The organism is Massilia niabensis (assembly GCF_042655085.1).
In the GTDB taxonomy this organism is placed as follows: domain Bacteria; phylum Pseudomonadota; class Gammaproteobacteria; order Burkholderiales; family Burkholderiaceae_D; genus Telluria; species Telluria niabensis.
In genome coordinates, this window is the sequence record NZ_JBHSMU010000009.1 from 55,816 (window position 1) to 113,486 (window position 57,671).

Sequence of the window (57,671 nt, forward strand, 5' to 3'; positions counted from 1 at the left end):
GCGTGCGCAAGCACCAGAAGATCGAGCACGAGCGCTGGCTCTACTGGTGCGACCGGCTCGGCCTGATGGTGTGGGAAGAAATGCCGAACGCGCGCTCGTGGTCCGAGGAATCGGAAGAGCGCCTCGAAATCGAATGGCTGCGCGCCGTCATGCGCGACGCCAACCACCCGGCTATCGTGGCCTGGGTGCCGGTGGTGGAAAGCTTCGGTTTTCCCGAACTCATCCGCCACCCGCACCAGCACGATTTCCTGGAACGGATGGTGTCGCGCACGCGCCTGGTCGACTCGACCCGCCCCGTCATCGACAACGACGGCTGGCAGCATACCGACGTGACCGACGTCTGCACAATCCACGATTATTCGCATCCGGTCGAAGCGCTGCTCGAACGCTATGCCAGCACGCGGCTGAACGGCCTGCCGCCGGAGACCGGCTGGCACAAGGGCAAGGCGCTGTTCCTGCCCGGCGCCCAGTACCGCGGCCAGCCGATCGTGTTTTCCGAAGTCGGCGGCTACCTGCTGGCGCCGGAGCGGCCCGAGCGGCGGCGCGACCGCCTCTACGACCACTACGGCAACGTGCGCAACGAGGACGAGCTGGCACAGCGCTACCGCACGCTGATGGAGGGCCTCGGTTCGCTGCCCTTCCTCGCCGGGCTGTGCTACACCCAGCTGACCGACGTCGAGCACGAGCAGAACGGCCTCATGACGATCGACCGGGTGCCGCGCCTGCCGCCCGAACAGCTCGCGGCCTTGCATCGAACGCTCTGGCCCGACCTCTAGGCGCAAAGGAAAAAACACCCGTCCCGCTTCTCAAAAGATTGCAGATCGTCCAGAATAGGCTGCACATCAAGAATGGAGCTTATGGACAAGATCTCGTCGCTGGTCGGCCGGTACTCGTTTCGCGCCCGGGTGTTTTTCAATGGCGTCTTTTGCGATGCCAATGCGTTTGCCGAGGAGAGCTCGGCGGGCCAGCTGCACCTGGTGCGCAGCGGGCCCGTGATCTTCCGCCGGGAGGGCGCGCCGCCCTTGCGGGTGGAGGTGCCGGCGATGGTGTTCTATCCGCGCGGCAGCGCCCACGCGCTGGAAATTCCCGAGGGCGCCAGCGCCAAGCTGCTGTGCGCCCACATCTGTTTCGAAGACGGCGGCGCCAATCCGCTGGCGCGCGCGCTGCCGGAATGCCTGTACCTGCCCTTCTCGAACGTGCGCGCGCTCGAACACACCCTGGAACTGCTGTTTGCCGAAGCCTCGTGCGCCAACCAGGGGCGCGAGGTGATCCTCGACCGCCTGTGCGACGTGCTGATGATCCAGGTGCTGCGCCACGAATTCGAGCACGGCACGCTGTCGGTCGGATTGCTGGCCGGGCTGGCGGACCGCCAGCTGGCGCCCGCGCTGGGCGCGATCCACGAACGCCCGGACGAACCCTGGCAGCTGGAAACCCTGGCGCGCGAGGCCTGCATGTCGCGCGCCCGCTTTACCGAGCATTTCAGGAATGTGGTGGGGATGCCGCCGGGGGAGTACCTGACGCGCTGGCGCATCGGCCTGGCGCAGGACCTGCTGCGCAAGGGCATGCCGGTGAAGGTGGTCAGCGCCCAGGCCGGCTATACGAGCGCGCCCGCATTCACGCGGGCGTTTACCGGGCTGGTGGGAGTGTCGCCACGACAGTGGTTAAAAGACGTAGTGCCGGCCACCTGGGCCGGCACTACTTGATTTGGCCGGTACGAGCTGCCGGCCCAACTTCAATACTAAAGGGCTTATTTCAGCAGGCGGGTACGGGCAGCAACCAGGGCGATGACCAGCGACAGGCCGCCGACGTAGCCGATGGCCATCTGCATGCCGACGTGGTGGGCGATGGCGCCGATCACCGGCGGGCCCATCAGGGTGCCGCTGTAGGCCATGCTGGCCACGCCGGCCAGTGCCACCGGGCCCTGGGCGCCGGCCGCGCTGAACACGAAGGGGAACAGCAGCGACAGGCCGAGGCCGGCGACCGCGAAGCCGCCCAGTGCAAAATACGCGTTCGGCGACAGGACGGCAAAGAACAGGCCTGCGGCAGAGAGCATGGCGCCGCTGGTGACCAGGCGCTGGGCGCCGAAGCGGACCTTCAGCTTGTCGCCGACCAGGCGCGAGATCAGCATCATCGCCGAGAAGCAGGTCAGGCCCAGCGGCGCGACGCCAGCGGTCACGTCGAAATGCTCCTTGAGGAACACGCCGCTCCAGTCGGCGATGCTGCCTTCCGACATCGAACCCAGGAAGCCCAGCAGGCCCAGCAGTGCTACCGGACCGCGCGGCAGCGCGAATTTCTTCTTTTCGACCTGCTCCACGCTGTCGTTCGCGTCGAGCATCTGGCAGGCGCCCCACAGGACTACGGCCAGGGGACCGGCGAGCATGATGAAGTGGGTGGCTGGCGCGATCTTCAGGCTGGCCATCAGGCTGCCCAGGGTGGCGCCGACCAGGCCGCCGCCGCAGGCCAGGCCATGCAGCATCGACATTTCCGACTTGCCGGTTTGCTTTTCGCGCTTGGCCGCGGCCGAATTCATCGCGACATCGTAAACGCTGGCGGTGATGCCAAGCATCAGCACGGCCATCATCAGGCGCGACACGGTGGGCGCCATGCCGATCGACACCAGCACGGCCAGCAGGGCCAGGCCGGACATCAGCAGCGACTTGCGCGCGCCGAACTTACCCATCAGGAAAGACGAAATCGGGAACGACAGCAGGGCGCCGACGCCGCCGCACAGCAGCACCATCGACAGGGCCGAGTGCGACACATGCACGCGCTCGGCAAGGGCGGGAATGCGACCGGCCCACGAACCCATGACCAGGCCAAACAGGGCAAACAGGATCGGCAGTGCGTAATCCTGGACTTGAACGAGAACCGAGCGACGCGACGAAGAGATCGGGGCGGGGACAGCGGTAACAGAAGTGTGCATTTTTCCTAAATCGATGAAATGAGCCTGGTGCGTCAGGGTTTTCCGGAGCGTTCGCGCTCTCGGATGTCTCCAGTCGGTAGAGTTCTGTCGCTCTACCGTTCGTAACTGACTGCTAACAGGGGTATAAAAAACAAACGCCAACCTACGAAACAGTTGGCGTCAGGAAGCTGATGGGCGGCAATTTTACGCATCCGAATCGGGGTATTCCAATTTCCATGCGGAAAAAATTTACGCGCGTTGCGTGAGGATCACAGTCGAAAAATCAAGTAATTAACAGGGCTGCATGAGCTGTTGGTTCTATTGCACGCAATCACTTAATTTCCACTTAAGAAGGACCAACACCCCCGTTACGGAATGTAAAAAGCCTTGAGAAAACACTCAGCAGGCGAGCATTCCGGACGAGGGCTAAGCGGTGTCCTGATGCTCCGGTTGCGCCACCTCACCACCGACGAGTCCGGCTCGCGGTAGCGTTAAAGCTTCCAACAGGAAACTTTTGAGGAGAATGCGATGTCCCGTGCTTATTGGTCTCGTCATTGGCCATTTCTCGCCGCGGGCCTGCTGGCCGGCGCCGTCCAGGCAGCGCCCTACCCGAACGTGTACGGCGCCCCGCCGGAAGTCCTGCGCAGTACCGACTGGTACCGCCAATGCCTGCGCGTGGCGGGACACAAGCTGCCGCGCGAGCACCAGCCGGCGGCCCGCCCCGGCAAAAGCGAGCCTTGCGATGCCGGCGCCCTGTATTACGATGCCCTGAATGCGCCGGAGGCCGGCAAGGCCGACTGGGAAAAGGTGCGCGCCTGCGCGGTGCGCACGGAGGCCCATGGCGTGTTGATGATGCTGTACGCGAATGGCGCCGGCATGACGCCGAACTTCGATTTGGCCCTGAAGTACGCCTGCAGTATCCAGAGCCCGGTGAACGAAATGAAGGCGCGGGTCCAGCACGTGAGGCGGCGCGCCAGCGGCGGCGACCGCGCCGCGCTCGACGTCTGCGACGACGTCGCCAGTGCCGACATGCGCGGCCAGTGCGCGGCCGTGCGCGAGCGCCAGCGCGACAAGTCGCGCGCAGCCCAGCTTGCAACCGTCGCGCGCGGCTGGAGCGAGAAAGAACAGCTGGGACTGGACATGGCGATGAAGGCCGCCCAGTATTTCGCCCAGCACCGCGTCGATTACGAAACCGACGCCGGCAGCGGCGCCACCCGTTCGCTGCAGCTCGATACCCAGGCACAGGAACTCGACACCTTCAGCGCCGACGTCCTCGATGCCGAAGGGGGCAAGGCGCCACGCTTCTCGGAAGGCGAGTTCGCCGCCCTCGAGGAAAAGATGAACGAGACCTACCGCCGCTTCATGCTGACCCGCCCCGCCAGCGTCAGTTACCTCGGCACGATCCGCAAGACCGGCGTCGAGAAGACCCAGCGCGCCTGGCTGGCCTACCGCGATGCGATGGAACTGTTCGGCTCGATCCGCCACCCGCAAGTGCCGGGTTCCGGCTGGCGCGCGCTGCTGACGGCGCGCCGGATCAAGCAGCTGACCGAGCTGGATAACGCGGCGGCCGGCCGTTGAATTGACCAGCAGTCGTAGGGTGGACGACTATACCCGGCAGCGGGCGCGACACGCGGCAGATGCGCCGTCCACGCGTTCAGCAATCCGACGATCATTCGCGACCGGTCACCCGGCAGTTGAACGCGTGGACGGCACCCATGCCGCGTGAGCGCCGGCCGCCCCGTATAGCCGTCCACACTACGTGTATCGCGATCACACACCTGTCCGACAAAAGCACCTGCGCTTCCATGCCGTCAAGCCGGACCATAGTTGTCACGTTTGCCAGCACGCTTCGGCGCCACGGGGTAGGATATGCCTTCCGCATATCAAGGACAGAACCCATGAGCGCCAACTTGTTCGACATTCCGCTGCGCCGCCTGGAGGGCCAGGAAACCACGCTCGGCGACTACCGCGGCAAAGTCATGCTGATCGTCAACGTCGCCTCGCAATGCGGCCTCACGCCGCAATATGCCGGCCTCGAAAAACTGTTCGAGAAATATGAAGAGCGCGGCCTGACGGTGCTGGGCTTTCCCTGCAACGACTTCGGCGCCCAGGAACCGGGCGACGAGGCCGAGATCGCGGACTTTTGCCAGCGCAACTACGGCGTGCACTTTCCCATGTTCCAGAAGCTCGAGGTCAACCGCGAAGCGCGCCACCCGCTGTATCGCGAGCTCGTCGCCGCCCAGCCCCAGGCGCGCCAGGCGGAAGGCAGCACCTTCGCCGAGAAGCTGGCCCAGCATGGCCTGAGCCCGAAGAACCCGTCGGACGTGATGTGGAATTTCGAGAAATTCCTGGTCGGGCGCGACGGTGCGGTCATCTCCCGTTTCGCTCCCGACGTCAAGCCGGACGATCCGGCGCTGGTGGCGGCAATCGAGGCGGCACTGGGCTGAACCCGTCCCTCCAGCCCACCGGCCGGCTCGGCTAATGCGTGCCGTTGGCGGCGCAAACCCGGTAAATTAGCGCTGGTTCGAGTCTGTCCGGAGGCGCAGTGAACCAACGCACGAATGCGGTAGTGCCACAACATCTTGCCGGTGCGCCGCCGCATGCACATCTGCCGGCGCATCTGCCGGCACCTTGTCCCTGGTCACGCCGATGCTGACCCTGCTCGTCCTGCTCCCCTTCATCGGCGCGCTCATCGCCGCCTGCCTGCCGAACAGCAGCCGGGACCGGCCGGCGGCGGTCGCCGGCGCCGTCACGCTGGCGGCGCTGGTGCTTGCCATCCATGCCTTCGGCAGGGTCGGCGAAGGCGAGGTCCTGTACCAGCGCTACGAATGGCTGCCCGGGTTCGGGCTCGATCTCGTGCTGCGCATGGATGGCCTGGCCTGGGTGTTTACCGTGATGGTGCTCGGCATCGGCTTGCTGGTGCTGCTGTATGCGCGCTACTACATGTCGCGGCGCGACCCGGTGCCGCGCTTTTTTTCCTACATGCTCGCCTTCATGGGCTCGATGCTCGGCGTGGTCCTGTCCGGCAACCTGATCCAGCTGGTCGTGTTCTGGGAACTCACCAGCGTCACGTCCTTCCTCCTGATCGGTTACTGGCAACACCGCAACGACGCCCGGCGCGGCGCGCGCATGGCCTTTACGGTCACCACCATCGGCGGACTGTGCCTGCTGGCAGGGGTCCTGATCCTCGGCCACATCGTCGGCAGCTACGACCTCGACGCCGTGCTCGCCGCTGGCGACCAGGTGCGAGCCCACGACTGGTACCGGTCGGTGCTGGTGTTGGTGGCGCTCGGCGCGCTGAGCAAGAGCGCCCAATTTCCCTTTCACTTCTGGCTGCCGCACGCGATGGCCGCGCCAACCCCGGTATCGGCCTACCTGCACTCGGCGACCATGGTCAAGGCCGGGGTGTTCCTGCTGATCCGCCTCTGGCCCACGCTCTCCGGCACCCCGGAATGGACCTGGATCCTCGGCGCCGCGGGCGTATGTACCCTCCTGATCGGTTCCTTCTTCGCGATCTTCCAGAACGACATGAAGGGGCTGCTGGCTTATTCCACCATCAGCCACCTGGGCCTGATCGTCGTCCTGCTCTCCATCGGATCGCCGCTGTCGGTGGTGGCGGCGATCTTCCACACGATGAACCACGCGGTGTTCAAGGCCTCGCTGTTCATGGCGGTCGGCATCATCGACCACGAGACCGGCACCCGCGACATGCTCGAGCTGCGCGGGCTGGGGCGCGCCATGCCCTACACCGCGGCGCTCGCCATCGTCGCCAGCGCGGCCATGGCCGGCGTGCCGCTGCTCAACGGCTTCCTCTCGAAGGAAATGTTTTTTAGCGAAACGATGCAGGTCGGCGGCACCGAGAACTGGTGGATGTCGTACGCGGCCGTGGCCATGGGCGTGTTCAGCGTCGCCTACTCGCTGCGCTTCATCAGCGTGTTTTTCGGCCCGCTGGCGAAAAACCTGCCACAGGACCCGCACGAGCCGCCGCGCTGGATGCGTTTCCCGGTTGAATGCCTGGTGGTGCTGTGCATCGTGGTGGGCATCATGCCCGAGCGCGCGGTCGGAACGGTGCTGGCCGTGGCGGCGCAGTCGGTGCTGGGCGCTCCCTTGCCCGAATACAGCCTGGCGATCTGGCACGGGTTCAACTTGCCGCTCATGATGAGCGCGGCGGCGCTGGCCGGCGGTGTGCTGTTCTACGTCGTACTGCGACGCTACGCAGGCCTGGCCGAGCGCGACGAAGTACCGGTCCTGTACCGGCTGAATGGCGCCCAGGCCTACGAGAGCACCCTGCTGGCGCTGTCGCAGGCGGCGGCCTGGCTGCTGCACTGGACCGGCACCCGGCGCCTGCAGCTGCAGTTGCTGGTGCTGATGGTCGCGATGGTAGCCGTGCCGCTGCTGGTGGTGCGGCCCCTGCCCGTGCTGCCGGCGCTGCGCCTGTCCGCGCTCGACCCGCTGTTCGCCCTGCTGTGGGTGATCGGCGCCGCCTGCGCGGTGGGCGCGGCCTGGCAGGCGAAATACCACCGCCTGGTCGCCCTGATCCTGGTCGGCGGCACCGGCGTCGTCACCAGCCTGACCTTCCTGTGGATGTCGGCGCCGGACCTGGCGCTCACCCAGTTGATGGTCGAGACCGTGACCACGGTGCTGATCCTGCTCGGCCTGCGCTGGCTGCCGCCGCGCCTGGCGCCAGCTGGCCTGGCGGCGCACATCCCTCCCAGCACCTGGCTGCGCCGCGCGCGCGACGGCGCCGTCGCGCTGGCAGGCGGCCTCGGGCTGGCCGCCGCCACCTACGCCCTGCTCTCGAGCAAGCCGCCGCCCACCATCAGCGACTTCTACCTCGAACGTGCCCTGACCGAGGGCGGCGGCGCCAACGTCGTCAATGTGTTGCTGGTGGACTTCCGCGGCTTCGACACACTGGCCGAAATTACCGTGCTCTCGATCGTCGCGCTGACCGTCTACGCGCTGCTGCGGCGTTTCCGGCCGGCGCCCGAGAGCGTCGCCATTCCCGTACAGCAGGCCAGCGACGTCGACCCGGCCGCGACCGAGTCGCCGGCGCAGCAGGCCGGCAGCGGTTACCTCATGGTCCCGGCCATCTACCTGCGCTTCCTGCTGCCCTTCATGGGCATCATCGCGGTCTACTTCTTCATGCGCGGCCATAATCTGCCGGGAGGGGGTTTTGTTGCCGGGCTGATCTTTGCCACCGCGCTCATCGTGCAGTACATGGTCGCCGGCACCGATTGGGTCGAATCGAAGCTGCGCCTGCGCCCCCACCGCTGGATCGGCTGGGGCCTGGCCACCGCCTGCGGTACCGGCCTGGGCGCCTGGCTGTTCGGCTATCCCTTCCTCACCAGCCACACCGCGCACCTGAACCTGCCGCTGCTGGGCGAGATTCACATCCCGAGCGCCTTCGTATTCGACCTCGGCGTGTTCCTGGTCGTGGTCGGCACGACCATGCTGATCCTTGTCGCCCTGGCGCACCAGTCGCTGCGCAGCCACCGTGCCGCGCCCGGGGCCACCCGCAGCACCATTCCCCCGGCCAAGGAGATTGCATGATGGAAGCCGCGTAATGGAAGCCGTTCTTTCGCTCGCCATCGGCATCGTGTTCGGCGCCGGCATCTGGCTGCTGCTGCGTCCGCGCAGCTTCCAGGTGCTCGCCGGCCTGATGCTGATGTCGTATGCAGTCAACCTGTTCATTTTCGTCATGGGTCGTGTCTGGCTCGACCGGCCGCCGTTCACTCCGGCCGGCACCGTGCCCGACCCGTCGGTACTGGCCGATCCGCTGCCGCAGGCGCTGGTGCTCACCGCCATCGTGATCGGCTTCGCCACCACGGCGCTGTACCTGGTGGTGATGATCGGCGCGCGTGGCATCACCGGCACCGACCACGTCGACGGCGAGGAACCGGAAACATGACGCCACACCACCTTATCATCCTGCCGGTCCTGCTGCCGCTGCTGTGCGGCGCCGCGCTGGTGCCGCTGACCCAGGCCCGGCACCGGTTCAAGTTTGCACTGAGCTACGCCTCGGTACTGGGCCAACTGATCACTGCCTGCCTGCTGATGGCGCAGGCCGACAACGGCGCCTGGCCGGGCGACATTGGCGTGTATCTCGCGGCCAACTGGGCGGCGCCCTTCGGCATTGCGCTCGTGGCCGACCGGCTGTCCGCACTCATGCTGCTGCTGACCGCCGTGCTGGCGCTGGCAGCCCTGCACTATGCAATGCAGCGCTGGAGCCGGATCGGCGTGCATTTCCACCCGCTGTTCCAGTTCCTGCTGATGGGCATCAACGGTGCCTTCCTCACGCACGACCTGTTCAACCTGTTCGTCTTCTTCGAGGTGATGCTGGCAGCCTCGTATGGCCTGGTGCTGCACGGCTACAACGCCGAGCGCCTGCGCGCGAGCATGCAATATATTGCGGTCAACCTGGTGGCCGCCCTGATGTTCCTGCTCGGCACCGCCCTGATCTATGCGACCACCGGCACCCTCAACCTGGCCGACGTGGCGCTGCGCATCAGCACCATGGCGCCAGGCGAGATCGGGTTGCTGAAGACCGGCGTCGCGGTGCTGGCGCTGGCCTTCCTGACCAAAGCCGCCATGTGGCCGCTCGGCTTCTGGCTGCCGACCACCTATGCCGCCGCTTCTCCGCCGGTGGCGGCGATGCTGGTGCTGATGACCAAGGTCGGCGCCTACGTCATCCTGCGCCTGTGGCTGCTGCTGTTCGGAGACGAAGAGGGCGCCGCCGCCGGGTTCGGCTACGACGCCCTAGTGTGGGGCGGCATGGCCACCATCGTATTCGGCGCCGCCGGGATGCTCTCGACCGACAGCGCCGGGCGCATGGCGGGCTACAGCGCGATCGTCTCCTCCGGCACTCTGCTGGCAGTGATCGGCTACGGCCAGCCGTCGCTGGTGACGGCCGGCCTGTACTACCTGATCGGCTCGACACTGGCGGTGGCCGCCTTCCTGCTGCTGATCGAACTGATCGACCGCATCCGCACCCCGGGCGCGGCGATCCTGGCGCTGACGATGGAAGCCTGGGCCGTCGAAGACACCCCGGACGAACCGCGCGGCAAGGGCGTGCCGGCGGCGATGGCCTTCCTCTCGCTCGCCTTTGCCGCCTGCGCCCTGATGATCGCCGGGCTGCCGCCGCTGTCGGGTTTCGTCGCCAAATTCGGCATGTTTCATGCGCTCCTGAATCCGGAAGCCGGCAGCGGCGCCATTGGCCCGACCGGCTGGACGCTGATGGCGCTGATCATCGTTGCCGGCCTGGTCGCCCTGATTTCGATGCTGCGCTATGGCGTGCGCACCTTCTGGGCCGCGGAAATGGTAACGCCGCCGAAGCTGCAGCTGTCGGAAGTGGCGCCGGTCAGCGTATTGCTGCTGCTGTCGGTGGCGATGACGGTGCAGGCGCGCCCGCTGTTCGACTATCTCGGCCGCGCCAGCGCCGACCTGCACGACCCGGGCAAGTATGCACGCCGGGTGCTGGGCGAACCGGCCCTGCCCGGCCCCACCAGCCGGCCGGAGGCGCCATGAAGGGCCTCATCAGGCGCTGGCTGCCGCATCTGGTCGTCTCGACGGTGCTGTGCGCGCTGTGGCTGCTGCTGAACCAGGCCTTCGACGCCGCCAGCATCCTGCTCGGCGCCGTGCTCGGCATTGCCGTACCGCTGCTGGTGGAACGCCTGCAGCCGCTCGGCTATCCGCGCATGCGCGCACCTCTTACCCTGCTGCGCCTGCTGCGCATGGCGACGGTCGAGATTGCGCGCTCCTGCTTCAACGTCAGCCGCATCATCCTGTTCTCGGATCACAGGACGGTCAATTCCCAGTTCATCCGCGTGCCCCTGTCGATCCGCGATCCCTACGGCCTGGCCATGCTGTCCTGCCTGCTCAACATGACGCCGGGCACGGTCTGGGTCGAAATCCTGCCGGAACGCTACGAGCTGTCGCTGCACGTGTTCGACCTGCACGACGAAGGATGGTGGATCAACACCATCAAAATGCGCTATGAACAGCCCCTGATCGACATCTTTGAAACACATCCTTGAAACGGAGAGCGCCTGTGGCGACCTTGCTTGAACTATCCATCGCCTATGCACTCGTGTGCGTGCTGGTGGCGATGATGCTGTGCGCGTTGCGCCTGTTGATCGGCCCGTCCGCGCACGACCGCGTGCTCGCGCTCGACACCTTGTGGATTGCCGGCATGCTGCTGGCGCTGGTGCTGGGCATCCGCTTTGGCACGCAAGTGTATTTCGAAGTGGCGGTGCTGATTGCGCTGATCGGCTTCGTCTCGACGGTCGCACTGGCGAAATTCCTGATGCGCGGGGAGATCATCGAATGAGCGGCATTCCCGATTTGCCGGCCTGGGCCGCGCTGCCCGTCTCGCTGCTGCTGATCCTGGGCGCGACCATCGCCCTGATCGGCGCGCTCGGCCTCTTGCGCCTGCCCACGTTCTACAAGCGCATCCACGGCCCGGCGATCACCATCACCTTCGGCGCCGGCTGCATCCTGCTTGCCTCGATGCTGTATTTCACGGCAACGCAGGCGCGCCTGGTGATCCATGAAGTGATCATTGCCGTTTTCCTGCTGATGACGGCGCCCGTGGTGTCGATGCTGATCATGCGCGCGGCAGTGTATCGCGACCTGCGCGCGCGGAAGCACAAGGCCGGCGCCACCGCGGGTGGCGTCTACACGATCGTGGAGGAAGAGACGGCAGGCAGCACGCCGCCGGGCAAGCGCTAGCGGGATTTTTCCGAGGCCGGCGAGGTCTCAACGATACCCAAACAGAGGAGAACGATCATGGCCTATGTCGATGGTTTCGTTATTCCGGTCCCCACGGCCAAGCTGGACGCCTACTGGGACATGTCCAACAAATGTGCAGACATCTGGCGCGAGCTCGGTGCGCTGGAGTATCGCGAATGCATCGGCGACGACGTCAAACCCGGCAAGCTGACCTCGTTTCCGCAGAGCGTCAACCTCGAAGAGGGCGAAGTCGTCGTGTTTGCCTGGATCGTCTACGAATCGCGCGCCAAACGCGACGAGGTCAACGACAAGGTCATGCACGACCCGCGCATGGCCGAATTCATGAAACCGGAAAACATGCCCTTCGACGGCAAGCGCATGATCTGGGGCGGGTTCGAGATGGTGGTCGACAAATAGGACCAGCGCGGCCCGCAGGGCAACGGCGCGTCAGCCCTTGCCCGCGGTTGCGCGTGGCGCCAGCGCGTTGGCCAGCGCTTCCCGTCCAGTCTGCCGGTATAAATCGGCCAGCTGCTTTCGCGTCGCGTGGACATATGGATGACTCGGCAGCAGCACCCGCTCCCTGATCGACAGCGCGCGCACCAAGTGCGGCTCGGCGTTCGCCGCCTGGCCCTGGGCGAGGTACATGGCGCCGAGCGCGTGCAGCGTGGCGGCAATCTCCGAATGTTCCGGGCCAAGCGTGCGTTCACGCACGGCCAGCGCACGCTCGAGGTAATCTTTGGCCTGGCTGAACTTGCCCTGATGCGCATACACGCTACCGAGCGCATGGTGGGCATAGGCCAGCTCCGGATGATCGCGTCCCAGCAGCTTTTCCCCCATGGCGAGCGCCCGGGTACACATCGTTTCGGCCTGCGCATAGCGTCCCATTGCGTCGTACAGGCCGCCGAGGTTGTTGAGCGAGGCAGCAATGCTGTAATGTTCCGGGCCATATGCCACTGACTTGATCGCCAGGGCGCGCTCGAAGGCTTTTTCCGCTTCCTCATACCGGCCGAGACTCTGGTACAGCGACCCCAGGTTGTTCAGCGTCGAGGAAACTCCCTTTCCCTGTGCTCCCTCCAGCTTCTCCCTGATGGCAAGCGCACGCTTGTTCAGCAGCTCGGCCTGGGTAAAATCTCCCCGCGCCCAGTGGATGAGAGCGAGATTGCCCAGGATTGAGGCCAGTTTCGTGTCGTCGCCGCCGGCGCCTGCCTTGTGCGCCGCCAACAGCCGCTGCAATACGGCCTCTGCCTTCCCGAATTCTTCGGTCACGTTATACAGGGCGGACATCTTGTCGAGTACCTCGAGTACGGCTGGACTGTCGCGCCCATACAGTTGCTCGCGCATCCCGAGCGTACGCAGGTACAAGGCTTCGGCCTGCGCAAGCTCCCCCAGGTTGTGGTGGTTGAGTGCAAATGCCCGCAACGCGCGCTGCAGCCGCTCCGGATCCTTGTCGGGCATGCCCTCGATGAGCGTCACCAGGCGCTTCAGGTACGGATGGGCGGCGCTGAACTTCATCTGTTGGGAAAGCGCCGCGGCCAGCTGCGGCAGCAGTTCCAGCAGCGCTTTGCCGTCTTCCGGCGCCCGCTCGGCAATCGCCAGGCCGCGCCGGGCCATGCTTTCCGTCTGCACCGGCTTGCCGAGTTCGTTGTAGAGGATCGCCAACCGATAAAAAATGTCGGACGTGCCGGGTTCCCCGGCCTTCGCCTTGGCCTCGGCCTCGTCCAGCCAGGCCTGGGCCCGGTGCTCGCCAGCCGGTCCGCCCAGTTTGTCGAGATACAGCCGGGCCAGGCGCACCTGGGCTTCGTCCTGGCCGCCGGCCAGCGCCTTTTCATACAAGTCGATTGCGGCGGCCTCGTCCTTCGGAATGCCGTTGCCCGTCTCGTGGACACGTCCGAGCTGGAACTGCGCGAACGAATTGCCATGGAGTGCAGCTTTTCGAAGAAGATTGATGCCTTTTTTCTTGTCCTGCGCCACACCTTCGCCTTGCATATACAGCCAGCCGAGATCCGCTTGCGCAGTGGGATCGCCCTGGTCGACCGCTTTCCGGTACCAACGCACGGCTTCCGCCAGGTCCTTGTCAACGCCGTTGCCGTCCTCGTAGGCCGTGCCCAGGTCGCGCTGCGCGCGCGCATACCCCTGCTGGGCTGCTTTCCGAAACCAGCCGAATGCTTGGACGGGGTCCTGCGCAACACCGGTACCGTTGCGGTACATCAGGCCAAGGTTGTGCTGCGCAATCGCATTGCCCTGCTCGGCAGACTTGAGGTACCAGCGCATTGCCTCGCCAACGCTGCGCGGTACGCCCTCACCCTGCTCGTATGCATAACCCAGGTCGAGCTGGGCACCAGCGTGCCCGCGTTCGGCAATGACGCGGAACAGTTCAGCAGCACGGAAATGGTCCTGCCGCACACCATCACCTTCTCTGTACGCAATTGCTTGCGCATACAGGCGCTGCGTTTCCTGCCGGGACAGGTCAGCAATGACCTGCAGCGGCGAGACGCGCGGCGTCGGGACAGTCGCTGTGGCCCAGCCGGCACACAGGAGGAAGGGGACGACGCGGGCGGCAGTTCTGAGACGCATGGATATCGTTCAGTCAAGAAAGCTCAAAGTGTGCCATTCCATTTTGAAACAAACAACATGTATAACGCGTCTAACCCGGCAAGCTGACCGCGTTTACGCAGGGCCTAGCGATAGCGGTTGGCCGCCACGACATAGCGGGGCGTGCCCCCCACGGACACCCAGGCCTGCCAAACGGCGGTCAGGTTGCCGGTGGCATCGATCACGCTGATCACGTCGTTGGCGAACACGTTTTCGGCGCCCTCCAGCTTGCCGATGGCGGCCGGCGCGCCCCATTGCGCCTCGGTGGCGCCGAACCGGATGGCCATCGGCTGCCCCTCGTCGGGATACAGCAACATGAGGTTGCCGGCGATGTCGGCGCTCAGGGCATAGCTGACACTGCCCGGCGGCGCCCTGCCGATCCGTGCGGCTGGCGCCCACATAGACGTCTGGCGGCTTGATCGCGCGCTATAAATACCCCTGGACTGGGTCCAGACGACCGTCGCGATGCCGGCAGCATCCGCCACCACGCTGGGGCTGGCGGCGCCAAGCGCGTCGATGTCGGCGCTGACGCGGACGGCCTCGCTCCACTTGCCGGCGACCGTGTCGAAGCGCGCGGCCGCAATGTAGGGAACGTCCATGATCATGCCGCCGTGGATCCAGGCCAGCGTCGCGCCGCCCAGGGTGTCGGCGGCCAGCGCGAACGGGCGGTGGGTCACGTTGTCGTCAAGCTTGACGGGGGCGCTCCACGTACCGGTCTGGACGTTGAAACGCGCCACCTTCATGCCGGGATCGACACTGCCGCGATCGGCCCAGGCGAGCGTGCTGTTGCCGGCTGCGTCGACCACCAGCTGCAGGTTCATCATGGCGCTCGCTTCGCCTGGCTTGGTGATTTCCTGGGGCGCACTCCAGGTGGCGGACGCCGGATCGAAGCGGGTGCCGAACAGGCTGCGGGTGGCCGATTCCACCACCACGGTGAGGCGGCCCATGCCGTCGACCGCGAACACCCGTGCCCCTGCGGCCGTTCCCGCCGGCGCGCCGGCGAACGGCGTGAGGCGTTCCCACACGGCCGTTTCAGGCATGAAACGCGCCATCTTCCGGGTCAACGTCCCGCTCCTGTAGGTGGACCACACGAGATAGGTGTGCACGTTGGCGTCCGAGTACATTTGCATGCCGCCGACGTCGCTGAACACGTCCTCGGCGGTATCGAAAACCACCGGGGCGCTCCAGGCGCCGGTCTGGGCATTCATCCGGCTGACGAAACCGGTGGCGAGACCGTTGACCTGGTGGCGCCAGGCGGCGGTCACATTGCCCGCCCTGTCGATCGCCACCGCCGGCGCGTTGCCCCCAGTGAAATACGGCATCGTTGCCACCTGGCTGACCGCGCCCCAGGTTTGCTGCGCGGTGGTGAACGAGCGGGTGGTCGGCGCGTTCAACAGGCGGCCGTCCTTGTCGCGGATGCTGGAGGCGAAACTCATCGTGAACCTGGTTCCGCCGGGAAGCGCGGGAAGGGCGGGCGCCAGGCTGACCTCGCTACCGGCGGTCCACGCCATACCCGGCAAGGCGTTGCCTAGCGGACCCAAAAGCTGGGCACTGGACGCAGTCACCGTGGCGGGATCGAGGGCCGTGTTGAAGGTGGCGGCAACCTTGCCGCTGCGCGACACGGCGGTCTCCCCGTCCGCCGGCTGGGTGGACACGACGGCGAATGCCGCGGGCGGCGGTGGCGGTGGCGTCGGGGCGACCGGCGGCGGAGGAGGAAGGGGCGCGACCGGGGGCGGCACGGGCGCTCCACCTCCCCCACCGCCCCCGCAGCCTGACAACAGGGCAATGGCGAATGACAAGGCAGTAGCGCACGTACGTCGGCTCATCTCGGATGTTCCTACAGGAAATTTAGAGCGCCTAATATACGTGTTTTTTGGCCATCAAATATCGCGCTTTGTAACAAGCTACCTCGCATGGCAAAGCCGGGGCGGAGAAGCATGCACGCATCCGGGCGGCAAAGAAAAACGCCTTGCAAGGCAGACTTGCAAGGCGTTGCTGTCGATTCCGGTTCCGTTGCTTAGAACGGGATATCGTCATCCATATCCGAGAAGTTCGGCGCCGGGCGCTGTGGCTGCGGACGGGCTGCCGGGGCCGGTGGTGCCTGGCGCGGGGCCGGGCGCTGTTGCTGCTGCTGTGGCTCGTAGCCGCCGCCGTCATCCATGCCGCCGCTGTCGCCGCCCATGCCCGAACGGCCGCCCAGCATCTGCATGTTCTCGGCGATGATGTCGGTTGCGTAGCGCTCGATGCCGTCCTTATCCGTGTACTTGCGGGTCTGCAGGCGGCCTTCGACGTAGACCGACGAACCCTTCTTCAGGTACTGGCCGACGATCTCGGCGAGGCGGCCGAAGAACGAAATGCGGTGCCATTCGGTCAGCTCTTTCTGTTCGCCCGTGTTCTTGTCCTTCGACTTGAACGAGGTGGCGACCGCGATGTTCGCGATGGCGTCGCCGCTCGGCATGTAGCGGATTTCCGGATCGCGGCCGAGGTTGCCGACGATGATGACCTTGTTGACTGATGCCATGGTGTGACTCCTTCAGGTGGTGTGAGCCCTGGCTCTGCACGTGACTAAGCGCCAGGGAACTGTGGTGATTCAGCACGCTATTATGAGGCTGAGCGGCGCGCGAGAAAAGCACTTTTGAGGGGACAAAAAAGCACGTTTTCGCTGCCATAAATGTGGCACTTCCCGGAAATTCCAGCCAGCTACGCCCCCGGCCCATCATTTCTCAAATTTATTTGCAGGTCCTGAACAGTTTGTCATTGAACGGCGCCCGATGCAGCCCACATAGGTGGGAACGCTGCATTTTCGGGGCATGACAGGCTGGCATCGCTGGTACAGAAACCACTGGACAAATGTACAGCCGAAACAAAAACGCGCTAAACTAGCAGATTCCCCCTGTTTTTCTTGCTCACCGCGACAGTATCGTGCGCGGATCCGCACAAACTTATTGAAAGCCTGCCAACCTTAATGGAAGAAATTCGAATTCGTGGTGCCCGCACGCACAACCTCAAGAACATCAATCTTGACCTGCCGCGCAACAAGCTGATCGTCATCACCGGCCTGTCGGGCTCCGGCAAGTCCTCGCTCGCCTTCGACACCCTGTATGCCGAAGGCCAGCGCCGTTACGTCGAATCGCTGTCGGCCTACGCGCGCCAGTTCCTGCAGCTGATGGAAAAGCCGGACGTCGACCTGATCGAAGGTCTGTCGCCGGCCATTTCCATCGAGCAGAAAGCGACCTCGCACAATCCGCGCTCGACGGTGGGCACCGTCACCGAAATCCACGATTACCTGCGCCTGCTGTACGCACGCGTGGGTACGCCGTATTGCCCGCAGCACCCGCACGAGCCCCTGGCTGCGCAAACTGTCTCGCAGATGGTCGATGCCGTGCTGGCCATGCCGGAAGGCACGAAACTGATGATCCTGGCGCCGGTCGTCGCCGGCCGCAAAGGGGAACATTCCGACCTGTTCGCGGCAATGCAGGCGCAGGGCTTTGTCCGTTTCCGCGTCCAGAGCGGCGTCGCCCCGGCCCGGATCGTCGAGATCGACGACCTGCCGAAACTGAAAAAGACGGAAAAGCACTCGATCGACGTGGTGATCGACCGCATCAAGGTCAATCCCGAGATCAAGCAGCGCGTGGCCGAGAGCTTCGAGACGGCATTGCGCCTGGCCGATGGCCGCGCCGTCGCCTTCGAGATGGACACCGAGCAGGCGACCGTGTTCTCCAACAAGTTCGCGTGCAACGTCTGCGGCTATTCGCTACAGGAACTCGAGCCGCGCCTGTTCTCGTTCAATAACCCGATGGGCGCCTGCTCGGAGTGCGACGGCCTCGGCCACATCGAGTTCTTCGACCCGAAGCGCATCGTCGCCTTCCCGAACCTGTCGCTGGCCTCGGGCGCGGTAAAGGGCTGGGACCGCCGCAATCAGTTTTACTTCACGATGCTGACGAACCTGGCGGCCCATTACGAATTCGACCTCGACAAGCCTTTCGAGCAATTGCCGAAAGACGCGCAGGACGCCGTCCTGTTCGGTTCCGGCAAGTCGTCGATCCCGTTCACCTATGTGAACGAGCGCGGCCGCACGGTGATTCGCGAGCACACCTTCGAGGGCGTGGTGAACAACCTGCAGCGCCGTTACCGCGAATCGGATTCGATGGCGGTGAAGGAAGAACTCGCAAAATTCATCAACGAAAAGAAATGCCCGTCCTGCGACGGCGCGCGCTTGCGCACCGAAGCGCGTTTCGTGAAGATTGGCCAGGGAGCGCAGCAGCGCGCCATTTATGAGGTGTCCGATAAACCCCTGCGCGACACGCTGGAATTCTTCGAGACCCTGGTCCTGACCGGCGCCAAGAAGGACATCGCCGAGCGCGTGATCAAGGAAATCATCGCGCGCCTGAAATTCCTGAACAACGTCGGCCTCGATTACCTGTCGCTCGACCGCAGCGCCGACACCCTGTCTGGCGGCGAAGCCCAGCGCATCCGCCTGGCCTCGCAAATTGGTTCCGGCCTGACCGGCGTGATGTACGTGCTCGACGAGCCGTCGATCGGCCTGCACCAGCGCGACAACGACCGCCTGATCGGCACCCTGAAGCACCTGCGCGACATCGGCAACAGCGTGCTGGTGGTCGAGCACGACGAAGACGCGATCCGCACCGCCGACTACATCGTCGACATGGGTCCGGGCGCCGGCGTGCACGGCGGCCAGATCATCGCCGAAGGCACGCTCGAGCAGATCATGGCGAACGAGCACTCGATCACCGCGCAGTACCTGGATGGCCGCCGCAAGATCGTGGTGCCGAAGAAACGCACGCCGGCCAACCCGGAGCGCCAGCTGCTGATCACGAATGCCACCGGCAACAATTTAAAAGGCGAGACCCTGAAGCTGCCGGTGGGGCTGATGACGTGCATCACGGGCGTCTCGGGTTCCGGCAAGTCGACGCTGATCAACGACACGCTGTATCCGGCGCTGTCGCGCCACCTGTACGGCTCGCAGACGGAACCGGCGCCGCACGACGCGATCTACGGCCTGGAACACTTCGACAAGGTCATTTCCGTCGACCAGGCGCCGATCGGCCGCACCCCGCGCTCGAACCCGGCGACTTACACCGGCCTGTTCACGCCGATCCGCGACCTGTTCTCGACCGTGCCGACCGCCAAGGAACGCGGCTATTCGGCCGGCCGCTTCTCGTTCAACGTCAAGGGCGGCCGCTGCGAAGCCTGCCAGGGCGACGGCGTGATCAAGGTCGAAATGCACTTCCTGCCGGACGTGTACGTGCCCTGCGATGTCTGCCACGGCAAGCGTTATAACCGCGAAACGCTGGAAGTGCACTACAAGGGCAAGAGCATCACCGAAGTGCTGGAGATGACGGTGGAAGACGCGCACGAGTTCTTCAAGCCGGTGCCGGTGATTGCGCGCAAACTGCAGACCTTGCTGGATGTCGGCCTCGGCTACATCAAGCTGGGCCAGAGCGCCACCACCCTGTCTGGCGGCGAGGCGCAGCGCGTGAAATTGTCGCTGGAACTGTCCAAGCGCGACACGGGGCGTACCTTGTACATCCTGGACGAGCCGACCACCGGCCTGCACTTCGCCGACATCGACTTGCTGCTGAAAGTCATCCACCGCCTGCGCGACCAGGGCAACACGCTGGCGATCATTGAGCACAACCTCGATGTGATCAAGACGGCGGACTGGATCGTCGACCTGGGTCCTGAAGGCGGCGCCGGCGGCGGCAGGATCGTCGCGACCGGCACGCCGGAAGAAGTGGCGCAGAACCCGGAGAGCGTGACGGGCAAGTACCTGGGACCGCTGCTGGTGCAGTAAGCCGGCTTCAACGTAAAAAAAGCAGAGCCGAGGCTCTGCTTTTTTTGTTCCGGGGTGACGCAGGCCGCAATGCTTAACGGCTACGCTCCGTCTCCGCATCCTTCCGTCTATCCCCGCTGCCCGAGGTCGTGCCGCGCGTGCCGCTGCTGCCCATGCTTGATGCCCCCTTGCCGGACGAGGCATCGGCCAGGGCCTGGCGCAAGCTGGCTGCCTGGGGATTGCTGATTTTTCCCGACAGGACATCGCGTGCGGCGACCTGGCGTCCGTAATAGGCCGAGGTTTCGTCTTCGTCGTAATCGACGTCGGCCACGCTCAGGGCCGCACCGCCGAACAGGCCCTCGGTGTCGGCCCAGGCGGTGATATTGCCCCAGCCGGCGGCGCCCGCCCCTTTCTTCGACCAGTCCACCAGCGTCAGGCCGGCGTCGGCGTTCAGGGAAAACTTGTTGTTTTGCGCGAAGCTGTTGAGCGCTTTCTGATCGTTGAGCACGAAGGCAATGGCCCCGGCTTCGGCGCCGACCTGCGGCCCGATGCTGACGCCGCCATAATTGTAGAAAGTCGGATGGCTCCAGGTATCGCCCTGGCGTACCAACAGCACGCCGGCGCCGCCGCGGGCGCCGATGCCGAGCGCGGCATTGCCGTAATCGGGCACCACGAACACGCCTTTCGAGCGCTGCAGCAAGGCGCGCATCTCGGGCGTCGCCTGCATCTGTTGCACGACCTGGACTGCCTTGTTGACGTGCGTGACCGCGTCTTTCATCTCTTCCTGATTGCGCGCGGTACCGGGTGTAGCGGCCTGTTTCGCCGAGCCGACCTGGGCCAGGGCCGCGCCGGCCGTTCCTGCCAACAGCGCGGCAAACGAAGTCGCAACGAGTTGTTTCATGGTCGCATTCATGACGCGTTCCTCCATCGAGTAATGGGCAAGGAAAAGCCTAATCCACGGGCCGACAGGGGGGCGCCAGTTTGACAGCGGGCAGCAGTGGCATGGTACATTCGTTCCACTCCATCGGGGAGCAGCCCAGCATGACCGACCTTGCGCTTGCCATCGTCCACCACCTGCTCGTCTTCGGCCTCGCCGCCGTACTGGCCGCCGAACTTGCGCTGATGCGTCCGGCCGCCATCTCGCCGCAGACGGTGCGCCTGCTCGGGCGTTTCGATGCCGCCTACGGCCTGCTGGCGCTGGCCATCCTGGCCGCCGGTTTCATCCGCGTCTGGTACGGCGCCAAGGGAGCGGATTTTTACCTGGCCAACCATGCGTTCTGGGCCAAGATCATCGCCTTCGGCATCGTCGGCCTGCTATCGATCGAGCCGACCCGGCGCATCGCCGCCTGGCAAAAAGGCACCAAGGCCGATGCCGCCTTCGTGCCGCCGCTGGCCGAAATCGGCAGGCTGCGCCGCCTGTTGCTGATCGAGATCCACGTCTTCGCGCTGATCCCGATCTTTGCGGCGGCCATGGCCCGCGGTGTCGGCCATACGGCGGGCTGAACGGTCAAATTGACGCCATGGGGAGGCGTGCTAAGCCGCCTGGCTCGCCTGCGACGTCTCCATCGCTGCCCGCATGAACGCGCGCATCGGCGCATCCACCCAGCCGGTGGCGGTCAGCGCCGGCTCGTTCTCGAGCGCCTGGCGAATCTTCAGTTGGGTCGCCGGGTTGTCGCCGGCATACGAGCGGAACAGGTCGAACCAGTGGCGCGCCAGCGCCTGCACTTCCGGCGAACCGGGTGCCTTCCCTTCGTCCATTGCGGTTCGCACCTGCGCGACCAGCGCGGGCCATTCGGCGCTGCGCTTGCCGATGTTCGCCCGCAGGAACGCATACTCGTCGTCATCGAGGTAGGCGCGGTAGATGGCGCACCGTGCCTCGTACGCGGCGGCGATCACGAAACCCATCATCGCGGGCGTGATGCCAGTCTCGTCCTGCACGGACGGCTCGCGTTCGTGCATCGCGTTCAACTTGTTGAACAGGACCGGATTGCCGGCGGTGTCGCGCACGACTTTCGTCATCCACTGCGTCGCCAGGGCCTGTGCGCGCTCGTCGAGCGGGCTGACGCCGGACGCCATCAGCGCGTCCACTTGCGCCACGAGACTCTTCCACTCCTGCGATCGTGCTGCGGAATCGGTGTACAGCGGTAATTGCTTCAGTTCGTCTTGCGTAAAATATTTGTCGTACATGCTCATGTGCTCCAGGGTAGTCAGCCAGTCGGCCAGATCCGGCTCCTGCCCTCCGGCCAGCTGCCCGTGCAGCCGGGACAGCCGGCCACGCAGGACGCTCGCCTGTTCGATCTGCTGGTTCAGCATTTCGATTTGCCGCGCAACAACCGCGGCGAGGGGAAGGTCGGGTCTGGTGAGATAGGCCCCGATGTCGGCCAGCGACAACCCGAAACGGCGCAGGGCGAGGATGCGGTGCAGCCTGGCGATGTCTGTCTGGTTGTAGAGCCGGTAGCCGGCATCGGAGCGCGCCGAAGGAGAAAGCAGCTCGAGCGCATCGTAGTGGTGCAGCGTGCGTACGGTGAGGCCGGTACGTTTCGCCAGTTCGCCAATTTTCAGCAGCATCGGACTTCCTTTTTTCTTCAACGTGATCACAGCCTGAAGGCTGACCTTGCGTGAGGGTCAAGCACATTTTTGCTGTTCAATCTTACAGCGGACCGGCCCACCCTACGAAAACCCCATCCAAAGAAAAAGGGCAAAGCCACACGGCTTCGCCCTTTTCATGGCACGGCGCCATCAAGCGCCGGCCCCTCCTCAGAAACGGATTAACCCAGCTGCTGCTCGAGCTTCTGCTTGGTCGCCACCAGCTCTTGCGGCAGGTGATAGGACAGCTTCTCGAACAGCTCGGTGTGCAGCTTGAGCTCTTCAACCCAGGCGTCCTTGTCGATCGAGGTGATCTGCTTGAATTGCTCTTCGGTGAAGTCGATGCCTTCCCAGTTCAGGTCGCTGTAGTTCGGCGAGGTGCCGAACAGGTGCTGGGTGCCGCCCTCGGCCTGGCCCTGCGAACGGTCCAGGATCCACTTCAGCACGCGCATGTTGTCGCCATAGCCCGGCCACACAAAGTTGCCGGACTCGTCCGTACGGAACCAGTTGACGCAGAAGATCTTTGGCAGCGCGGCCGGATTCTGCGCTTCGACTTTCTTGCCAAGATCCAGCCAGTGCTGGAAGTAGTCGCTCATGTTGTAGCCGATGAACGGCAGCATCGCGAACGGGTCGCGGCGCACGACGCCCATCTGGCCGGCGGCGGCGGCGGTCGTTTCCGAACCCATCGTCGCGGCCATGTACACGCCTTGCGTCCAGTCGGCCGCTTCGGTAACCAGCGGCACGGTGGTCGAGCGGCGGCCGCCGAAGATGAAGGCCGAGATCGGCACGCCGGCCGGGTCGTCCCAGGCCGGGTCGATCACCGGGTTCTGGGTGGCGGCGACGGTGAAGCGCGCGTTCGGGTGGGCGGCCTTGGTGCCCGAGGCCGGGGTCCAGTCTTTACCTTGCCAGTCGATCAGGTGTGCGGGCGCTTCTTTCGTCATGCCTTCCCACCAGACGTCGCCGTCGTCGGTCAGCGCGACGTTGGTGAAGATGACGTTTTCGCGCAGCGAGGACATGCAGTTCGAATTGGTCTTGTCGTTCGTGCCCGGGGCCACGCCGAAGTAGCCCGCTTCCGGGTTGATCGCGACCAGGCGGCCATCGGCGCCCGGCTTGATCCAGGCGATATCGTCGCCGATGGTAGTGACTTTCCAGCCGTTGAACGAGCCTGGCGGGATCAGCATGGCGAAGTTGGTCTTGCCGCAGGCCGACGGGAAGGCTGCCGCGACGTATTGCTTTTTGCCTTCAGGCGATTCGACGCCGAGGATCAGCATGTGTTCGGCCAGCCAGCCGGTGCCGCCCTGTTGCGCTTCCTGGTAGCCCATGTTCGAGGCGATGCGCAGTGCGAAGCATTTTTTACCCAGCAGTGCGTTGCCGCCGTAGCCCGAGCCAAAGGACCAGATTTCGCGGGTTTCCGGGTAGTGGACGATGTATTTGGTGTTGTTGCACGGCCAGGCGACATCCTTCTGTCCGTTGGTCAGCGGCATACCGACGCTGTGCACGCACGGCACGTACTCGCCGTCGGCGCCCAGCACGTCATAGACGGCCTTGCCCATGCGCGTCATGATGCGCATGTTGACGGCAACATACGGCGAATCGGACAGCTCGACGCCGATGTGGGCGATCGGCGAACCCAGCGGGCCCATCGAGAACGGCACCACGTACATCGTGCGGCCGGCCATGCAGCCGTCGAACAAGCCATTGAGCGTCGTACGCATCTCGGCCGGGTCCGTCCAGTTATTCGTCGGGCCGGCCTGCTCCTTCGTGGCCGAGCAAATATACGTACGGTCTTCGACACGGGCCACGTCCGACGGGTCGGACTGGGCCAGGTAGGAATTCGGGCGCTTTTCAGGGTTGAGGCGCTTCATCGTGCCCGCCTCGACCATCAGTGCGCACAGGCGGTCGTACTCTTCTTCCGAGCCGTCGCACCAGTAGATGGCGTCGGGCTTCGTCAGGGCGGCGATGTCCGCGACCCAATTGATGAGCTTCTGGTGCTTGATGTAAGCGGGAACGTTCAGTGCGGCGACGCCGCCCATCACGGGCTGATTCATGGTACCTCCAATGCCAATTAAGAATTCTGTCTTGTCCCGGCACGGCAGGATCGTCGCGGCTCCAGGCTGCATGGGGAGCGGCGTTACGGCGGTCGTGTCGACGGCCTCGCTGGCGAGGCGCCATGGAACGAAATGTAACGGGTCTGATATACACTTTGATGGTGTCAAACCCTTAATATTCGGGCGATTGTACACCTGCCAAACTCCGATACAAGCGCTTCAGGTCTAAAAATGTAGGAAATATAGTTGACTTTTGTAGTGGGCTACTCCGATCCTTGGGAAACCCGTTATTCTTTTACGTGCTCATCAATAACTTCGCTCAACTTCGATGAAAATAGCCATTCTCGACGATTACCAGAACGCCATACCGGCCCTCGACTGTTACAAAATATTGGACGGTCACGAGGTCAAAGTGTTCAACAATTTCGCGCGTGGACTTGGCCAGCTGGCAATCCGGCTGGCGCCCTACGATGCCCTGGTCCTGATCCGCGAGCGGACCAGCTTGCCGGCGGCCCTTTTAACGAAGCTGCCCAACCTGAAGCTGATCTCGCAGACCGGCAAGGTGAGCGGGCACATCGACGTGGCGGCGGCCACGGCGCGCGGCATCGCGATTGCCGAAGGAACGGGTTCGCCCGTGGCGCCCGCCGAGCTGGCCTGGGCGCTGATCATGGCGGCCAGCCGCAAGATCGTGCCCTATGCGAACAACCTGAAGGAGGGAGTGTGGCAGATGGCCTCGACCAACCCCCAGCTCAACGGCCTGGGGCGGTCCCTGCACGGGCGCACGCTGGCGCTCTGGAGTTACGGGAAAATCGGCAGGATCGTGGCCGGGTATGGCAAGGCCTTCGGGATGCGGGTGCTGGTCTGGGGCAGCGACGCCACGCGCCAAGCGGCCGTGGCCGACGGGTTCGAGGCGGCGCCGTCGCGCGAAGCGTTCTTTGCCGAAGCCGACGTGCTGAGCCTGCACCTGCGCCTGGCCGACGCCACGCGCGGCATCGTCACCGCTGAGGACCTGGCGCGCATGAAACCGGATGCCTTGTTTGTGAACACCAGCCGCGCGGAACTGGTGGCAGCCGGGGCACTGGAGGCGGCGCTGCGCGCCGGGCGGCCGGGGGCGGCGGCGCTGGACGTGTTCATGGACGAGCCGTTGCCGGCGGATGCGCCGCTGCTGCGCATCCCGACGGTGCTGGCAACCCCGCACCTGGGGTATGTCGAGCAGGACAGCTACGAGATGTATTTCCGGGCGGCGTTCGAGAACGTGGCGAATTTCGCGGCGGGGACGCCGACGAATATTCTCAATCCTGAAGCGTTAGGGACGTAGGGGACGGGTCTCCCGTCCACGCGTTCAACGCACATTCGATCGGCCCGGTCATATGTCGCGACCTCTCGTACGATGGTTGAACGCGTGGACGGCGGAGCCGTCCACCCTACGGTATAGGGTTTTGCAGGCCGAAGCACGAATCAACGCAACTCCGGCTCACCCGTCAGATTGATCCTCCGCGCCGGCATCACGTGCGACCGCGTCCACAATCCCGCCCAGCCCGGCGGCCAGCCGATCGCCGGCCCGGCATACGCGGGCAAGCCGGCGCGCACAGGGACCACGGGCACCGGTGGCGCCTCGATCAGTCCGCCGCCGGCAGGCCGCTCGGTATTCAGGCTGTACATGTAGCCCGGCAGCAGGGCATCACAGACGTCGGCGAACCAGATGGTGTGGTCTTCGTCGCGGCCGAGCGCCTGGGCCAGCCCTTGCGGATCGAACTTCGCCAGTGCGTGGATCAGCTCTTCGGTGGTGGCGCCGGGCAAGTCACCCCAGCCCATCACCGGATTGTTGTTGTACTCGGCGCCCGAACCGTACCAGCCCTCGCGCCACGAACGCTGCATCCAGTTGCGCTGCCCGGTGAACAGGTGCCAGCGCCAGTGCAGCCCGGACGGCTTCGGCCACGAATACAGATACAGCTTCTGGTAGCCCGCCTTGTGCAGCTCGCGCACCGCGGCCATCAGGCGCGCGTGCGGCATGCGGTCCGGCGGGGCGCGCCGAAAAAGGATCGGTTCGCCATCGGCGTGCTGGACTTCGTCGGTCGAGAGGTTGAGGTCGAGCGTGCGCGCTTCGTTGCCGAAGCGGGCGGAGATCCAGCCGGTCAGCAGGTTGACGTGGGTGATCACGCCATACCCGCGATGACGGTGGAAAATAACGGTTCCTGGAGCTACGGCTTTCATGGGAATTCGATGGGGCAATGCCCTGAGAAAAGATCAGTCTACTCATCCGATCCGGATGATTCTAGCGCAGTCACATATGGATACACTACCGAATGCGGCTATCATTACCCACCTTTTTTTAACTGCGTGTATAAACCGACATGACTCTGCGACTCATCGCCACCGGCGGCACCTTCGACAAACACTATAACGAGCTGACAGGCGTGCTTGGCTTTGCCGAAAGCCATTTGCCGGCAGTGATTGGCCGCGCCCGCATGACCATTCCGGTCGAGCTTCAGCTGCTGCCCCTGCTCGACTCGCTCGACATGCAGGACGCCGACCGCCAGCGCATACTGGAAGCCTGCCAGGCGGCGACCGAGACCGCGATCGTCATCGTCCACGGCACCGACACCATGCCCGACACCGCCGCCGTCCTCGGCGCGGCCGCGCTCGGCAAAACGATCGTGCTCACCGGCGCCATGATCCCCTACGAGATCGCCAATTCGGACGCCCTCTTCAACCTCGGCTTTGCCTGCGGCGTGGCGCAGACCCTCCCCCCCGGCGTGTACGTGGGCATGAATGGTCAGGTCTTTGCGTGGGACAACGTGACGAAGAACCGCGCCGCCGGCGTGTTCCAACCGCTGTAAAAGGCGCTGTGAGCAAATAAGCTCAAAAGAATCAAATAAAAATTCCACAGGGCAGCAGAGCGCTGCCCTGGCGCTAAACTTTCTATACTTTTCTCTCCCGTGAACAGAGAGGAGAGTCCCCCATGTCCGACCGTCCCATCCTGACTACACGCCAGGGCCATCCTGTGCGCGACAACCAGTCGCTGCGTTCCGTCGGCGAGCGTGGTCCGGCCACGCTGGAAAACTACCAGTTCATCGAAAAGATCACCCATTTCGACCGCGAGCGCATTCCCGAGCGCGTCGTCCACGCACGCGGCACCGGCGCCCACGGCTATTTCGAAGCCTACGGCAAGATCGGCGACGAACCAGCATCCAAATACACGCGCGCAAAAGTACTCACCGAAGTGGGGGTGCAAACACCCACCTTCGTGCGTTTTTCGACCGTCATCGGCGGCAAGGAGTCGCCGGAAACGGCGCGCGACCCGCGCGGCTTTGCCGTCAAGCTGAAAACCGTCGAGGGCAACTGGGACCTGGTCGGCAACAACCTGAAAGTGTTTTTCATTCGGGACGCCATTAAATTCCCGGACATGATCCATGCCTTCAAACCCGACCCGGTGACGAACCAGCAGGAGCCGTGGCGTTTCTACGATTTCGTCGCGAATTCCCCGGAAGCGCTGCACATGGTGACCTGGGTGAAGAGCCCATGGGGCATCCCGGCCAACTACCGCGAGATGGAAGGCTCGGGCGTCAACACCTACAAGCTCATCAATGACGAAGGCGTGGCCCACCTGGTGCGCTTCCACTGGCAGCCGCGCCAGGGCGTGCGCAACCTCACCGCCGCGCAGGCCGCTGAAATCCAGGCGCACGATACCAGCCACGCCACGCGCGACCTGTACCAGGCGATCGAACGGGGCGACTATCCGGAGTGGGAATTTTGCATCCAGATCATGGCCGACGGCGAACATCCCGAGCTCGACTTCGACCCGCTGGACGACACCAAGCGCTGGCCGGAAGACCAGTTCCCGCTGCTGCCGGCGGGGCGCATGGTATTGGATAAAAACCCGGACAACGTGTTCGCGGAAACCGAGCAGTCGGCCTTCGGTACCGGCGTGCTGGTCGACGGCATCGATTTTTCTGACGACAAGATGCTGCAGGGCCGCACGCTGTCCTACTCCGACACCCAGCGCTATCGCGTCGGGCCGAACTACCTGCAGTTGCCGATCAATGCGCCGCAGGAAAAGGCACGCCCGCGCACCAACCAGCGCGACGGCCAGATGACTTATTACGTGGACGACAGCGGCGAGAACAAGCACATCAACTACGAGCCGAGCCTGATGGGGGGCACGCAGGAAGCACCGCAACCCCGGCGCGACTACCACCAGCATGTGGAAGGCCACCTTGGCCGATACCAGACGACCAACACGCGCAGCGACTACAAGCAGGCAGGCGACCGCTACCGCACCTTCGAGGATTGGGAGCGCGACGAGCTGGTCAACAACGTCGGCGGCGATTTGAAGGGATGCCCGGAACCGATCCAGTTGCGCATGGTATGGCACCTGTGGCATTGCGACGAGGACTACGGCCGCCGCGTGGCCGAGATTGCCGGCATCGACCTCGAGCGTGCAAAGGCCTTGCCGCCGATGCAGGGCAAGCCGGCGCCGCACCAGAACCGCCAGGGCGCGACGTATACGGATGGGAAGAGCGAGGAGCCGGCAACCAGCGATGAGGTGGCGGGGGCGAAGTGACGTAGAAACGAAAACGGGTCCCGTTTGGGACCCGTTTCGTGTGAGCGTGAAGGCTTGTTACGCCTTCGCTTCCCCACCCAGCGAATCCACCACGTCGGCCAGCATCTTCGACAGCTCGCCCGTCATCAACATCATGTCGTTATCAAAACGCTCGTCGTCGCTGTTGGTAACGGCGCCGCCTTCGTTGATGACGTCCAGCGGCTTGACGCCCTTGATCGCCAGCGATTCGGTCAGCACAAAACTCACGCGGCTGTTCCAGGTCATGGCCAGGCGCGTGCACTGCTTGCCGGCGGCGATATGGCGGCGGATATCTTCCGGGTCGAGCGAATGCTTCACGTAACGCACGGCGGCGCGGCTTTCGCCGGTGGCGCGCAGTTCGGTGTCCTGGTCGATCGTGAAGTTGTACGGCGCCTCATCCGATTCCAGCCAGCCGGTCATCACGGCCACCGGGGAGCGCTGCACGCGCAGCGATTCGAGCGGCATGCGGTCGACGGCTTTGAGCAGCAGTTTCACCACGTCATCGGCCTTGGCCGGGCTGGCGGCATCGACCACCAGCCAGCCGTTGACCGGGTCGATCCAGGTCCAGGTGTTGCTGCGGATCGTGAATGCGCGCGGCAGCAGTTCGTCGGCCACGCGCTCCTTCAGTTCTTTCATCGCCTTTTTGCCTGGCGGGAAGCCCTGCTGCTCTTCCATCTCGGCAGCACGCGCCTTGGCTACCTGGGTGATCACCGAGCCCGGCAGCAGCTTCTTTTCCGTGCCCAGCATGAGCAGCATCTGCTTGTTCACGACGTGGACCAGGCCGCCATTCGGACGCGGCGTATCCCAGCCCTGGCGCAGCAGTTCGTTGCTGTTGGCCGGCGTGAAGGCCAGGGGCGCGAGCGCCTCTTCCATCTGTTCAGGGGTAAAGGCCCATGGCGCGGGCAGGCGGTAAATCTGAAGATTCTTGAACCACATAGTTGCTTTCTGTTGTCTCAGTATTTCAGGGGAACGACATTCTACACGCTGATGTCGCAGTATTTTCGCGTGGCAACGGACAACAATTTAATGTGTTGTCCGTTCGTCAAACAGGCTGAGCTGCTCGACATGTTCGGTGTCGCCCAGGCGCACCCCGACGCCAAGCAGGCGTACCGGGCGGCTGGCGCGTTGCCAGCCGGTTTCCATCAGCCGGGCAAAGGTCGGCAGGTGTGGCGAAAAGCCCACGCACTCGACCGTGGTCTGCTGGAAGTCGGAAAACTTGATCTTCACGAACAGCTTGTTGATGAATTTTTCGGCAGCGTTGCGCTTGATGCGCCCGAGCAGGTGTTCATATAAGTCGGGCAGCAGCGCCAGGCAGGCGGCCAGGTCCGGCACGTCCGGGGTATAGGTTTCCTCGGTGCTGATCGACTTGCGCTCGCGTTCGGGACTGACCTCACGGTTGTCGATGCCCCGGCACAAGTCGTGCAGGCGCGCACCAAAACTGCCGAAGTGGTGCTGCAGCTCCTGCATCGTCCAGCCGCGCAGGTCGAGGCAGGTCTGGGCGCCCAGCTTGTTCAGCTTGGCCGCCGTGACCTTGCCGACGCCGTGCAGTTTTTTCACCGGCAGCGCCGACACGAAGGCGTCGACTTCTTCCGGCCGCACGAGAAACAGCCCGTCGGGCTTGTTCCAGTCGCTGGCGATTTTAGCGACGAACTTGTTCGGCGCCACGCCGGCCGAAGCCGTGATGCCGACGGTCTCGAAGATGCGGCGCCGGATTTCCTGGGCGATCAGGGTCGCGCTGCCCTTGCAGTGCGGCGAATTCGACACGTCGAGGTAGGCTTCGTCCAGCGACAGCGGCTCGACCAGGTCCGTGTAGTCGCTGTAGATCTCCATGATCTGGCGCGAGGCGATCCGGTATTTTTCCATCGCTGGCGGGATCACCAGCAGCCCCGGGCACAGCTTCATGGCCTGGGCGGTGGCCATCGCCGAGTGGATGCCGAAGACCCGCGCCTCGTAATTGCAGGTGGCCACCACGCCGCGCTGGTCGGGGCGGCCGCCGACCGCGAGCGGACGCCCGCGCAGGGACGGATCGTCGCGCATCTCGACCGACGCATAGAAGCAGTCGCAATCGCAATGGATGATTTTACGTGCGGGGACGTTCACTCGGGCGGCGGCCGGGGCCGACTACTGTAATTCCGTACAGTATCTCGTCAATTGAAGTTTGGTGCAAGGGTTCGGCCTCGACAAAAAAAGACGCGCGGCAAGCCGCGCGTCCGTTTTACTTCACTGCCGCAGCAGCAATTACCAGCTCAGTTTCAGGCTGTACTTGCCGCTGGTGGCACCCGTGCCGCCGCTGTAGTAGCGCACGCGCACGTAGCGGGCCGAAGTAGCGGTGGTCGTGTTCGACACCGAAGCGGTGTCGGTCGCGCCGGCGCCGTTCTGGCTGGTGGCCAACTGCGTGCCTGCACTGTTGTAGATGTACAGGTCGTAGTCGTTGGTGGTCGAACCCTGGGTCAGCGTCGCAGTCAGGGTTTTGCCGGCCGGCAGCTGGACCACGAAGTAGTCGGTGTCGGTGGTGGTGCCGAGGTTGCCGTTGACGACCGTACCGGTGGTGCTGACGGCGTTCGCGGTCGAGATCGTGTTGTTCGACTCGACCTCGTTGGCGGTCGGCGCGGTCGGCGTGCTCGTGGTCGCGGAGGCCGCGGCAGCCGTCGCGTCGACGATACCGGTACCGCAGCTCGTGCAGGTGCCCGGGAACGGACGTGCCGTGCTCTTGAGCTTCGATTCGATCTCGTCCGGTGTCAGCGCCGCGTTACGGGCCAGCATCAGGGCAGCGACGCCGGCAACGTGCGGGGTCGCCATCGAGGTGCCCTGGTAACCGGCGTAGTTGTCCGCGGCCGGCGTGCTGGTGCCGGCGTTGAGCGTCGAGATGATGTAGCCGTTGGCGTCGCCGCCAGGTGCGGCGACGTCGACCACGGTGCCGTAGTTCGAGTACGGAGCGCGGGCGCCGTTGCGGTTGGTCGCCGCCACGGTCACGACGCCGGCGCAGTTGGCCGGGTTCGAGTTGCTGGCGTTCATGTTCTCGTTACCCGCTGCGACGATGACGACGGTGCCGCGCGAACGGGCGCTGTTGATCGCGTTCTGGGTGGTGGTGCCGCAGGCCCCGCCGCCGCCGAGCGACATGTTGATTACTTGCGCACGGGCTGCGATGTTCGGCACGCCGGTGACCGCGCCACCCGAGGACCAGATGATCGAGTCGGCGATGTCGGAGGTGTAGCCGCCGCACTTGCCGAGCACGCGCACCGGCACGATCTTGGCGCCGTAGGCAACGCCGGCCACGCCGGTGCCGTTGTTGGTCGCGGCGGCAATGGTGCCGGCCACGTGGGTGCCGTGCCAGCTCGAGCCCGATGCCGGCTCGCCGGCGGCGCACTCGCCCGCGGCGGTCCAGTCGCCCGGGTCGGAGGCATCGCTGTCGCGCCCGCCCCCGTCATTGGCGATGGTGGTGTCCGAGATGAAGTCGTAGCCGGCCAGGATCTGGCCGGAAAGGTCGGCGTGCGGACGGATACCGGTATCGATGACGGCAACGCGCACGCCCGTGCCGGTCGTCGTGTCCCAGGCTGCCGGCAGGCGCAGGCCGCCGGTCGCTTCGAAGTAGTGCCACTGCTGCGTGTACATCGGATCGGTCGGGGTGGCCATCTTGCGCAGGATGCGGTCAGGCTCGGCATATTCGACGGAAGCGTCGCGTGCCATCAGTTCCTTCGCCAGCGCTTCGGCTTCCTTGACGGATACCTTGCGGCTGATCTTCAACACGTGCGCGCCGGTGGCGGTCGTGCGCAGCGCCTTGAGCGTCATGCCGAATTCCTGGCCGGCGCGGTCGGCGACCGACTGGCGCGCGGCGGTCATGGCTGGCGTGCCCTGGCCCTTGAAGACGGCCGAGCCCGAATCCTTGTACTTCACGATCAGGCGGTCGGTGCTGAGGATGTATTGCGAGGTGCCCGCTGCCTGGACTTCGGGAGCGATGCCGGCGGCCTGTGCGAAACCCAGGGTGCCGGTGGCAATGGAGACTGCGACTGCGACTTTCAACAAACTCGGGTGAATCGAATCCATCGACTTCATGTTATGCCCTTCGTTGTGTAGTTTTCCGTCAAGGCGGTATGCCTTGTTTTATGGTCACCGGTTTTTTGATCCAGTGTGCCCTCGACAGGCGGCTCAGAAAATGTACTGCGGAAAAAAAATGCACGCTGGGAATTTCTAATCGAGTGAGGCAATTTAGCAACGTTTTATACGGCCGAATTAACAAAAACATCGTTTGTTTGAAAACTATGTATTGACGCCAAATATCCTGCGGCTGCCTTTCATTATCATCGTCACAACAATGCTTACTTTGTGTATAAGGCAGGACATTGCGACGCCGTGCAGGCGTAAAAAAGGCCGCTTCAATGCGCGGCCTAAGGATTGCTTAAGTTTGGTCAGCATCCGTCATCAGGAAGTCATTTCAGAATTGTATGCGGTGCCGACGCAGCCTGTTGTTGAGACCGGTCAAGCGTTTGATGTACGTCAATGGGTCGCGGGCCAGCGCTCTCAACCTGTTTCGCATATTTTTTCGGAAAAACCCTTGCACATTCGCGGAGCCATACGCTATGATTCGGGCCTCTTCAGACGCACTGACAAGCGTCGGATGAAACTGAATACAGTGAGCGGGGCGCTTAGCTCAGTTGGTAGAGCGGATCCCTTACAAGGATTAGGTCGGGAGTTCGAGCCTCTCAGCGCCCACCAGATTCAGTTTTATCGAAGAACCGATCAGTAAAAACGGAGCGGTAGTTCAGTTGGTTAGAATACCGGCCTGTCACGCCGGGGGTCGCGGGTTCGAGCCCCGTCCGCTCCGCCAGCATCAAAGAAAAAGGGTCCGATTCGTCGGGCCCTTTTTCTTTTCTCAATTCAAGTTCCTTCCGCTAGCTCCGCCCCCTCGCTACTGCACAGACGTGTGCCGGAGCACCCTATCCGGAAATCGCGTAAGCTCGCAGGCCGCTCATCCATCTTGTTTGCCACCTGGCCTTTTCGCAGGCGCAACCTGAAAAACGTGTCCCATGCAGCAAAACCGCACTCCCCCTCCTGTCATCGACACCAACGCCCTCGGCCTGCAACTCTTCGAGAGCAGCCCCGACTGCGTAAAATTGCTCAGCAATGAGGGCGCCGTCCTGGCAATGAACAGGAACGGCATGTGCGCCATGGAGATCGACGACTTCAGGCCCTTTTCCGGCGCCGTGTGGCGCTCGTTCTGGCCGCAGGAAAGCCAGGCCGGGATCGACGCGGCGGTCGCGCTCGCGCAGGCGGGCGGCACCGGGCAGGTAAAAGCCTTCTGCCCGACCGCCAAGGGTTCGCCGCGCTGGTGGGAAGTCGTGGTCACCGCGGTGCATGGCGACGACGGCGAGGTCCACAACCTGCTGGCCGTCTCGCGCGACGTGACGGTGGCGCACGAGGCCGAGATGCAGCGCGAACGCCTGCTCAAGGAGCTGCAGGTCGCCAACGCGCGCATGGCCGACATCTTCCGCCAAGCGCCCGCCTTCATGTGCGTGCTCGATGGGCCGGATCATGTCTTCGAGCTGATCAACGAGCGTTACCTGCAACTGGTCGGTAACCGCGACCTGGTCGGCCAGGCCGTGCGCGATGCGCTGCCGGAAGTCGAGGGCCAGGGTTTCATCGAGCTGCTCGACGAGGTCTACCGGACCGGCGAGCCGTTCACCGGCACCGACATGCCCATCATGCTGCAGCGCCATCCCGGTGCGCCGCTGGAAGAACGCTTCATCGAGCTGGTGTTCACCGCCCTGCGCGATGCGGACGGCACGATTACCGGCCTGCTCGTCCATGGCGTCGACCAGACCGACCGCAAGCGGGCCGAGCTCAAGCTCTTCGAGAGCCGGGAACGCTTTGCCAAGATCGTCGGCCAGGCCGCCACCGGCGTAGTCGAGATGGATCCGCAGGGCCGCATCACCCTCGTCAACCAGAAGTATTGCGACATGCTCGGCTACACCGAAGCCGAGCTGACCGGCAAGACCGTGGCCGAGGTGACCGCCTCCGAAGAGCTGGCGGCGAGCGTCGACGCGGTGGCTGGCCTGATCCGGGGCGGGCCGGGCTTCGTCATCGACAAGCATTACCGCCACAAGGACGGGCGCTCGATCCCGGCCACGTCCAGCGTCAACGCCCTGCGCGGCCCCGCCGGCGAGTACCAGGGCCTGGTGGCGATCGTGCTCGACACCTCGGAAAGCCGGCAGGCCGCCGAAAAGCTGCGCACCAGCGAGGAACGCTACCGCACCCTGTTCGAGTCGATGGACCAGGGCTTCGCCATCCTCGAAATGATCTTCGACGACGACAACCGGGCGCTCGACTACCGCTTCCTCGAAATGAACGCCATGTTCGAGCGCCACACGGGCCTGGTGGACGCGAACGGCAAGACGGCGCGCGAAGTGGCCCCAACCCTGGACCGCTTCTGGTTTGACACCTATGGCCAGGTGGCCCTGAGCGGCAAAGCGGTGCGCTTCGAGAGCGAAGCCGCGGCAATCGGGCGCTGGTTCGACGTCTACGCCACGCCCATCGGGGAGCCCGGCAGCCACAAGGTGGCGCTGCTGTTCACCGATATCACGGGACGCAGGCGCTCAGAGGAGCAGCTGCGCCGGCTGGCGGCGGACCTGTCGGAGGCGGACCGCCGCAAGACCGAGTTCCTGGCCACGCTGGCGCACGAACTGCGCAACCCACTGGCGCCGATCCGCAGCGGGCTCGGCGTGATGCGCCTGACCGGCCACAACGCGGCCACCGTGTCGCGGGTCCGGGAAATGATGGAGCGCCAGGTCGGCCATATGGTGCGCCTGATCGACGATCTGCTCGACATTGCCCGCATCAGCGGCGGCAAGCTCGAACTCAAGCGCGAACGGGCCGACCTCAAGGCGCTGCTCGCTAGCGCGGTGGAAACCAGCCTGCCGCTGGTCGAAGCCGGCCAGCACCGCCTGGAGATCGATGTGCCGGACAGCCCCTTGATGGTCGACGCCGACGTCACCCGTATCGCCCAGGTCGTGGCCAACCTGCTGAACAATGCAGCCAAGTACACCCCAAGCGGCGGCCGGATCGCCCTGGCGCTGCGCCAGGACGGCGCCAGCGCCGTCATCACGGTGTCGGACACCGGGGTCGGCATCCCGGCGGACTCCCTGACCAGCATTTTCGATATGTTCAAGCAGGTCGAGCGCCATATGGAACGGGCGCAGGGTGGCCTCGGTATCGGGCTGTCGCTGGTGCGCCGCCTGGTCGAAATGCACGGCGGCGCGGTCACGGCGGCGAGTGCCGGCGCGGGCCGCGGCAGCACCTTCGAGGTCAGGCTGCCGCTGGCCAGCAGGGAGCTGGAGGGCCCTGGGGCCGGCAAGCCGGATGGCGGCGCGGTGCCGGCCCAGCCAGGGGGCGTGCGCGTGCTGGTGGTGGACGACAACGTGGACGCGGCCCTGACCCTGTCGATGATCCTCGAGGTCAGCGGCCACACGACGCAGGTCGCCCACGACGGCATTGCCGCACTGGCGGCGGCCAAAGCATTCCTGCCCCAGGTCGCCTTCCTCGATATCGGCATGCCGGGCCTGAACGGCTATGAAACCGCCAGCGCTCTGCGCCGGACACCGGGACTGGAAGGCATGCTGCTGGTGGCCCTGACCGGATGGGGAACCGAAAGCGACCGTCTGCGCTCGAGCGAAGCGGGCTTCGACCACCACCTCACCAAACCGGCCCCGTTGCAGGCCGTGCAGGAGCTGATTGCGAGCCTGGTCCCTGCCGGATAGTAATTTTGGGAGCGCCTCAGGCGTGGCGGCGCAGCCCGATATCGGCCTCCACCCGGTTACGTCCCGCATGCTTGGCCTGGTACAGCGCATGATCGGCGCGCGCCAGTGCCGATGGCAGGTCTTCCTCCGGGTCGATCACGACCAGGCCGATGCTGACCGTCATCGTGTAGTGGTTGCCGCAGGTGAGCACGCAGGTTTTCATCACCTCCTGGCGCAGGCGCTCGGCCGCCCCGTGCGCGCCGGCCAGGCCGGTATCGGGCAGCACCAGCGCGAATTCCTCGCCGCCCAGGCGCCCCAGGATGTCGTATTCGCGCAGGGTGGCGCAGCAGGCGGTGGAAAACTTCAGCAATGCCTCGTCGCCAGTCGCGTGGCCGAAGCGGTCGTTGATCTGCTTGAAATGGTCGATATCGAGCATCAGCAGCGCGATCGGCTGGCCCTGGCGCTGCGCCAGCATGCGCGCCGCATCGGCGCGCGCGAAGAAGGCGCGGCGGTTCAGCAATCCCGTCAGGTCGTCGGTGGTGGCCAGGCGTTCCATGCGCGCGTCGTCGCGCTCCTTGCTCATCAACAGGAAACCGAAACCGTTGACGATCAGGAGCATGTAGCCGGCAACATAAGCCAGCACCTGCAGCCAGGGCGCCGGCGCGGCGTCAAGCATCGCAATCACCCCCCATAGCGCCAGCGCGCCGCCGAAAACGGCATCGTTGGCACCAATCAGGCGTTGCAGCGAGGTCGCTTCCGGCAGCCGCGGGTGCAGCAGCACGGCGCCCACCAACAGGGAACCGACACCCATGACGGTCGACACCACGGCCATCAGCTGGGGCTGGCCGAAGCCGGCCGTCGGCGCCGCGCAGGCCAGCAGCAAGGCCAGGCTGGAGACCGGGAGAAGATGGCGGCGCAGTTGCGGGTAGCCGAAAAAGCTGGCGTAGGCCGCCACCTCGAGCGTGAGGCCGGCAGTCCAGCCGGCCGACTCGATCACGGCCAGGACCGTCATGCCGGTGTCCGGGCGCGCGTAGGCCAGCAACTGGGTGGCGCCAAAGGCCAGGCGCGCCCACATCCAGGTGCGCAGTCCCGGCGTCGGCGTGGTGCTGCCCATGTAGGCGGCCATCAGCAGGGCAAACGACAGGTTGCCGATGCCGACCGCCAGCATGTAAGTGTGAAGTTCAATCACTGCGTGTTCCTCGTGGGCGGGCGGCCGTAATAAGCTGCGCGCGGACCTCATGATGATCGACAGCTCGTCGATAAATACTGCGTAAAATACAATAAATATTTCTTTAAAGAACTTATATTACACGCTTTGGTCCAGCCAGACTGCGAGATTGTTCGTTTTAGTACTGACTCTCGGTATCGAATACAACTGCGGCTTGCTTTGCAGGCAATGTTGCGTCGTCCATGCGCAACAACTAGCAAACGGAACAGGAAAGAGGCAAAAAAAAAGCCGGGCCATGCATGCATGGCCCGGCTTTTTCTTGTTTACCAGCTAACGGCCCGATGGCCGCCACGACAGTTACTTGCGCGGCGCCTTCGGCTTGGTCTTGATGGTCGCCAGGATCGATGGCCGCGCGCGCTCGGGTGCCGCGACCGCGCCCCGCCCGCCCGCTGCTGCCGGGCGTTCCGGCTTGCGCTTCGCATTCGCCGCGATCTGGTGCGGCTGGGGCGCCGGCAGGCCGCCCGGGCGCTTGCCCGGTGCACTGCGCGCCCCGGTCTCGCGAGGGCCCGCTTCCTGGGCCGTGCCCTCGGACGGATGCCAGGCCGGCACCAGGTGGCGCTCGCCGTTGCCGATCAGGTCGCCCCGGCCCATTTTGACCAGGGTCTCGCGCAGGATCGGCCAGTTCTCCGGATGGTGGTAACGCAGGAAGGCTTTATGGGCCTTGCGCATCTTGCCGCTGCGCGCCGTTTCCACGACTTCCGAGTCTTCCGTGACTTTCTTCAACGGGTTCTTGCGCGTGTGGTACATGGTCGTCGCCATCGCCATCGGCGTCGGCGTGAAGGTCTGCACCTGGTCCAGCTTGAAGTTGTTCTTCTTCAGCCACAGCGCCAGGTTCAGCATGTCCTCGTCGGTCGAGCCCGGGTGGGCGGCAATGAAATACGGGATCAGGTACTGCTTCTTGCCGGCCTCGATCGAATATTTGTCGAACAGGCGCTTGAACTCGTCGTAAGCGCCGATGCCCGGCTTCATCATCTTCGAGAGCGTGCCCTGCTCGGTGTGCTCCGGCGCGATCTTCAGCAGGCCGCCCACGTGGTGGGTCACCAGTTCCTTCACGTACTCGGGCGAACGCACGGCCAGGTCGTAGCGCAGGCCCGAGCCAATCAGGATTTTTTTAATGCCGGGAATCGCGCGTGCCTTGCGGTACAACTGGATCAGCTTGCTGTGGTCGGTGCCGAGGTTGCTGCAAATGGTCGGGTACACGCAGGACAGGCGGCGGCACGATTCCTCGATGCTCTTCTCTTTGCAGGCGAGGCGGTACATGTTCGCGGTTGGGCCACCGAGGTCGGTAATGGTGCCGGAAAAATTCTTCGTCGTGTCGCGGATCAGCTCGATCTCGCGCAGGATCGACGGCTCCGAGCGGCTCTGGATGATGCGCCCTTCGTGCTCGGTGATCGAGCAGAAGGTGCAGCCGCCGAAGCAGCCGCGCATGATATTCACCGAATAGCGGATCATTTCCCAGGCCGGGATGTGGGCCTTGCCATAACTCGGGTGCGGATTGCGCGCATACGGCAGGTCATACACGTTGTCCATCTCGTCCATGGCGAGCGGCAGCGGCGGCGCGTTCAGCCACACGTCGCGGTCGCCGTGCGACTGCACCAGTGCGCGCGCATTGCCGGGATTGGACTCGAGGTGGAACACGCGCGAGGCGTGCGCATACATCACCGGGTCTTCGCTGACGGTTTCGAAACTCGGCAGGCGCACCACGGTTTTCATCGCCTTTTCGCGGGCGGCGGCTTGCCGCTCTTCGCGCGTCATGATGAATACGGGTTTGGTCGCCGGTTCCGGTGCGGCATTGTCCAGCGCGCAGGCGGTCGGGTCTTCCAGCGCCATCGCATATGGGTTCGGCTGCTTGTCGATGCGGCCCGGCACGTCCACGCGCGTGGAATTGTGTTCAGACCATTCAGCGTCCGGCAGCCAGCCCGGCTGCACCAGGAAGGCGGTGCCGCGGATGTCGCGGATGTCGCGGATCGATTCGCCAGCGGCGATACGGCGCGTCACGTCGACCAGCGCGCGTTCGGCGTTACCGAAGATCAGCAGGTCGGCCTTCGATTCGAACAGCACCGAACGGCGCACCTTGTCGGACCAGTAATCGTAGTGGGCGATGCGGCGCAGCGACGCTTCAATGGAACCGATCACGACCGGCACGCCCGGATAGGCTTCGCGCACGCGCTGGGCGTAGACGGTCACCGCACGGTCCGGCCGCTTGTTCGGCTCGGCGTTCGGCGTATAGGCATCGTCGGAACGGATTTTACGGTCGGCCGTGTAGCGATTGACCATCGAGTCCATGTTGCCGGCGGTGATGCCCCAGTACAAGTTCGGCTTGCCGAGCGCGCGGAACGGCTCGGCCGAATGCCAGTCAGGCTGGCTGATGATGCCCACCCGATACCCCTGGGCCTCCAGCAGGCGCCCGACCAGCGCCATGCCGAAGCTCGGATGGTCGATGTAGGCGTCGCCCGTCACGAGGATGACGTCGCACGAGTCCCAGCCCAGCGCATCCATTTCGGCACGGGTCATCGGGAGGAAGGGCGCGGCAGGTGCGCGGCTGGAGCGTTTTGGAACGCTCGCGAAGAGATTGGCTGGGGTCATTGGCCGATATTCTACCGGAAATCGGTATTGACCGCTGCTCCCCGCCTGAAAAATTGCTTACATTTCAATGACTTGTGGATGAGCTGCCATGCTTAGATGCCCATGCTCGCGAGGATGTTGCCTAGCTGGCGCAAAGCGGCCGACACGTTCGGGTGACGCGAATCGAAACGGGCGCTCAGTTCCTGGGTACGCGAGGCAAGGCCATAGGTGTTGGCATCGAGGTCGGCCTCCGCACGGCGATCTAGCACGTGCTTGATGTCGCCGTCGAGCTGGCGCAGCAGCATCTGCAGTTCCTCGTCGACCTCCTCCGTTTCGGCCAGGCTGCGGTGCAGGGTCTTGAGGTGCGCCTTCAGATTCGAATCGTTCTCGTTCAGCATGTCGTCTCTCACTTAATTAATCGCTCTGGTTCGTGAAGCGGGTGTCGAGGTACAGCTTCTCGACCTGCTCGCGCGCCCACGGGGTGCGGCGCAAAAACTTCAGGCTCGACTTGATGCTCGGGTCTTTCTGGAAACAATTAATGTCGATCCGCCGGCCGAGTCCTTCCCAGCCGTAGTGCTCGACGAGGCGGGTTAACAGGGATTCTAAAGTAATACCTTCGAGGGATTGAGCACTCATCGCTTGGTTTTGTTTTGGAGTTGGATCAGGTGCAGTTTATACACTGGATCGTGGGGTGTGCGTGGACACGGAAAACCGCGTGGGCTCAAGAGCCCACGCGGTACAGCACCTGTTCATTCGCGAAAAATTACTGCCCCGTCAACCCACGACGCTCCAGCAGCGGCTGCACCTGCGCATTGCGCCCGCTGAAATTGCGGTACATCTGCATCGCATCGAGCGTGCCGCCGCGCGAGAGCAGGGTCTTGCGGAAGTGGTCGCCGTTCTTGCGGGTCAGGCCGCCGTTTTCCTTGAACCAGTTGACAGTGTCGGCATCCAGTTTTTCGGCCCACAGGTAGCCGTAGTAACCGGCCGAGTAGCCGCCCGAGAACGTGTGCGAGAAATACGTCGTGCGGTAGCGCGGCGGCACCAGCGCCAGATCCACGCCCGCCTTTTTCAGCGCATCAGCCTCGAAGGCCAGCACGTCGGTCGGGATCTGGTTCGGGGACAACTGGTGCCATGCCTGGTCCAGCAGCGAGGCCGCCAGGTACTCGGTGGTGCGGAAACCTTCGTTGAACTGTTGCGAAGCCTGCACCTTGTCGAGCAATTCCTTCGGCATCGGGGCGCCGGTCTGGTAATGCTTCGCATAATTGGCCAGCACCTCCGGCCAGGTCATCCACATCTCGTTGACCTGCGACGGGAACTCGACGTAGTCGCGCGGTACGCGCGACAAGCGCGGGTATTTCACCTCCGAGAACATGCTATGCAGCGCGTGGCCGAACTCGTGGAAGGTGGTGCGCACTTCGTCGTAGGTCAGCAGGGTGGGCTCGCCAGCAGCTGGCTTGGGCACATTCAGGTTGTTCGCGATGACCGGCTTCGTGCCCATCAGCTTGCTCTGCGGGACCCAGGCATTGGCCCAGGCGCCGCCGCGCTTGTTCGAGCGCGCATACGGGTCGAAGGTGAAGATCGCCAGCTGCTTGCCGTCGGCCTCGAACACGTCGAACACGCGCACGTCTTCGTTGTAAGTAGGTAAGTCCTTCCGTTCCTTGAAGGTGATGCCGAATTCCTTGGTGGCGGCGAAGAAAACGCCGTCCACCAGCACGCGGTTCAGCTCGAAGTAAGGACGCAGTTGCGCGCCGTCGAAGGCGTAGCGCTGGGCGCGCACCTTGTCGCTGTAGAAGGCCCAGTCGTGGGCGGCGGCCTGGAAGCCGCCCTTCTCGGCATCGATCGCTTTCTGGATCTCGGCTGCTTCGCGTCGGGCGTTGTTCACGGCCGGCTTGGCGAATTCGGCCAACAGGCTGTTGACGGCGCCGGTGGTCTTTGCGGTCTGTTCTTCCAGGTTGTAGGCGGCGTAGTTCGGATAACCCAGCAGCACGGCGCGCTCGGCGCGCAGTCTGGCGATCTGCAGCACTTCATCGCGGTTGTCGAATTCGCCGCCGCGCGATCCGCGCGCCATCGAGGCCGCCAGCAGCTTTTCGCGGGTGGCACGGTTGGTCAGTACCGACAGGCCAGCCTGCTGGGTGGTGTTCACAACCGGGATCACGAATTTGCCGTCCAGGCCGCGCTTCTTTGCTTCTGCGGCGGCGGCATCGATCTGTTTTTCCGACATGCCGGCCAGCTCAAGCCGGGTGTCCACGACCAGCGCCGACGCGTTCGATTCCTTCAGCACGTTCTGCGCGAACTGCGTTTGCAGCGCGGCCAGCCGGCTGTTGTAGGCCTTCAGCTTTTCCTTGTCGGCGTTCGACAGCTTGGCGCCGGCGCGCACGAAGTCGGTGTGGTAGCGCTCGATCAGGTATTTTGATTCGGCGTCGAGTTTCAGCTTGTCGCGCTTGTCGTACAGCGCCTTGATGCGCGCGTACAGTTTCGGGTTCAGGCGGATCGCATCGTTGTGGGCGGCCTGCTTCGGCGCCAGGTCCTTGGCGAGGGCCTGCAGGGTGTCGTTGGTGTACGAACCCTGCAGGGTGCCGAAGACGGCGCCCACGCGGTTGAGCATCTGGCCCGAACGCTCCATGGCGACGATGGTGTTTTCAAAGGTGGGCGCCGCCTTGTTGTTCGCGATCGCTTCGATCTCCGCAGCCTCCTGGCGCATGCCTTCCATGAACGCCGGCGCGAAGTGTTCATTCTTGACCTTGTCGAAGGCCGGGTAGTTGAACGGCAGCGTGCTCTGTTTGGCGAACGGGTTCGACGCGTCGAACGGCGTGGCCGGCTGGGACTGCGTGGCTGGGGCGGCAGGCGCGGCGGTCTGGGCAGAGGCCAGGCTGGCGACGGCCAGGCTGACAGCGGCCAGCAGGATGTGAGAACGGTTCATGATGTCTCTTTAGTGTGTATGCAAGTAAAAACGCGGACCTGGTGTTCCAGGCCCGCGCATTAAAACGTCAATCAGTTAGCGGTCAGGCCGCGGCGTTCCAGCAGCGGCTCGATCACCGGATCGCGGCCGCGGAACGAGCGGTACATCTCGGTCGCGTCCATGGTGCCGCCTTTCGACAGCACCATCTTGCGGAAGCGGTCGCCGGCCTTGCGGTTCAGGCCACCGTTTTCCTTGAACCACTCGCCGGCGTCGGCGTCGAGGCGCTCGGCCCACAGGTAGCTGTAGTAGCCGGCCGAGTAACCGCCCGAGAACGCGTGCGAGAAGTAGGTCGAGCTGTAGCGCGGCGGCACCGGGCCGACGTTCAGGCCGGCATCTTTTAAGGCCTGCGCTTCGAAGGCTTTCACGTCGGTTGGAATCGCCTTCGAGCCGAGCTGGTGCCACTTCTGGTCGAGGGCGGCAGCGGCCAGGTATTCGGTCGTGCGGTAGCCTTCGTTGAAGCGCTGCGAGGCGCGCAGCTTGTCCAGCAGTTCCTTCGGCATCGGCGCGCCGGTCTGGTAGTGGCGGGCGTAGTTGGCCAGCACTTCAGGCCAGGCCATCCACATCTCGTACACCTGCGACGGCAGTTCCACGTAGTCGCGCGGCACGCTGGTACCCGAGAAGCGCGGGTATTTCACGTCCGAGAACCAGCCGTGGGTGGCGTGGCCGAATTCGTGGAAGGTGGTGCGCACTTCGTCCCAGGTCAGCAGGGTCGGCTCGCCCGCGGCCGGCTTGGCCAGGTTCAGGTTGTTGGTGATGACCGGCTTGTGGCCCAGCAGTTTGCTCTGGCTGACCAGGGCCCCCATCCAGGCGCCGCCGCGCTTGTTCGGGCGGGCGTACGGGTCGAAAGTGAAGATGGCCAGGTGCTTGCCGTCCGCTTCGAACACGTCGAAGACGCGCACGTCCGGGTCGTACACCGGCAGGTCCTTGCGCTCCTTGAAGGTGATGCCCCACAGCTCCTTGGCGGCGAAGAAGGTGCCGTTCAGGACGTTGTTGAGTTCAAAGTAAGGTTTCAACTGGTTGGCGTCGAACGAATACTTGGCGGCGCGCACCTTGTCGCTGTAGTAGTTCCAGTCCTGGGCGGCGACCTTGAAGCCACCTTTTTCGGCATCGATCACGGCCTGGATCTCGGCCGCTTCCTTGTTCACGTTGCGCACGGCCGGCACGGTCAGGTCGGACAGGAGCTTGTTGACGGCTTGCGTGTTCTTTGCGGTCTGGTCTTCCAGCGAGTAGGCGGCGTGGCTTTCGTAGCCCAGCAGCTCGGCGCGCTCGGCGCGCAGCTTCGCCAGCTTCAGCACGGTGTCGCGGTTGTCGAACTCGCCGCCGCGCGAACCGCGGATCATCGAGATGTTCAGCAGCTTTTCGCGGGTGGCGCGGTTGGACAGCACCGACAATGGCGCCTGCTGGGTGGTGTTCACGACCGGGATCACGAACTTGCCTTCCAGGCCGCGCTTCTTCGCTTCGACGGCAGCCGCTTCGATCGCTTTTTCCGGCAGGCCGGCCAGCTCGGCGCGGGTGTCGACGACGAAGGCCGACGCGTTGACTTCTTTCAGCACGTTCTGGCTGAACGCGGTCTGCAGGGTAGCGAGCTGGGTGTTATAGGCCCTCAGCTTTTCCTTGTCGGCGGCGGACAGCTTGGCGCCGGCGCGCACGAAGTCCTTGTTGTAGCGCTCGATCAGGAATGTCGATTCGGCGTCCAGGTTCAGCTTGTTGCGCTTGTCGTACAGGGCCTTGATGCGCGCGTACAGTTTCGGGTTCAGGCGGATCGCGTCGTTGTGCGCAGCCAGCTTCGGCGACAGTTCCTTGTCCAGGGCCTGCAGGGTGTCGTTGGTGTAGGAACCGATCAGGGTACCGAACACGGCCTGCACGCGGTTGAGCAGCTGGCCCGAACGCTCCATCGCAACGATCGTGTTTTCAAACGTCGGCGCGGCCTTGTTGTTGGCGATCGCCTCGACTTCGGCGGCTTCCTGGCGCATGCCTTCGGCGAACGCCGGCGCGAAGTGTTCGTTCTTGATCTTGTCGAAGGCCGGGTAGCCGTATTGCAGGGTGCTTGGCTTGGCGAACGGGTTCGACGCTTCGAGGAGCGACGCCGGTTGGGCGTAGGCCAGGTTGGCGACGGCGACACTGGCTGCGATCAGCAGCATTTGAGGACGATTCATGGAGTCTCTATCGATGTTGTTGCTATTAAAATGCAAAAATTCATGCGCCACCGCGGGTAGCGGCGGCGCAGGTCTTTGCGGTGAAAATGTGAATGCGGCTGACGGATCAGTTCCCCGATCAGTTGCCAGTAAGCCCCCGGCGCTCGAGCAGCGGCTCGATGACCGGATCGCGTCCGCGGAAATTGCGGAACAGGTCCATCGCCTCGGCGGTACCGCCGCGCGACAGCAGGGTCTTGCGGAAATGGTCGCCGTTCTTGCGCGACAGGCCGCCGTTCTGCTCGAACCACTGGACCGTGTCGGCGTCGAGCTTTTCGCTCCACAGGTAGGCATAGTAGCCGGCCGAGTAACCGCCGTTCATCGAGTGCGAAAAATACGTCGTGCGGTAGCGCGGCGGCACCGGCGCGAAGTCGACGCCGGCTTCCTTCAGCGCCTTGGCCTCGAAGGCCAGCACGTCGGTCGGGACCTGCGCCGGCGTCAGCTGGTGCCAGCGCTGGTCGATCAGCGAGGCGGCCAGGTATTCGCTCGTCATGAAGCCCTGGTTGAATTTTTTGGAAGCGACGACCTTGTCGAGCAGCTCCTTCGGCATCGGCGCACCGGTCTTGTGGTGCTTGGCGTAATTGGCCAGCACTTCCGGCCAGATCGCCCACATCTCGTTGACCTGCGACGGATACTCGACGAAATCGCGCGGCACGTTCGTCCCCGAGAAGTACGGGTATTTCACGTTCGAGAACATGCCATGCAGCGCGTGGCCGAATTCGTGGAACATGGTGCGCACTTCGTCATAGGTCAGCAGGGCCGGCTCGCCCGCGGCGGGCTTCGGGATGTTCTGGTGGTTGCCCACGACCGGGAGGCGGCCCAGCAGGTGCGACTGCGACACGTATTCGTTCATCCATGCGCCGCCCTGCTTGTTGCCGCGTGCGTAGGGGTCGAACAGGAAGATCGCCAGCGGCTTGCCGCCGGCGTCGATCACGTCGAACACGCGCACGTCCGGATCGTACACCGGCAAATCCTTGCGTTCCTTGAAGGTGATGCCGTATTCCTTCGTCGCCGCGAAGAACACGCCGTTCACCAGCACGTTGTTCAACTCGAAATAGGGGCGCAGCTGGTTTTCGTCGAAGTTGTACTGGGCGGCGCGCACCTTGTCGCTATAAAAGGCCCAGTCGTGGGCGGCGATCTGGAAGCCCCCCTTCTGGGCGTCGACGATGCGCTGCATCGCGGCCGCTTCCTTCTTCGCGTTGCCGATCGCCGGCTTGGCCAGTTCCGCCAGCAGTTTATTCACGGCGGCCGGGTTCTTCGCCGTTTCCAGTTCCTGCGAATAGGCCGCGTAGTTCGGGTAGCCGAGCAGGACGGCGCGTTCGGCGCGCAGCTTCGCCAGTTTTAACACCAGCTCGCGCGTGTCGAATTCGCCGCCGCGGCTGCCGCGGTTCATGGATGCCGCCTGCAGGCGCTCGCGCACGGCGCGATTCGTCAGGCTCGCCAAGGGCGGCTGGATAGTGGTGTTGGCGAGCGTCAGGACGTACTTGCCGTCCATGCCGCGCTTCTTGGCTTCCGCGGCGGCGGCGGTGAGCTCCGCATCCGACAGGCCGGCCAGCTCGGCGCGGGTGTTCACGACCAGCGCCGAGGCGTTCGCTTCCTTCAGCACGCGCTGCGAGAAGTCCGACTGCAGCGAGGCGATCTGGCCGTTGTAGCGTTTCAGCTTTTCCTTGTCGGCGTTCGATAACTTGGCGCCGGCGCGCACGAAATCCTTGTAGTAGCGCTCGAGCAGATACTTCGATTCCGCGTCCAGGCCGAGCGTATCGCGCTTGGCGTGCAGCGTTTCGACGCGCTTGAACAGTTTCGGGTTCAGGAAGATCGCGTCGTTGTGCGCCGCCAGCTTGGGCGACATTTCGCGGTCGATCGCATCCAGGCGGTCATTCGTGTTCGCCGTCTGCAGGTTCGAGAACACGGCAGCCACGCGCGCTAGCATCTGGCCCGAACGCTCCATCGCCACGATGGTGTTCTCGAAGGTCGGCGCCTTCGGATTGTTGGCAATGGTCGCCGCTTCGCGCAGTTCTTCGCGCATGCCGGCCGCGTAGGCGGGCAGGAAGTGCTCGTCCTTGATCTTGTCGAAGGCCGGGTAGTTGAGCGGCAAGGTGCTCGGTTTGGCGAAGGGATTCGATGCGTCGAGCACCGTGCCGGCGCCGGTAGGTGCCGCGGCGGGTGCTGCCAAAGCGGTCCCGGCGAATGCCAGGCTGGCTGCGATGATGAGCATTTGTGGACGTTTCATGGTCTCTCTCATGAACTCGAAAGGGCTGCCCGCGGGATCGCCGCCGACAGGTGCGCGCCAGATGATATCAGGCTTATTGCCGCGTCGGCACGCCGGAAACAATCGCATACAAACTTGTATAGACAGGCGCACCTGCCTCTCTCCCGCCCGCGCTGTTGCTCGCCTCGCCGCTAGTTTTCCATGGCTTTGCGATATTCCTCAAACGGCCCCAGCCCCATGGTGGCGCGGCGCTCGTCGAGCTGCGCCATGTCCTCGATCGGGAACGCAACCATGCGGCCGTCTTCGGCCCTTCGGAACTGACTACCGTAGAGTTGCTTTTTCCCGTCATTGGTGAGGACCCGGTCGATCGACAGGGCGAGATTGCCCAGGTCCATCTCGTTTTTGTCGGCCGCTGCCCGCATCAGGACCAGGCAACGCTTCAAAAAGGCGGGCGTGCCATGCTGCGCGACCAGCCACGCGCTATTGGCCGCCTTGGGACCGACCTGCGAGATCAGGGGCCAGCCCTTCTCTTCGATGATGCGCCCCAGGCGCGCTTCGCGCACGCGGTCTTCCACCTCGAGCTGTTTCCAGAATGCCTTGTCCGGGGCGGCCGGCATGTTGGTTCGCTTTTCCTGGTCGAGCTCGCCCATGCGGATCAGTTCCTGCGCCAGGGCCGGCTCTGGCACGCGGGCCGGATAGAGCAGGAAGTCGAGTGCGCCGGGCTTTGTTGGATCGGGGATGTATTTCGGCGCGGCCTCCCATTCTTTCGCCACCAGGCGCAGGCGGTAGAGACCGGTGTCCGGCAAGGTAATGCGGTAGCGGCCGTTGTCGACCGTGCCGGCGATCGTCGGCAGCTTGTCGGCCCGGTCTGCCAGCACCTCGATCTCGGCTGGCAGGGCGCCAGTCGGGCTGTGGATCTTGCCGCTCAGTTCGGCAGCAAGGGCGCAGGGCGCCAACCATGGCAGGACAAGCAGGAGCAGGGAGCGGAGCACGGCAGGAATCCTTATCTTTGGTAGCGGAATGGTAGTAACGCGAAATTAACAGATTGCAGATTGGAAAGCTATAATCGGGCTGCTTGCACATCCACCGCCACGCCAACGGAGTCACCATTTGAACAAGCTCTGCTTCGCCATTGCCCTGCTGTGCGCTGTCGGCGCAGCTTCCGCCCAGACGGCCTCTGCCCCGGCGCCCGCCGCCCAACCCTTCGTTCTCGACAATACCGAAGTGCGCGAGGTCCGCGCGCCAGCCCTGAAGCGCGACTACCAGGTCTACGTCGCCCTGCCCGACTCCTACCGTGACACCACGCGCCGCTATCCGGTGGTGTTCGTCACCGACGCCAACTACGCCTTCCCGATCGTGCGCAGCATTGCCAGTCGCCTGACCAGGCATGCCGGCATGGAAGAGACGATCGTGGTCGGCCTGTCGTATGCGAAAGGAGATACCGGCGTGTTCAGCCGCCGCCGCGACTACACCCCGACGGTGCCGCGCAAGCACGACTGGCGCTCGGACATGCCGGGCCGTGCCATCGCCCTCGGCGAGGCACCTGCTTACGCACGCTTCCTTGCCGAAGACGTGCTGCCCCTGATCGCAAAGCACTACCGCGCCGACATGAAGCGCAAGTTTTTTGTAGGGCACTCCTACGGCAGCCTGCTCGGCCTGCAAATCCTGCTCACCGAACCGCGCATGTTCGAGCACTACATCCTCGGCAGTCCCTCGCTGTGGTACGACGCGGGCGTGATGTTCGCGCGCGAGCAGGCCTATGCCGAGCGTCACCGCGACTTGCAGGCGACGGTGTTCTTCGGGATCGGCAGCCTGGAGACGCTGGCGCCCGGCAAGAAACGCTCGCGCGCGGAAAACGATGCCGACATGGTGGCCGACCTGCTCGACTTCGACGGCGCCTTGAAGGCGCACCGCTACCCCGGCCTGCGCACGCAAGTCAAAGTGTTCGCGGACGAAGACCATGCGAGCGTGTTTCCGTTCGTCGTCACGCATGGCTTGCGATCGGTGCTGCCGTCGAAGAAATGAGGTGTTGCAGTGTCAACCGCCTGCGTCCGACCCGAAGCGGGCGGAATGACACGACTCTCGTCGTCGGGTCATTCCATGTCGTTTTGTAGTGGTCCTTTGAAACGCTTTGGTCTCGGAACGAGATTGCGACGCGCTTTTCGCAGCAGAACAGACATCTGCTGGGGTGCGTTCATCCCTTTCAAAGAACGGAACTTCAATGTCCTGCCGACATAATCGGCTAACGGAGCGTCGGGAATCTTTTGCCAGGAATTCTTTCCCGTTTTCCGGACTACCGGGTCTGCCTCGTCAAGAACGACAGCCGATCTGGCGGTGGCGACGTTTTGCGCATGCCGCAGCGATCTGCTTGCCAATGTCTTCCTGGTTGCGATGGCCTTTCGGCTCAGGGAACGGGACTCTGCGACAGTATTTCGCCGGTCCTTTTCGTAGCGCAAAACTTTTTTCTCCTGCGGAGTCAGGAAGCGTTTCATGGGCATGTCGTTTTCATGTCGTTTCAGCACAGTCTTCAGATGATGTGATTACATCAAATCAGGCGAAGGCGGGTAGAAAGACTGGACATTCGTTCCTGGATGGCCATGCCAAAGGCTTAAGTCCTCTATCCGGGTTTTTCGAAGGGTGCAGTCGGCTTTCAAAACCAAATCTCTTTTCTGCTTCGTGGCTCCATGTTCTCCTATGGCATCTTGAGAATAATGGAGCCTGAGTCCATCTTTGTCTCTTCGGATGCGAACGCTCTGCACTGGACGTACAGTCCAGTGATACTCCCCCTTCGTCACAAATCCGGAGTTTCCCTCCGAGTGGAAACTATCGATGACGGGCAGCTTGTATTCCCTGCCAAGCTTCATATCCGGTGGCAGTTCGGTCAGCTCGATCGTCGTCTTCACGAAAATTTGCGCATCCGGTGGTAGTTGCGCGCCATCAAAGCGGCGAATTGCGATGACCGCATGTCTACCCGGGCCGATTTGATGGCCGCGGTTAGCGCTCCCGAACTGCCGCATTGCCGGGGTGTTGCGAGAGACAATTCGTGCATCGTCGACCCATACACATTCCGTTTGCCCTATGCCTTCGCTCGCGCTGACATGCGCAGCGCACGACAACACGCTACACATCAAGCCTATTTTTTTGATCATGGACTGCCCTGTAGTGCATCCACATTACCGGTGTCGCCGTGCACGCTTCCCAGCCATGAGGGGTCCAGCACAACGAGACACGCCTGATGCGCTTCACGTGCTTGTGCTGGATTTTTCATCGTTCACCGGAATATGTTTTGCGCTTGTACCCGACTTGGTTTGGGAAGCCATATTTTTCTGTCGTAAACACGTGGATGTCGGGAAATATACTCCCCTTTCCTTCTCGTTGGCAGCGGCCCGACCGTGCACGGCGCAAGGGAAATTTTGTGGGGCCGTGAGCAGGGATATGCGGCGCCTCAACGAGATGCACGGGCGACGGTGTTCTTCGGGATGAGCGGCAATGAGAGGCTGGCGCCAGGGAAAAAACGTTTGCGCGGAAGAATATGCCCACATGGAGCCGACGTGCGCGACTTCAATGGCGCCTTTAAAGGCTCGCTGTCCGGGATTGCAAGACACACGTGCCTAGCGCGGGGCAGCCTGGCTTCGGAACCCGGACGCAGCCTGTGGAAGCGTCAGATTTGCCAGGACTGCCCGGTCTCCAGACTCGGCATCTGGAGTGATGTGACGACTAAAGAACTTTGCGCCCACTGATGACGCGGATCAGAATGACCACGACGGCGACGACCAACAGGATGTGGATCAGTCCACCTGCGGAGAAGGAGGTGACCATGCCGAGAAGCCACAGGATGACGAGGATGATAGCGATGGTATAGAGCATATTTAACTTTCTGGTGAGGGTGAGCCGGTTTAGGGAAAGGCCTGGTGTCTCTCGCCCGTCCATGAGATCTATCTTGCCGATGAACTCCCCATCCATCGGTGCGTTTCCGAACGGAACACTTGTTTTTATAATAATTTTAAAAACGGTCTGATCACTGTTTGTTGACGCTGCTTTCATGTTATCGAACGCCTGGGAACGAGCCGGCAGCGCATTGCGTACGTGTTAGCATCGCGATTTCCCAATCGTCCTTCTTCCATGCTTCCCACCTTCCGCCCTTCATATGACGCCATCGTCGTCGGCAGCGGCCCGGGCGGCGCGAGCACTGCGCGCGAGCTGGCCAAGTGCGGCATGCGCGTGCTCGTGCTGGAACAGGGCGGCGCCGAACCGTTAACAGGCACCGTCACGCAGATGGCGGCGATGGCCGCCGTTCCGGGCAAGGGCGCCTTCCTCCATCGCGACGCTTCGCTGCTGGTGGCCGGCATCACGGCCGGGGGCAGCTCGGCCATCAATTTCGCTACCGCCGCCCCGCCGCCGCAGGCGCTGTTCGACCGCTACGGCATCGACTTGGCGCCGGCGCTGGCGCAACTGCGCGCCGAACTGCCGATGGCGCCCCTGCCCGATGCGCTGGTCGGCCCGATGGCGGCGCGCATGATGGCAGCGGCGCGCGCCCTGTCGCTCGACTGGCAGAAACTTGACAAGATGATCCGGCCCGCGGCTTGCCGCAGCGGCTGCTGGCGCTGCGTCTACGGTTGTCCGTTCGGCGCCAAGTGGACGGCGCGCGATTTTCTGGATGAGGCCTGCCGGCTTGGCGCGCAGCTGGTCGACCGCGCCCGGGTGCTGCGGGTCGTGGTGCAGGATGGGCGCGCAGCGGGTGTCGAGGTGGAAGTCGGCGGTCAGCTGCATACGGTGTCGTCGCCGCTGGTCGTGCTGGCCGGCGGTGGCCTGGGCAGCCCGCGCTTGCTGCACAGCTCGGGCCTGGGGCCGCACCACGCTCCCTTCTTCAGCGATCCGGTGGTGGCGGTGATGGGCAGCGTGGACGATATCGATGGCGGGGCCGAGGTGCCGATGGCGGCGGGTTTGAGCCTGCATGACGAGGGCGTCGCGCTGGCCGATTTGACTTTGCCGCAGCCGATGTACGCGGCCTTTGCGGCGCAGGTCGGCCGCGTCGACCGCCTGTTCGCGCACCGCCGCACCTTATCCATGATGGTCAAGATTCGCGACGAGATCGGCGGCAAGGTGGGTCCGCGCTGGGCGGATAAATCGCTGCAGGCGAGTGACCGGCAGAAGCTGGCGCGCGGCGTCGGGATGGCGAAGGCGATCCTGCGCGAGGCGGGTGCGCATCACATTTTTAAATCCTGGCATTTTGCGGCGCATCCGGGCGGGAGCGTGCGGATCGGGAACGGGGTCGATGCGGATTTGCAGACGACAACGCCGGGGCTGTACGTGTGCGATGCGTCGGTGATTCCGGAGCCGTGGGGCTTGCCGCCGACGCTGACCTTGCTGTGTCTGGGCAAACGCTTGGGGAGCCGGCTCGGCCAGGAACAAACGGGCTTACAGGGAGCAGGTACGAAAGCCCACGAAAATATCATCGCGCCCAGGGGCATAAAAATTACGGAACTGCGGTGAGCGCAGGCGCATCGGCGTCGCGAACGAGGCTCCGCGCAGGCTCTGGCATGTGCCGAACGACGGCGCCGAGTATTCCCGGTAGCGGTCTGCGATGAAGCCGGCATGGGGCAAAAAGGGCGAGGCCGTCCATTCCCACAGCCGGCCCCAATCGAAGCCGGGGCGGCCTGATGCCGCCGCGACTTCCCATTCGTCTTCGCGCGGCAGGCGCCTTCCGGCCCAGCGGCAGTAGGCTTCGGCCTCGTACAGGCTCACGTGGCGTACCGGCTCGTCCGGATCGAGTGCGGCCTGGCTGCCGAAGCGCACGGTATGCCAGTCATCGCCTGCCCTGTCGTGCTCCAGGTAGCGCTGCCAGTAGCGTGGCGCCAAGCGTTCGTTTTCCCTCAGCCATGCTTGCCCGGCCGCGCTCCAATATGCGGGGCGCCGGTAACCGCCGTCGCCCATGAAGGCGAGGTAGGCTGCGTTCGACACCAGCGCTGCATCGATCGCGAACGGGTCGATCCGGCACGGCGCCGGTGGCCTTTCGTTGTCGAACATGAAGCCGGCATTCGCTTCTCCGCCGCACAGGAAAGCGCCGCCGGTAAAGACAAGCTCGCCGGTGGCCACAGGCGCCGGTTTTCCCAAAACAGGAAACGAAGCGGGCGCCGCCGCGCCCAGCGTCTGCAGGGTATACAGCAGGGCTTCGCCATGCATGTCCTCGTGCGCCAGCGCCAGGCGGAAAGGATAGAGGGCCGCGTCGTCCTGCGGCGCGTTCGCGAGCCGCTCGCGGATCGCGTCCAGCACCTCGCGGCAATAGCGGGTCAGGATGTGCGGGGGCGGCAGGCCGAGCTCCCAGCGACTGCCGTGGGCCACCGTGTTCGAGTCGAACCAGCGGTCGCCATCCTTCAATAGCGAGGGCGTGCTGCTGGTGGCGTCGCGCAGGACAAACCATTCGGCAAACCAGGCGACGTGCCCCAGCTCCCATAGCGGCGGATTCAGGATGGCCAGGCGCGGCACCCGTGCCTCCCGGTCGTGGCCGGCAGCGGCCAGGGCCTCGAACAGGGCCAGCGTGTGCCGGCGCGCGTCCTGCAAGGCGGCGTCCAGCGCGCCGCCGCCCATCTGGCGAAACGATGCATGCTCAGTGCTCATGCATCCATTGTAAGCTTGATCAATAATGCGGCGGCCGCTCGTTGGTCGGATTCGTAGGGTGGGCTCTTGAGCCAACGCGGTTCGGCGCATGCAGGTCGAAACAGGTGGCAAAGCCCGAGATGCACGCTTACCGTTTCCGATCACCTGTGCGGCCCATTACGGCACGACCGCGTGGGCGGAGCCTGCGCGGCCCGACCGCACCCTACCAACCCCATCTGACAGCAGCAGCCGGTCGCGCAAGCGCAGGAAGGGCCGTTCGACCACCAGGTAAAGCAGCGTGGCGACCGCCAGCGAAGCGGCGAGGTACACCGCCAGCGCCATCGGGCCTGCACCCGCAAGGGCGTCGCCGAACTGCGCGCGCACCACGTGAAAGGTCGCCTTGTGCGTCAGGTACAGGCTGAACGAGATGGCCGCGAGATACGCCGCACCAGGCACCCGCAAGCGCCCGAACCGGCTACGCCCGGTGGCAGCGGCAAGCACGAGGCAGCCGAAGCTGGCCGCCACCAGCGGAAACACGACGATGGCCCCGAAATGGCTGTCCAGTTTGATGCGCATCGCCAGCGCCAGGCCGGCCAAGCCGGCGGCCAGGAAGAGCGGACTCCAGCGTGTCGCCCTCTCCCACCAGCTACCCCGGAACACCTGCACGGCCGCCAGCATCACACCGGCCAGCAAGCCATCGAGCCGGGCCCAGGTCGGGTTGTAGATGAGGGAGACGTAGCGCACAAAAAAGCCGTTTTCGCCGGCCACGCCAAGGTAGGGTTCAACCTCGGCTTGCCACAGCCAGCCACGCAACAGCATGCCGCCAACCAGCAGCGCCAGCGCAAGGGCGGCGGTGCGGCGCGTGCCCGGATAGCGCCCCAGCAGCCAGACGACGGGCGGCAGCAGCAGGTAGAAATGCTCTTCCACGCACAGCGACCACGCATGCGAGAACGCGAGCCGGCCGGCGTCGGGCACCAGGTTCACGGTAAAGGTCAGGAACTGCCAGAGCGGGCGCAGGCCGGCGCTTTCGCGCACTGTCGGCAGCATCGCGTAGAGGGCGAGCACCGCCAGGTAGGCGGGCAACACGCGGAAGGCGCGGCGCAGCAGGAAAAAGCGCCAGGACGGTCGATTGCCTTCCGCGTAGGGCCGCAGCACTTGGGCGCCGATGAGGTAACCGCTCAACACGAAGAACAGGTCGACGCCCATCCAGCCGTGATGGACGATGCCTGGCAGCGCGACGCCGTAGCTGGCCACGTGGTACAGCATGACCCAGCCGATCGCGAGCGCGCGCAGCAGGTCGAGGCCGGGTTGACGATGCGTCAAAGGTGAATGGACCGGCACCCCAGGCACCGTTATCAATAATGCGGCGGCCGCTCGTTGGGCGGATTCTGCTGTCCCGCCTCGCGCAGCGTGCGCAGGTGCTCGCCCAGCTTGTTCACCATGGCTTCCAGCTGGTCGATGCGGCGCGCCTGCTGATAGACGGTCGTGTTCAAAGAATCGACCAGGTCTTCCATGTGCCCCAGCTTGATTTCGATATCGACAAAACGGTCTTCGTGTTCCACGGCGGTTCCAGGCAGGTTCAAAGTGGCGGCATTATGACATCAGCTTGCCGGCATCCGGCTTCGGTGTCGCCAACAAGGCCTTCAGGCTGGCCAGGCGATCCTTCGGGGTGATGACTTCCGATTCCATCGGCGCCGCAGTGCCCTCGTCGAGCGCCATCTCCTTGATGAAGCGCGACGGGTCGCAATGCACGAGTTCGCCGGCGCGCTTTCTCTTCTTGCACCAGGTGACCTGCAGCGTGCGCTGGGCACGCGTGATACCGACGTACATCAGGCGCCGTTCTTCCTGGATACGGGCGGCGATCTTTTCGATCGGGTCGTCCGGGTCGCCCTTGTGCGGCAGGATGCCCTCTTCCACACCAACCAGATACACGTGCGGATACTCCAGGCCTTTCGAGGCGTGCAGGGTCGACATGCGCACGGCGTCCTGCTCCTCGTCCTGGCCTTCCAGCATCGACATCAAGGCCACCATTTGCGTCAGTTCCAGCAGGTTCTTCTCTTCGCCGGTTCCGTCGCGCCCACCGTTGCCGCGTTCCTTCAGCCAGTTGGTGAACTCCATCACGTTCTGCCACTTGCCTTGCGCCGCGCGGTCGTCGAAGTTCTCGTACAGGTAGTGCTCGTAGTTCATCTCCTTCATCATGTCGTCGAGCACCTCGGCTGCGTTTTCGCCGCTGCCGGATGGGCCAGGGCGGCTGGCGCGCGACTCGAGGTCATTGATGAAATGACAGAAATCGCGCAGCGGATGCAACTGGCGGTCCGCCAGCTTGGCCTCGATGCCGCCCTTGAGAGCCGCTTCGAACAGCGAGCAATTCCACTGTTTCGAGAATTCCCCCAGCACTTCGAGCGTCGCCATGCCGACCCCGCGCTTGGGCGTCGTAACGGCGCGGATGAAGGCCGGGTCGTCGCCCTCGTTGGCGATCAGGCGCAGGTAGGCGATGATGTCCTTGATCTCGGCCTTGTCAAAAAAGCTCTGGCCGCCCGAAATCGTGTACGGGATGCGTTCCTTGCGCAGCGCCTGCTCGATGATGCGCGCCTGGTGGTTGCCGCGGTAGAGGATCGCGAAATCCGCCCATTTATTTTTGCGCTGAAAATGGTCCGATGAAATCATCATCGCCACCTGGTCGGCTTCCTGCTCGTCGCTCTGCATGCCGAGCACCTTGATCGGCTCGCCCAGGCCGTGCTCCGACCACAGCGATTTTTCGAAAATCTTCGGGTTGTTGCCGATGACGGCATTCGCCGCCTGCAGGATGCGCGTGGTCGAGCGGTAGTTCTGCTCGAGTTTGATGACGCGCAGGTCCGGGAAGTCGGTCTGGAGCGTCTTCAAATTTTCCACCGAGGCGCCGCGCCAGGCGTAGATGGCCTGGTCGTCGTCGCCCACGGCGGTGAACATCGGTTTCTTGC

The 57,671-nt window shown here is 64.1% G+C and carries 45 protein-coding genes and 2 tRNA genes (2 of these 47 only partly in view); 21 read left to right on the plus strand and 26 right to left on the minus strand.

Translation table 11 applies throughout. The features are described from left to right. Both ACFPN5_RS08385 and ACFPN5_RS08390 read left to right on the plus strand, forming a co-directional pair. Positions 1-776, plus strand: the 3' end of a protein-coding gene (locus tag ACFPN5_RS08385; protein WP_379782056.1) for a glycoside hydrolase family 2 protein. Its footprint begins 1,009 nt before the window's first position; only the last 776 of its 1,785 coding nucleotides appear in the window; its start codon lies beyond the left edge, outside the window; it ends in the stop codon at positions 774-776. An 81-nt stretch (positions 777-857) separates the two neighbouring features. Continuing rightward, positions 858-1,703 carry an AraC family transcriptional regulator gene (locus ACFPN5_RS08390; protein WP_379782058.1) on the plus strand — a complete coding sequence of 282 codons (846 nt, stop codon included), beginning with the start codon at positions 858-860 and terminating at the stop codon, positions 1,701-1,703. Positions 1,704-1,747: 44 nt separating this feature from the next. On the opposite strand, the gene ACFPN5_RS08395 is transcribed toward ACFPN5_RS08390, so the two are convergent. Then, positions 1,748-2,923 carry an MFS transporter gene (locus ACFPN5_RS08395; protein WP_379782060.1) on the minus strand — a complete coding sequence of 392 codons (1,176 nt, stop codon included), beginning with the start codon at positions 2,921-2,923 and terminating at the stop codon, positions 1,748-1,750. 507 nt (positions 2,924-3,430) lie between these two features. On the opposite strand from ACFPN5_RS08395, the gene ACFPN5_RS08400 reads away from it, so the two are divergent. The 9 genes from ACFPN5_RS08400 to ACFPN5_RS08440 all read left to right on the plus strand — a co-directional run bounded on the left by ACFPN5_RS08400 (position 3,431) and on the right by ACFPN5_RS08440 (position 12,046). Then, positions 3,431-4,480: a lysozyme inhibitor LprI family protein gene (locus ACFPN5_RS08400; protein ID WP_379782062.1), complete on the plus strand. Its 1,050-nt coding sequence runs from the start codon at positions 3,431-3,433 to the stop codon at positions 4,478-4,480. Positions 4,481-4,800: 320 nt separating this feature from the next. Further along, positions 4,801-5,349, plus strand: a complete 549-nt coding sequence (locus ACFPN5_RS08405) for a glutathione peroxidase (protein ID WP_379782064.1) — start codon at positions 4,801-4,803, stop codon at positions 5,347-5,349. A 202-nt stretch (positions 5,350-5,551) separates the two neighbouring features. Next, positions 5,552-8,452, plus strand: coding sequence for a monovalent cation/H+ antiporter subunit A (locus ACFPN5_RS08410; RefSeq protein WP_379782066.1), 2,901 nt, complete (start codon positions 5,552-5,554; stop codon positions 8,450-8,452). Positions 8,453-8,465: 13 nt separating this feature from the next. Further along, the gene (locus ACFPN5_RS08415) at positions 8,466-8,810 is read left to right on the plus strand and encodes a Na+/H+ antiporter subunit C (RefSeq protein ID WP_379782068.1); all 345 of its coding nucleotides are present in this window, start codon (positions 8,466-8,468) and stop codon (positions 8,808-8,810) included. Further along, entirely contained in the window at positions 8,807-10,426 is a 1,620-nt protein-coding gene (locus ACFPN5_RS08420) for a monovalent cation/H+ antiporter subunit D (RefSeq protein WP_379782070.1), read from the plus strand. Before ACFPN5_RS08415 ends, ACFPN5_RS08420 begins: the two co-directional genes overlap by 4 nt. Continuing rightward, positions 10,423-10,935 (plus strand): Na+/H+ antiporter subunit E, encoded by a 513-nt coding sequence (locus ACFPN5_RS08425; protein ID WP_379782072.1) that lies wholly within the window; start codon positions 10,423-10,425, stop codon positions 10,933-10,935. The genes ACFPN5_RS08420 and ACFPN5_RS08425 overlap by 4 nt, the downstream gene beginning before the upstream one ends. A 14-nt stretch (positions 10,936-10,949) precedes the next feature. Continuing rightward, positions 10,950-11,228: a K+/H+ antiporter subunit F gene (locus tag ACFPN5_RS08430; protein WP_379782075.1), complete on the plus strand. Its 279-nt coding sequence runs from the start codon at positions 10,950-10,952 to the stop codon at positions 11,226-11,228. Further along, positions 11,225-11,629 carry a monovalent cation/H(+) antiporter subunit G gene (gene mnhG / locus ACFPN5_RS08435; protein WP_379782077.1) on the plus strand — a complete coding sequence of 135 codons (405 nt, stop codon included), beginning with the start codon at positions 11,225-11,227 and terminating at the stop codon, positions 11,627-11,629. Before ACFPN5_RS08430 ends, mnhG begins: the two co-directional genes overlap by 4 nt. A 57-nt stretch (positions 11,630-11,686) precedes the next feature. After that, on the plus strand, positions 11,687-12,046 hold the full coding sequence (locus tag ACFPN5_RS08440; protein WP_379782079.1) for a DUF1428 domain-containing protein: 360 nt from the start codon (positions 11,687-11,689) through the stop codon (positions 12,044-12,046). Between the two features lie 30 nt (positions 12,047-12,076). Here ACFPN5_RS08440 and ACFPN5_RS08445 read toward each other — a convergent pair whose 3' ends face one another. The 3 genes from ACFPN5_RS08445 to ssb all read right to left on the minus strand — a co-directional run bounded on the left by ACFPN5_RS08445 (position 12,077) and on the right by ssb (position 16,742). Continuing rightward, positions 12,077-14,203 carry a tetratricopeptide repeat protein gene (locus ACFPN5_RS08445; protein ID WP_379782080.1) on the minus strand — a complete coding sequence of 709 codons (2,127 nt, stop codon included), beginning with the start codon at positions 14,201-14,203 and terminating at the stop codon, positions 12,077-12,079. A gap of 104 nt (positions 14,204-14,307) precedes the next feature. Beyond that, positions 14,308-15,960, minus strand: a complete 1,653-nt coding sequence (locus ACFPN5_RS08450) for an Ig-like domain-containing domain (RefSeq protein WP_379782082.1) — start codon at positions 15,958-15,960, stop codon at positions 14,308-14,310. Positions 15,961-16,238: 278 nt separating this feature from the next. Then, a complete protein-coding gene (gene ssb, locus ACFPN5_RS08455; protein WP_379782084.1) occupies positions 16,239-16,742 on the minus strand; it encodes a single-stranded DNA-binding protein in 504 nt (167 codons plus the stop codon). Positions 16,743-17,186: 444 nt separating this feature from the next. Between ssb and uvrA the strand changes: the two genes are divergently transcribed. After that, positions 17,187-20,036: an excinuclease ABC subunit UvrA gene (uvrA, locus tag ACFPN5_RS08460; RefSeq protein WP_379782086.1), complete on the plus strand. Its 2,850-nt coding sequence runs from the start codon at positions 17,187-17,189 to the stop codon at positions 20,034-20,036. A 73-nt stretch (positions 20,037-20,109) separates the two neighbouring features. Here uvrA and ACFPN5_RS08465 read toward each other — a convergent pair whose 3' ends face one another. Then, positions 20,110-20,916, minus strand: a complete 807-nt coding sequence (locus ACFPN5_RS08465) for a lipid-binding SYLF domain-containing protein (RefSeq protein ID WP_379782088.1) — start codon at positions 20,914-20,916, stop codon at positions 20,110-20,112. 140 nt (positions 20,917-21,056) lie between these two features. On the opposite strand from ACFPN5_RS08465, the gene ACFPN5_RS08470 reads away from it, so the two are divergent. Further along, positions 21,057-21,518, plus strand: a complete 462-nt coding sequence (locus ACFPN5_RS08470) for a DUF2214 family protein (RefSeq protein WP_379782090.1) — start codon at positions 21,057-21,059, stop codon at positions 21,516-21,518. Between the two features lie 30 nt (positions 21,519-21,548). Here ACFPN5_RS08470 and ACFPN5_RS08475 read toward each other — a convergent pair whose 3' ends face one another. Together ACFPN5_RS08475 and ACFPN5_RS08480 are read right to left on the minus strand one after the other, a co-directional pair. After that, positions 21,549-22,583 (minus strand): MerR family transcriptional regulator, encoded by a 1,035-nt coding sequence (locus ACFPN5_RS08475; protein WP_379782092.1) that lies wholly within the window; start codon positions 22,581-22,583, stop codon positions 21,549-21,551. Positions 22,584-22,783: 200 nt separating this feature from the next. Next, entirely contained in the window at positions 22,784-24,649 is a 1,866-nt protein-coding gene (locus ACFPN5_RS08480) for a phosphoenolpyruvate carboxykinase (GTP) (RefSeq protein WP_379782095.1), read from the minus strand. 328 nt (positions 24,650-24,977) lie between these two features. Between ACFPN5_RS08480 and ACFPN5_RS08485 the strand changes: the two genes are divergently transcribed. Then, complete coding sequence (locus tag ACFPN5_RS08485; RefSeq protein WP_379782097.1) at positions 24,978-25,967, plus strand: D-2-hydroxyacid dehydrogenase family protein; 990 nt, start codon at positions 24,978-24,980, stop codon at positions 25,965-25,967. A 140-nt stretch (positions 25,968-26,107) separates the two neighbouring features. Here ACFPN5_RS08485 and ACFPN5_RS08490 read toward each other — a convergent pair whose 3' ends face one another. Further along, positions 26,108-26,863, minus strand: coding sequence for an L-asparaginase (locus tag ACFPN5_RS08490; RefSeq protein ID WP_379782099.1), 756 nt, complete (start codon positions 26,861-26,863; stop codon positions 26,108-26,110). A 140-nt stretch (positions 26,864-27,003) separates the two neighbouring features. Between ACFPN5_RS08490 and ACFPN5_RS08495 the strand changes: the two genes are divergently transcribed. Then, positions 27,004-27,489, plus strand: coding sequence for an asparaginase domain-containing protein (locus ACFPN5_RS08495; protein WP_379782101.1), 486 nt, complete (start codon positions 27,004-27,006; stop codon positions 27,487-27,489). 122 nt (positions 27,490-27,611) lie between these two features. Beyond that, the gene (locus ACFPN5_RS08500) at positions 27,612-29,213 is read left to right on the plus strand and encodes a catalase (protein WP_379782103.1); all 1,602 of its coding nucleotides are present in this window, start codon (positions 27,612-27,614) and stop codon (positions 29,211-29,213) included. A gap of 57 nt (positions 29,214-29,270) precedes the next feature. Here the strand turns inward: ACFPN5_RS08500 and ACFPN5_RS08505 are convergent, their stop codons facing one another. From ACFPN5_RS08505 to ACFPN5_RS08515, 3 genes are all read right to left on the minus strand, one after another. After that, positions 29,271-30,167, minus strand: coding sequence for a recombination-associated protein RdgC (locus tag ACFPN5_RS08505; protein ID WP_379782105.1), 897 nt, complete (start codon positions 30,165-30,167; stop codon positions 29,271-29,273). A gap of 87 nt (positions 30,168-30,254) precedes the next feature. After that, positions 30,255-31,331: a DNA polymerase IV gene (dinB, locus tag ACFPN5_RS08510; RefSeq protein WP_379782108.1), complete on the minus strand. Its 1,077-nt coding sequence runs from the start codon at positions 31,329-31,331 to the stop codon at positions 30,255-30,257. Positions 31,332-31,469: 138 nt separating this feature from the next. After that, the gene (locus ACFPN5_RS08515) at positions 31,470-33,284 is read right to left on the minus strand and encodes a S8 family peptidase (RefSeq protein WP_379782110.1); all 1,815 of its coding nucleotides are present in this window, start codon (positions 33,282-33,284) and stop codon (positions 31,470-31,472) included. A 584-nt stretch (positions 33,285-33,868) separates the two neighbouring features. Between ACFPN5_RS08515 and ACFPN5_RS08520 the strand changes: the two genes are divergently transcribed. The 3 genes from ACFPN5_RS08520 (at position 33,869) to ACFPN5_RS08530 (ending at position 36,982) form a co-directional block, all read left to right on the plus strand. Beyond that, positions 33,869-33,944, plus strand: a tRNA-Val gene (locus tag ACFPN5_RS08520). A 35-nt stretch (positions 33,945-33,979) separates the two neighbouring features. Next, positions 33,980-34,056: transfer RNA gene (locus ACFPN5_RS08525), tRNA-Asp, on the plus strand. A gap of 199 nt (positions 34,057-34,255) precedes the next feature. Continuing rightward, on the plus strand, positions 34,256-36,982 hold the full coding sequence (locus ACFPN5_RS08530; RefSeq protein WP_379782112.1) for a PAS domain-containing hybrid sensor histidine kinase/response regulator: 2,727 nt from the start codon (positions 34,256-34,258) through the stop codon (positions 36,980-36,982). 16 nt (positions 36,983-36,998) lie between these two features. Here ACFPN5_RS08530 and ACFPN5_RS08535 read toward each other — a convergent pair whose 3' ends face one another. The 8 genes from ACFPN5_RS08535 to ACFPN5_RS08570 all read right to left on the minus strand — a co-directional run bounded on the left by ACFPN5_RS08535 (position 36,999) and on the right by ACFPN5_RS08570 (position 49,106). After that, positions 36,999-38,150 carry a GGDEF domain-containing protein gene (locus ACFPN5_RS08535; RefSeq protein ID WP_379782114.1) on the minus strand — a complete coding sequence of 384 codons (1,152 nt, stop codon included), beginning with the start codon at positions 38,148-38,150 and terminating at the stop codon, positions 36,999-37,001. Between the two features lie 336 nt (positions 38,151-38,486). Continuing rightward, complete coding sequence (locus ACFPN5_RS08540; protein ID WP_379783099.1) at positions 38,487-40,703, minus strand: YgiQ family radical SAM protein; 2,217 nt, start codon at positions 40,701-40,703, stop codon at positions 38,487-38,489. 164 nt (positions 40,704-40,867) lie between these two features. After that, entirely contained in the window at positions 40,868-41,152 is a 285-nt protein-coding gene (locus ACFPN5_RS08545) for a DUF4404 family protein (protein ID WP_379782117.1), read from the minus strand. A gap of 16 nt (positions 41,153-41,168) precedes the next feature. Beyond that, positions 41,169-41,390 (minus strand): VF530 family protein, encoded by a 222-nt coding sequence (locus ACFPN5_RS08550; RefSeq protein WP_379782119.1) that lies wholly within the window; start codon positions 41,388-41,390, stop codon positions 41,169-41,171. Positions 41,391-41,517: 127 nt separating this feature from the next. Further along, positions 41,518-43,674 (minus strand): M3 family metallopeptidase, encoded by a 2,157-nt coding sequence (locus ACFPN5_RS08555; protein WP_379782121.1) that lies wholly within the window; start codon positions 43,672-43,674, stop codon positions 41,518-41,520. A gap of 71 nt (positions 43,675-43,745) precedes the next feature. Further along, entirely contained in the window at positions 43,746-45,869 is a 2,124-nt protein-coding gene (locus ACFPN5_RS08560) for a M3 family metallopeptidase (RefSeq protein ID WP_379782123.1), read from the minus strand. Between the two features lie 118 nt (positions 45,870-45,987). Then, positions 45,988-48,135 carry a M3 family metallopeptidase gene (locus tag ACFPN5_RS08565; protein WP_379782125.1) on the minus strand — a complete coding sequence of 716 codons (2,148 nt, stop codon included), beginning with the start codon at positions 48,133-48,135 and terminating at the stop codon, positions 45,988-45,990. 170 nt (positions 48,136-48,305) lie between these two features. Further along, a complete protein-coding gene (locus ACFPN5_RS08570; protein WP_379782127.1) occupies positions 48,306-49,106 on the minus strand; it encodes a DUF6624 domain-containing protein in 801 nt (266 codons plus the stop codon). 118 nt (positions 49,107-49,224) lie between these two features. Between ACFPN5_RS08570 and ACFPN5_RS08575 the strand changes: the two genes are divergently transcribed. Beyond that, a complete protein-coding gene (locus tag ACFPN5_RS08575; protein WP_379782129.1) occupies positions 49,225-50,139 on the plus strand; it encodes an alpha/beta hydrolase in 915 nt (304 codons plus the stop codon). A gap of 68 nt (positions 50,140-50,207) precedes the next feature. Here ACFPN5_RS08575 and ACFPN5_RS08580 read toward each other — a convergent pair whose 3' ends face one another. From ACFPN5_RS08580 to ACFPN5_RS08590, 3 genes are all read right to left on the minus strand, one after another. Continuing rightward, positions 50,208-50,606: a hypothetical protein gene (locus ACFPN5_RS08580; RefSeq protein WP_379782131.1), complete on the minus strand. Its 399-nt coding sequence runs from the start codon at positions 50,604-50,606 to the stop codon at positions 50,208-50,210. Positions 50,607-50,654: 48 nt separating this feature from the next. Further along, positions 50,655-51,263, minus strand: coding sequence for a hypothetical protein (locus ACFPN5_RS08585; protein ID WP_379782133.1), 609 nt, complete (start codon positions 51,261-51,263; stop codon positions 50,655-50,657). Between the two features lie 568 nt (positions 51,264-51,831). Beyond that, positions 51,832-51,981 (minus strand): lmo0937 family membrane protein, encoded by a 150-nt coding sequence (locus ACFPN5_RS08590; RefSeq protein ID WP_379783101.1) that lies wholly within the window; start codon positions 51,979-51,981, stop codon positions 51,832-51,834. 255 nt (positions 51,982-52,236) lie between these two features. Between ACFPN5_RS08590 and ACFPN5_RS08595 the strand changes: the two genes are divergently transcribed. Then, positions 52,237-53,607: an FAD-dependent oxidoreductase gene (locus ACFPN5_RS08595; protein ID WP_379782135.1), complete on the plus strand. Its 1,371-nt coding sequence runs from the start codon at positions 52,237-52,239 to the stop codon at positions 53,605-53,607. Here the strand turns inward: ACFPN5_RS08595 and senA are convergent. The 4 genes from senA to ACFPN5_RS08615 all read right to left on the minus strand — a co-directional run. Next, a complete protein-coding gene (gene senA, locus ACFPN5_RS08600) occupies positions 53,533-54,732 on the minus strand; it encodes a selenoneine synthase SenA (RefSeq protein WP_379782137.1) in 1,200 nt (399 codons plus the stop codon). The two genes, ACFPN5_RS08595 and senA, sit on opposite strands and share 75 nt — an antisense overlap. 156 nt (positions 54,733-54,888) lie before the next feature. After that, on the minus strand, positions 54,889-56,034 hold the full coding sequence (locus ACFPN5_RS08605; RefSeq protein WP_379782139.1) for an acyltransferase family protein: 1,146 nt from the start codon (positions 56,032-56,034) through the stop codon (positions 54,889-54,891). Positions 56,035-56,066: 32 nt separating this feature from the next. Further along, the gene (locus ACFPN5_RS08610) at positions 56,067-56,273 is read right to left on the minus strand and encodes a SlyX family protein (RefSeq protein ID WP_379782141.1); all 207 of its coding nucleotides are present in this window, start codon (positions 56,271-56,273) and stop codon (positions 56,067-56,069) included. Between the two features lie 31 nt (positions 56,274-56,304). Beyond that, positions 56,305-57,671, minus strand: the 3' portion of a protein-coding gene (locus ACFPN5_RS08615) for a UvrD-helicase domain-containing protein (protein WP_379782143.1). It continues 715 nt past the right edge of the window; the window shows 1,367 of its 2,082 coding nt (coding positions 716-2,082); its start codon lies beyond the right edge, outside the window; the stop codon is at positions 56,305-56,307.

Bases quoted from the DNA above. Each gene is read 5' to 3' on its own strand.
- ACFPN5_RS08390 (WP_379782058.1), top strand. From the start codon at position 858: ATGGACAAGATCTCGTCGCTGGTCGGCCGGTACTCGTTTCGCGCCCGG.
- ACFPN5_RS08395 (WP_379782060.1), bottom strand. From the start codon at position 2,923: ATGCACACTTCTGTTACCGCTGTCCCCGCCCCGATCTCTTCGTCGCGT.
- ACFPN5_RS08400 (WP_379782062.1), top strand. From the start codon at position 3,431: ATGTCCCGTGCTTATTGGTCTCGTCATTGGCCATTTCTCGCCGCGGGC.
- ACFPN5_RS08405 (WP_379782064.1), top strand. From the start codon at position 4,801: ATGAGCGCCAACTTGTTCGACATTCCGCTGCGCCGCCTGGAGGGCCAG.
- ACFPN5_RS08410 (WP_379782066.1), top strand. From the start codon at position 5,552: ATGCTGACCCTGCTCGTCCTGCTCCCCTTCATCGGCGCGCTCATCGCC.
- ACFPN5_RS08415 (WP_379782068.1), top strand. From the start codon at position 8,466: ATGGAAGCCGTTCTTTCGCTCGCCATCGGCATCGTGTTCGGCGCCGGC.
- ACFPN5_RS08420 (WP_379782070.1), top strand. From the start codon at position 8,807: ATGACGCCACACCACCTTATCATCCTGCCGGTCCTGCTGCCGCTGCTG.
- ACFPN5_RS08425 (WP_379782072.1), top strand. From the start codon at position 10,423: ATGAAGGGCCTCATCAGGCGCTGGCTGCCGCATCTGGTCGTCTCGACG.
- mnhG (WP_379782077.1), top strand. From the start codon at position 11,225: ATGAGCGGCATTCCCGATTTGCCGGCCTGGGCCGCGCTGCCCGTCTCG.
- ACFPN5_RS08440 (WP_379782079.1), top strand. From the start codon at position 11,687: ATGGCCTATGTCGATGGTTTCGTTATTCCGGTCCCCACGGCCAAGCTG.
- ACFPN5_RS08445 (WP_379782080.1), bottom strand. From the start codon at position 14,203: ATGCGTCTCAGAACTGCCGCCCGCGTCGTCCCCTTCCTCCTGTGTGCC.
- ssb (WP_379782084.1), bottom strand. From the start codon at position 16,742: ATGGCATCAGTCAACAAGGTCATCATCGTCGGCAACCTCGGCCGCGAT.
- uvrA (WP_379782086.1), top strand. From the start codon at position 17,187: ATGGAAGAAATTCGAATTCGTGGTGCCCGCACGCACAACCTCAAGAAC.
- ACFPN5_RS08465 (WP_379782088.1), bottom strand. From the start codon at position 20,916: ATGAAACAACTCGTTGCGACTTCGTTTGCCGCGCTGTTGGCAGGAACG.
- ACFPN5_RS08470 (WP_379782090.1), top strand. From the start codon at position 21,057: ATGACCGACCTTGCGCTTGCCATCGTCCACCACCTGCTCGTCTTCGGC.
- ACFPN5_RS08475 (WP_379782092.1), bottom strand. From the start codon at position 22,583: ATGCTGCTGAAAATTGGCGAACTGGCGAAACGTACCGGCCTCACCGTA.
- ACFPN5_RS08480 (WP_379782095.1), bottom strand. From the start codon at position 24,649: ATGAATCAGCCCGTGATGGGCGGCGTCGCCGCACTGAACGTTCCCGCT.
- ACFPN5_RS08485 (WP_379782097.1), top strand. From the start codon at position 24,978: ATGAAAATAGCCATTCTCGACGATTACCAGAACGCCATACCGGCCCTC.
- ACFPN5_RS08490 (WP_379782099.1), bottom strand. From the start codon at position 26,863: ATGAAAGCCGTAGCTCCAGGAACCGTTATTTTCCACCGTCATCGCGGG.
- ACFPN5_RS08495 (WP_379782101.1), top strand. From the start codon at position 27,004: ATGACTCTGCGACTCATCGCCACCGGCGGCACCTTCGACAAACACTAT.
- ACFPN5_RS08500 (WP_379782103.1), top strand. From the start codon at position 27,612: ATGTCCGACCGTCCCATCCTGACTACACGCCAGGGCCATCCTGTGCGC.
- ACFPN5_RS08505 (WP_379782105.1), bottom strand. From the start codon at position 30,167: ATGTGGTTCAAGAATCTTCAGATTTACCGCCTGCCCGCGCCATGGGCC.
- ACFPN5_RS08515 (WP_379782110.1), bottom strand. From the start codon at position 33,284: ATGAAGTCGATGGATTCGATTCACCCGAGTTTGTTGAAAGTCGCAGTC.
- ACFPN5_RS08530 (WP_379782112.1), top strand. From the start codon at position 34,256: ATGCAGCAAAACCGCACTCCCCCTCCTGTCATCGACACCAACGCCCTC.
- ACFPN5_RS08540 (WP_379783099.1), bottom strand. From the start codon at position 40,703: ATGACCCGTGCCGAAATGGATGCGCTGGGCTGGGACTCGTGCGACGTC.
- ACFPN5_RS08545 (WP_379782117.1), bottom strand. From the start codon at position 41,152: ATGCTGAACGAGAACGATTCGAATCTGAAGGCGCACCTCAAGACCCTG.
- ACFPN5_RS08550 (WP_379782119.1), bottom strand. From the start codon at position 41,390: ATGAGTGCTCAATCCCTCGAAGGTATTACTTTAGAATCCCTGTTAACC.
- ACFPN5_RS08555 (WP_379782121.1), bottom strand. From the start codon at position 43,674: ATGAACCGTTCTCACATCCTGCTGGCCGCTGTCAGCCTGGCCGTCGCC.
- ACFPN5_RS08560 (WP_379782123.1), bottom strand. From the start codon at position 45,869: ATGAATCGTCCTCAAATGCTGCTGATCGCAGCCAGTGTCGCCGTCGCC.
- ACFPN5_RS08565 (WP_379782125.1), bottom strand. From the start codon at position 48,135: ATGAAACGTCCACAAATGCTCATCATCGCAGCCAGCCTGGCATTCGCC.
- ACFPN5_RS08580 (WP_379782131.1), bottom strand. From the start codon at position 50,606: ATGAAACGCTTCCTGACTCCGCAGGAGAAAAAAGTTTTGCGCTACGAA.
- ACFPN5_RS08585 (WP_379782133.1), bottom strand. From the start codon at position 51,263: ATGATCAAAAAAATAGGCTTGATGTGTAGCGTGTTGTCGTGCGCTGCG.
- ACFPN5_RS08590 (WP_379783101.1), bottom strand. From the start codon at position 51,981: ATGCTCTATACCATCGCTATCATCCTCGTCATCCTGTGGCTTCTCGGC.
- ACFPN5_RS08595 (WP_379782135.1), top strand. From the start codon at position 52,237: ATGCTTCCCACCTTCCGCCCTTCATATGACGCCATCGTCGTCGGCAGC.
- senA (WP_379782137.1), bottom strand. From the start codon at position 54,732: ATGAGCACTGAGCATGCATCGTTTCGCCAGATGGGCGGCGGCGCGCTG.